Source organism: Sinorhizobium medicae, from assembly GCF_007827695.1.
In the GTDB taxonomy this organism is placed as follows: Bacteria; Pseudomonadota; Alphaproteobacteria; order Rhizobiales; family Rhizobiaceae; genus Sinorhizobium; species Sinorhizobium medicae.
Genome location: NZ_VITA01000004.1, coordinates 170,256 through 225,273 on the forward strand (window position 1 = coordinate 170,256; position 55,018 = coordinate 225,273).

Annotated in this window: 58 protein-coding genes and 1 riboswitch (2 of these 59 only partly in view); of the genes, 25 read left to right on the forward strand and 33 right to left on the reverse strand. The window is 62.3% G+C overall.

What is annotated here, in order from left to right; all coding sequences use genetic code 11:
* On the forward strand, positions 1-18 hold the 3' portion of the coding sequence (locus FB009_RS08525) for a L,D-transpeptidase family protein (RefSeq protein ID WP_012067264.1). It extends 531 nt beyond the left edge of the window; only the last 18 of its 549 coding nucleotides appear in the window; its start codon lies off the left edge, out of view; the stop codon is at positions 16-18.
* A gap of 80 nt (positions 19-98) precedes the next feature.
* Here the strand turns inward: FB009_RS08525 and FB009_RS08530 are convergent, their stop codons facing one another.
* Together FB009_RS08530 and leuC are read right to left on the reverse strand one after the other, a co-directional pair.
* A complete protein-coding gene (locus tag FB009_RS08530) occupies positions 99-656 on the reverse strand; it encodes a SixA phosphatase family protein (protein WP_012067265.1) in 558 nt (185 codons plus the stop codon).
* Positions 657-765: 109 nt separating this feature from the next.
* Positions 766-2,175 carry a 3-isopropylmalate dehydratase large subunit gene (gene leuC / locus FB009_RS08535; RefSeq protein ID WP_012067266.1) on the reverse strand — a complete coding sequence of 470 codons (1,410 nt, stop codon included), beginning with the start codon at positions 2,173-2,175 and terminating at the stop codon, positions 766-768.
* A gap of 336 nt (positions 2,176-2,511) precedes the next feature.
* Here leuC and FB009_RS08545 point away from each other — a divergent pair, with 336 nt between their 5' ends.
* Together FB009_RS08545 and FB009_RS08550 are read left to right on the forward strand one after the other, a co-directional pair.
* The gene (locus FB009_RS08545) at positions 2,512-2,991 is read left to right on the forward strand and encodes a MarR family winged helix-turn-helix transcriptional regulator (RefSeq protein ID WP_012067268.1); all 480 of its coding nucleotides are present in this window, start codon (positions 2,512-2,514) and stop codon (positions 2,989-2,991) included.
* A complete protein-coding gene (locus FB009_RS08550) occupies positions 2,988-4,226 on the forward strand; it encodes a multidrug effflux MFS transporter (protein ID WP_012067269.1) in 1,239 nt (412 codons plus the stop codon). The genes FB009_RS08545 and FB009_RS08550 overlap by 4 nt, the downstream gene beginning before the upstream one ends.
* Before the next feature lie 51 nt (positions 4,227-4,277).
* Here the strand turns inward: FB009_RS08550 and FB009_RS08555 are convergent, their stop codons facing one another.
* Positions 4,278-5,495, reverse strand: a complete 1,218-nt coding sequence (locus FB009_RS08555; RefSeq protein WP_012067270.1) for an argininosuccinate synthase — start codon at positions 5,493-5,495, stop codon at positions 4,278-4,280.
* Between the two features lie 167 nt (positions 5,496-5,662).
* Between FB009_RS08555 and FB009_RS08560 the strand changes: the two genes are divergently transcribed.
* Positions 5,663-6,304 (forward strand): LysE family translocator, encoded by a 642-nt coding sequence (locus FB009_RS08560; RefSeq protein WP_012067271.1) that lies wholly within the window; start codon positions 5,663-5,665, stop codon positions 6,302-6,304.
* A 72-nt stretch (positions 6,305-6,376) separates the two neighbouring features.
* On the opposite strand, the gene FB009_RS08565 is transcribed toward FB009_RS08560, so the two are convergent.
* The 9 genes from FB009_RS08565 to FB009_RS08605 all read right to left on the reverse strand — a co-directional run bounded on the left by FB009_RS08565 (position 6,377) and on the right by FB009_RS08605 (position 14,156).
* A complete protein-coding gene (locus tag FB009_RS08565) occupies positions 6,377-7,171 on the reverse strand; it encodes an ABC transporter ATP-binding protein (RefSeq protein ID WP_012067272.1) in 795 nt (264 codons plus the stop codon).
* Positions 7,168-8,046 (reverse strand): ABC transporter permease, encoded by an 879-nt coding sequence (locus FB009_RS08570; protein WP_012067273.1) that lies wholly within the window; start codon positions 8,044-8,046, stop codon positions 7,168-7,170. Before FB009_RS08570 ends, FB009_RS08565 begins: the two co-directional genes overlap by 4 nt.
* Before the next feature lie 192 nt (positions 8,047-8,238).
* Positions 8,239-9,192, reverse strand: a complete 954-nt coding sequence (locus tag FB009_RS08575) for an ABC transporter substrate-binding protein (RefSeq protein ID WP_012067274.1) — start codon at positions 9,190-9,192, stop codon at positions 8,239-8,241.
* 201 nt (positions 9,193-9,393) lie between these two features.
* Entirely contained in the window at positions 9,394-10,629 is a 1,236-nt protein-coding gene (gene rlmN, locus FB009_RS08580) for a 23S rRNA (adenine(2503)-C(2))-methyltransferase RlmN (protein ID WP_024310888.1), read from the reverse strand.
* A gap of 284 nt (positions 10,630-10,913) precedes the next feature.
* Entirely contained in the window at positions 10,914-11,417 is a 504-nt protein-coding gene (locus tag FB009_RS08585; RefSeq protein ID WP_012067276.1) for an invasion associated locus B family protein, read from the reverse strand.
* Between the two features lie 351 nt (positions 11,418-11,768).
* Entirely contained in the window at positions 11,769-12,146 is a 378-nt protein-coding gene (locus FB009_RS08590; RefSeq protein ID WP_012067277.1) for a YkvA family protein, read from the reverse strand.
* 103 nt (positions 12,147-12,249) lie between these two features.
* On the reverse strand, positions 12,250-12,567 hold the full coding sequence (locus tag FB009_RS08595; RefSeq protein ID WP_012067278.1) for a 4a-hydroxytetrahydrobiopterin dehydratase: 318 nt from the start codon (positions 12,565-12,567) through the stop codon (positions 12,250-12,252).
* A gap of 234 nt (positions 12,568-12,801) precedes the next feature.
* Positions 12,802-13,389: an RNA 2',3'-cyclic phosphodiesterase gene (gene thpR, locus FB009_RS08600; protein WP_012067279.1), complete on the reverse strand. Its 588-nt coding sequence runs from the start codon at positions 13,387-13,389 to the stop codon at positions 12,802-12,804.
* A gap of 125 nt (positions 13,390-13,514) precedes the next feature.
* Positions 13,515-14,156: an arylesterase gene (locus FB009_RS08605; protein ID WP_012067280.1), complete on the reverse strand. Its 642-nt coding sequence runs from the start codon at positions 14,154-14,156 to the stop codon at positions 13,515-13,517.
* 71 nt (positions 14,157-14,227) lie between these two features.
* Here FB009_RS08605 and FB009_RS08610 point away from each other — a divergent pair, with 71 nt between their 5' ends.
* The 4 genes from FB009_RS08610 to FB009_RS08625 all read left to right on the forward strand — a co-directional run bounded on the left by FB009_RS08610 (position 14,228) and on the right by FB009_RS08625 (position 19,173).
* Positions 14,228-14,947 (forward strand): ABC transporter ATP-binding protein, encoded by a 720-nt coding sequence (locus FB009_RS08610; protein ID WP_012067281.1) that lies wholly within the window; start codon positions 14,228-14,230, stop codon positions 14,945-14,947.
* Complete coding sequence (locus FB009_RS08615) at positions 14,944-17,535, forward strand: ABC transporter permease (RefSeq protein ID WP_012067282.1); 2,592 nt, start codon at positions 14,944-14,946, stop codon at positions 17,533-17,535. Before FB009_RS08610 ends, FB009_RS08615 begins: the two co-directional genes overlap by 4 nt.
* A 247-nt stretch (positions 17,536-17,782) precedes the next feature.
* Positions 17,783-18,520 carry a Bax inhibitor-1/YccA family protein gene (locus FB009_RS08620; RefSeq protein WP_012067283.1) on the forward strand — a complete coding sequence of 246 codons (738 nt, stop codon included), beginning with the start codon at positions 17,783-17,785 and terminating at the stop codon, positions 18,518-18,520.
* Positions 18,521-18,615: 95 nt separating this feature from the next.
* Positions 18,616-19,173, forward strand: coding sequence for a GNAT family N-acetyltransferase (locus FB009_RS08625; RefSeq protein WP_012067284.1), 558 nt, complete (start codon positions 18,616-18,618; stop codon positions 19,171-19,173).
* A 29-nt stretch (positions 19,174-19,202) separates the two neighbouring features.
* On the opposite strand, the gene FB009_RS08630 is transcribed toward FB009_RS08625, so the two are convergent.
* The 6 genes from FB009_RS08630 to acnA form a co-directional block, all read right to left on the reverse strand.
* A complete protein-coding gene (locus FB009_RS08630) occupies positions 19,203-19,820 on the reverse strand; it encodes an ATP-dependent Clp protease proteolytic subunit (RefSeq protein WP_012067285.1) in 618 nt (205 codons plus the stop codon).
* 35 nt (positions 19,821-19,855) lie between these two features.
* Complete coding sequence (locus FB009_RS08635) at positions 19,856-20,206, reverse strand: SRPBCC family protein (protein WP_012067286.1); 351 nt, start codon at positions 20,204-20,206, stop codon at positions 19,856-19,858.
* Positions 20,203-20,517, reverse strand: coding sequence for an ArsR/SmtB family transcription factor (locus FB009_RS08640; RefSeq protein WP_012067287.1), 315 nt, complete (start codon positions 20,515-20,517; stop codon positions 20,203-20,205). Before FB009_RS08640 ends, FB009_RS08635 begins: the two co-directional genes overlap by 4 nt.
* A 198-nt stretch (positions 20,518-20,715) precedes the next feature.
* Positions 20,716-21,126 carry a DUF2794 domain-containing protein gene (locus FB009_RS08645; RefSeq protein ID WP_012067288.1) on the reverse strand — a complete coding sequence of 137 codons (411 nt, stop codon included), beginning with the start codon at positions 21,124-21,126 and terminating at the stop codon, positions 20,716-20,718.
* Between the two features lie 327 nt (positions 21,127-21,453).
* On the reverse strand, positions 21,454-22,242 hold the full coding sequence (locus FB009_RS08650) for a DUF1223 domain-containing protein (RefSeq protein ID WP_012067289.1): 789 nt from the start codon (positions 22,240-22,242) through the stop codon (positions 21,454-21,456).
* A gap of 188 nt (positions 22,243-22,430) precedes the next feature.
* Positions 22,431-25,121, reverse strand: a complete 2,691-nt coding sequence (gene acnA, locus FB009_RS08655; protein WP_012067290.1) for an aconitate hydratase AcnA — start codon at positions 25,119-25,121, stop codon at positions 22,431-22,433.
* Between the two features lie 270 nt (positions 25,122-25,391).
* Here acnA and ccmA point away from each other — a divergent pair, with 270 nt between their 5' ends.
* The 5 genes from ccmA to FB009_RS08680 are packed head-to-tail and all read left to right on the forward strand — an operon-like array spanning position 25,392 to position 28,267.
* Entirely contained in the window at positions 25,392-26,015 is a 624-nt protein-coding gene (gene ccmA, locus FB009_RS08660) for a heme ABC exporter ATP-binding protein CcmA (protein WP_012067291.1), read from the forward strand.
* Entirely contained in the window at positions 26,012-26,671 is a 660-nt protein-coding gene (ccmB, locus tag FB009_RS08665; protein ID WP_012067292.1) for a heme exporter protein CcmB, read from the forward strand. Before ccmA ends, ccmB begins: the two co-directional genes overlap by 4 nt.
* 56 nt (positions 26,672-26,727) lie before the next feature.
* A complete protein-coding gene (locus FB009_RS08670; RefSeq protein WP_012067293.1) occupies positions 26,728-27,498 on the forward strand; it encodes a heme ABC transporter permease in 771 nt (256 codons plus the stop codon).
* Positions 27,495-27,671 carry a heme exporter protein CcmD gene (gene ccmD, locus FB009_RS08675; protein ID WP_012067294.1) on the forward strand — a complete coding sequence of 59 codons (177 nt, stop codon included), beginning with the start codon at positions 27,495-27,497 and terminating at the stop codon, positions 27,669-27,671. Before FB009_RS08670 ends, ccmD begins: the two co-directional genes overlap by 4 nt.
* Positions 27,668-28,267: a DsbE family thiol:disulfide interchange protein gene (locus FB009_RS08680; protein WP_012067295.1), complete on the forward strand. Its 600-nt coding sequence runs from the start codon at positions 27,668-27,670 to the stop codon at positions 28,265-28,267. The genes ccmD and FB009_RS08680 overlap by 4 nt, the downstream gene beginning before the upstream one ends.
* Positions 28,268-28,270: 3 nt before the next feature.
* Here FB009_RS08680 and FB009_RS08685 read toward each other — a convergent pair whose 3' ends face one another.
* The 6 genes from FB009_RS08685 to FB009_RS08710 all read right to left on the reverse strand — a co-directional run bounded on the left by FB009_RS08685 (position 28,271) and on the right by FB009_RS08710 (position 34,452).
* Positions 28,271-28,861: a DUF2585 domain-containing protein gene (locus tag FB009_RS08685; protein ID WP_012067296.1), complete on the reverse strand. Its 591-nt coding sequence runs from the start codon at positions 28,859-28,861 to the stop codon at positions 28,271-28,273.
* The gene (locus tag FB009_RS08690; RefSeq protein WP_012067297.1) at positions 28,858-29,490 is read right to left on the reverse strand and encodes a septation protein A; all 633 of its coding nucleotides are present in this window, start codon (positions 29,488-29,490) and stop codon (positions 28,858-28,860) included. The genes FB009_RS08685 and FB009_RS08690 overlap by 4 nt, the downstream gene beginning before the upstream one ends.
* A 97-nt stretch (positions 29,491-29,587) precedes the next feature.
* Positions 29,588-31,150, reverse strand: a complete 1,563-nt coding sequence (gene ftsY, locus FB009_RS08695; protein WP_018209257.1) for a signal recognition particle-docking protein FtsY — start codon at positions 31,148-31,150, stop codon at positions 29,588-29,590.
* Between the two features lie 18 nt (positions 31,151-31,168).
* On the reverse strand, positions 31,169-32,443 hold the full coding sequence (gene mtaB, locus FB009_RS08700; RefSeq protein ID WP_028054312.1) for a tRNA (N(6)-L-threonylcarbamoyladenosine(37)-C(2))-methylthiotransferase MtaB: 1,275 nt from the start codon (positions 32,441-32,443) through the stop codon (positions 31,169-31,171).
* Complete coding sequence (gene dapF / locus FB009_RS08705; protein WP_018209256.1) at positions 32,440-33,345, reverse strand: diaminopimelate epimerase; 906 nt, start codon at positions 33,343-33,345, stop codon at positions 32,440-32,442. The genes mtaB and dapF overlap by 4 nt, the downstream gene beginning before the upstream one ends.
* Before the next feature lie 93 nt (positions 33,346-33,438).
* The gene (locus FB009_RS08710; RefSeq protein WP_102045032.1) at positions 33,439-34,452 is read right to left on the reverse strand and encodes an MBL fold metallo-hydrolase; all 1,014 of its coding nucleotides are present in this window, start codon (positions 34,450-34,452) and stop codon (positions 33,439-33,441) included.
* A gap of 321 nt (positions 34,453-34,773) precedes the next feature.
* Between FB009_RS08710 and ffh the strand changes: the two genes are divergently transcribed.
* From ffh to trmD, 5 genes are all read left to right on the forward strand, one after another.
* On the forward strand, positions 34,774-36,318 hold the full coding sequence (ffh, locus tag FB009_RS08715) for a signal recognition particle protein (RefSeq protein ID WP_012067302.1): 1,545 nt from the start codon (positions 34,774-34,776) through the stop codon (positions 36,316-36,318).
* A 12-nt stretch (positions 36,319-36,330) separates the two neighbouring features.
* Entirely contained in the window at positions 36,331-36,666 is a 336-nt protein-coding gene (locus FB009_RS08720) for a chorismate mutase (RefSeq protein ID WP_012067303.1), read from the forward strand.
* A 38-nt stretch (positions 36,667-36,704) separates the two neighbouring features.
* The gene (gene rpsP, locus FB009_RS08725; protein ID WP_012067304.1) at positions 36,705-37,079 is read left to right on the forward strand and encodes a 30S ribosomal protein S16; all 375 of its coding nucleotides are present in this window, start codon (positions 36,705-36,707) and stop codon (positions 37,077-37,079) included.
* Positions 37,080-37,212: 133 nt separating this feature from the next.
* Positions 37,213-37,776 carry a ribosome maturation factor RimM gene (gene rimM, locus FB009_RS08730; protein ID WP_024310897.1) on the forward strand — a complete coding sequence of 188 codons (564 nt, stop codon included), beginning with the start codon at positions 37,213-37,215 and terminating at the stop codon, positions 37,774-37,776.
* Positions 37,777-37,786: 10 nt separating this feature from the next.
* The gene (trmD, locus tag FB009_RS08735) at positions 37,787-38,509 is read left to right on the forward strand and encodes a tRNA (guanosine(37)-N1)-methyltransferase TrmD (RefSeq protein ID WP_024324217.1); all 723 of its coding nucleotides are present in this window, start codon (positions 37,787-37,789) and stop codon (positions 38,507-38,509) included.
* Here trmD and FB009_RS08740 read toward each other — a convergent pair.
* On the reverse strand, positions 38,491-39,237 hold the full coding sequence (locus FB009_RS08740; RefSeq protein WP_012067307.1) for a sulfite exporter TauE/SafE family protein: 747 nt from the start codon (positions 39,235-39,237) through the stop codon (positions 38,491-38,493). The genes trmD and FB009_RS08740 overlap by 19 nt on opposite strands.
* Before the next feature lie 312 nt (positions 39,238-39,549).
* Here FB009_RS08740 and rplS point away from each other — a divergent pair, with 312 nt between their 5' ends.
* The 3 genes from rplS (at position 39,550) to FB009_RS08755 (ending at position 41,910) form a co-directional block, all read left to right on the forward strand.
* Entirely contained in the window at positions 39,550-40,083 is a 534-nt protein-coding gene (gene rplS / locus FB009_RS08745) for a 50S ribosomal protein L19 (RefSeq protein WP_012067308.1), read from the forward strand.
* A gap of 124 nt (positions 40,084-40,207) precedes the next feature.
* A complete protein-coding gene (locus FB009_RS08750; protein WP_012067309.1) occupies positions 40,208-41,017 on the forward strand; it encodes a basic amino acid ABC transporter substrate-binding protein in 810 nt (269 codons plus the stop codon).
* A 68-nt stretch (positions 41,018-41,085) separates the two neighbouring features.
* Entirely contained in the window at positions 41,086-41,910 is an 825-nt protein-coding gene (locus tag FB009_RS08755) for an amino acid ABC transporter permease (protein WP_012067310.1), read from the forward strand.
* 268 nt (positions 41,911-42,178) lie between these two features.
* Here FB009_RS08755 and FB009_RS08760 read toward each other — a convergent pair whose 3' ends face one another.
* The 3 genes from FB009_RS08760 to FB009_RS08770 all read right to left on the reverse strand — a co-directional run bounded on the left by FB009_RS08760 (position 42,179) and on the right by FB009_RS08770 (position 45,222).
* Positions 42,179-44,005: an ABC-F family ATP-binding cassette domain-containing protein gene (locus FB009_RS08760; protein ID WP_012067311.1), complete on the reverse strand. Its 1,827-nt coding sequence runs from the start codon at positions 44,003-44,005 to the stop codon at positions 42,179-42,181.
* Between the two features lie 4 nt (positions 44,006-44,009).
* Positions 44,010-44,660, reverse strand: coding sequence for a thiamine diphosphokinase (locus FB009_RS08765; RefSeq protein WP_024310898.1), 651 nt, complete (start codon positions 44,658-44,660; stop codon positions 44,010-44,012).
* 76 nt (positions 44,661-44,736) lie between these two features.
* Positions 44,737-45,222 (reverse strand): GNAT family N-acetyltransferase, encoded by a 486-nt coding sequence (locus tag FB009_RS08770; protein WP_012067313.1) that lies wholly within the window; start codon positions 45,220-45,222, stop codon positions 44,737-44,739.
* Between the two features lie 144 nt (positions 45,223-45,366).
* Positions 45,367-45,481: riboswitch (TPP riboswitch) on the forward strand.
* A gap of 47 nt (positions 45,482-45,528) precedes the next feature.
* On the opposite strand from FB009_RS08770, the gene thiB reads away from it, so the two are divergent.
* The 4 genes from thiB to FB009_RS08790 all read left to right on the forward strand — a co-directional run bounded on the left by thiB (position 45,529) and on the right by FB009_RS08790 (position 50,839).
* Complete coding sequence (gene thiB / locus FB009_RS08775) at positions 45,529-46,557, forward strand: thiamine ABC transporter substrate binding subunit (protein WP_012067314.1); 1,029 nt, start codon at positions 45,529-45,531, stop codon at positions 46,555-46,557.
* A gap of 46 nt (positions 46,558-46,603) precedes the next feature.
* Positions 46,604-48,205 carry a thiamine/thiamine pyrophosphate ABC transporter permease ThiP gene (gene thiP / locus FB009_RS08780; RefSeq protein ID WP_018013039.1) on the forward strand — a complete coding sequence of 534 codons (1,602 nt, stop codon included), beginning with the start codon at positions 46,604-46,606 and terminating at the stop codon, positions 48,203-48,205.
* Positions 48,202-48,909: a thiamine ABC transporter ATP-binding protein gene (gene thiQ / locus FB009_RS08785; RefSeq protein WP_018209250.1), complete on the forward strand. Its 708-nt coding sequence runs from the start codon at positions 48,202-48,204 to the stop codon at positions 48,907-48,909. The genes thiP and thiQ overlap by 4 nt, the downstream gene beginning before the upstream one ends.
* A gap of 418 nt (positions 48,910-49,327) precedes the next feature.
* Positions 49,328-50,839 (forward strand): M48 family metalloprotease, encoded by a 1,512-nt coding sequence (locus tag FB009_RS08790; RefSeq protein ID WP_012067317.1) that lies wholly within the window; start codon positions 49,328-49,330, stop codon positions 50,837-50,839.
* 298 nt (positions 50,840-51,137) lie between these two features.
* On the opposite strand, the gene FB009_RS08795 is transcribed toward FB009_RS08790, so the two are convergent.
* The 5 genes from FB009_RS08795 to FB009_RS08815 all read right to left on the reverse strand — a co-directional run.
* Positions 51,138-52,004, reverse strand: coding sequence for an RNA polymerase factor sigma-32 (locus tag FB009_RS08795; RefSeq protein WP_012067318.1), 867 nt, complete (start codon positions 52,002-52,004; stop codon positions 51,138-51,140).
* A gap of 436 nt (positions 52,005-52,440) precedes the next feature.
* Entirely contained in the window at positions 52,441-53,010 is a 570-nt protein-coding gene (locus tag FB009_RS08800) for a CarD family transcriptional regulator (RefSeq protein ID WP_012067319.1), read from the reverse strand.
* A 407-nt stretch (positions 53,011-53,417) separates the two neighbouring features.
* On the reverse strand, positions 53,418-53,756 hold the full coding sequence (fdxA, locus tag FB009_RS08805; RefSeq protein WP_012067320.1) for a ferredoxin FdxA: 339 nt from the start codon (positions 53,754-53,756) through the stop codon (positions 53,418-53,420).
* 398 nt (positions 53,757-54,154) lie between these two features.
* Positions 54,155-54,568 (reverse strand): RNA-binding S4 domain-containing protein, encoded by a 414-nt coding sequence (locus tag FB009_RS08810; protein ID WP_012067321.1) that lies wholly within the window; start codon positions 54,566-54,568, stop codon positions 54,155-54,157.
* Positions 54,569-54,577: 9 nt separating this feature from the next.
* Positions 54,578-55,018: the 3' portion of a DEAD/DEAH box helicase gene (locus tag FB009_RS08815; protein ID WP_028054314.1), read on the reverse strand. 2,625 nt of this gene lie beyond the right edge of the window; only the last 441 of its 3,066 coding nucleotides appear in the window; the start codon falls outside the window, past its right edge; its stop codon occupies positions 54,578-54,580.

The following is a 55,018-nucleotide window of genomic DNA, read 5'->3' on the forward strand; positions in this document are numbered from 1 at the left end:
ATCGTGAAGGTCGTGTAGGCTCCGCCCTTGAGTCGCGCTCGCTTTGGCTCCTCATCAGCCTTCCGGCAGACGGTCGTCATGATGCCGGGCGGGCTGAACTACGCTAAACCGGATTGCTCTTGTTTCAACAGGCGCGGCGTCACGAAGCGGACAAGGCGGCCGGTGCCGCGCGCAATTTCCGACCAGCTCCCGGCTTCGAAATCGATGACGGCCAGCCCGGCTGTCGGAAACTTCTCCCTCAACTGCTCCAGCCCCGCTTCGTCGCCGCGGCCGGCGAGCAGTAGCGCGAGATCGGCCATTCCCGGATTGTGGCCGACGAGGAGTAATGTCTCGACAGACGGCTCCACCTTGCGGATAACGCCGAAAATCGCGGGCGCATCAACCTCATAGATGTCAGCGGTATCGCGGGCAGTGATCCGTTGCGGAAAAGCCCCGGCGACGAACTCCCATGTCTCCTGCGCACGCCGCGCGGTCGAAACGAGGGCCAGGTCCGGAGCAAACCCTTGGCGCGCCATGAAGGCACCGAGGGCGGGAGCCGCTTTCCGCCCGCGCTGCGAAAGCGGCCGGCAATGGTCGTGGACATCGTCCGGCCAGGCGGATTTCGCGTGGCGGAGCAGCAAGAGGCGGCGTGCCGCGGGTCGGGCGTCATCAGGCATTGAACTCCTCACGGGCAGTTTTCGCGGGGATGGCCGCGCATTGTCGCACTGCCTGGAGTGTAAAAAAAGCCGCCCCGAAGGGCGGCCAGATGGCGGAAGCTCAAACCGGCTATTTCCATTCGCGAATGTCGACAAAATGCCCGGCGATCGCCGCTGCAGCCGCCATTGCCGGAGAAAGCAGATGCGTGCGCCCTTTGAAGCCCTGGCGGCCTTCGAAGTTGCGGTTCGATGTGGAGGCACAACGTTCGCCGGGCTTCAGCCGGTCGTCGTTCATCGCCAGGCACATGGAGCAGCCGGGCTCGCGCCAGTCGAAACCCGCTTCCCTGAAGATCTTGTCCAGGCCTTCCACTTCCGCCTGTTCCTTGACGAGGCCGGAACCGGGAACGATCATCGCCGAAACCGTCGGGGCGACCTTGCGGCCTTCGACGACCTTGGCGACGGCGCGCAGGTCCTCGATACGGCCATTGGTGCAGGAGCCGATGAACACCCGGTCGATCGCGATATCGGTGATCCTGGTGCCGGGCTTCAGCCCCATATAGTCGAGCGCGCGCCACTTCGAGGTGCGCTTCGTCTCGTCCGGGATCTCGTCCGGATTGGGAACGACGCCCTGGACGGAAACGACGTCTTCCGGCGAGGAGCCCCAGGAGACGATCGGCGGCAGGTTCGCCGCATCGAGAACGACGACGCGGTCGTAATGGGCGCCTTCGTCCGTATGCAGCGTCTTCCAGTATTCGACCGCCATATCCCAAGCCTCACCCTTCGGTGCGCGCGGCCTGTCCTCGATATAAGCGAAAGTCGTTTCGTCCGGAGCGATCAGGCCCGCACGGGCGCCGCCTTCGATCGTCATGTTGCAGACGGTCATCCGGCCTTCCATCGACAGCGAGCGGATGGCTTCGCCGGCGAATTCGATAACGTGGCCGGTGCCGCCCGCCGTTCCGATTTCACCGATGATGGCAAGGATGATGTCCTTGGCGGTGACGCCCGGCGGCAACTGGCCGTCTACGCGCACCAGCATGTTCTTTGCCTTTTTCTGGATCAGCGTCTGCGTGGCCAGAACGTGCTCGACCTCGGACGTGCCAATGCCGTGCGCCAGGGCACCGAAGGCGCCATGCGTCGAAGTGTGGCTGTCGCCACAGACGATCGTCATGCCCGGCAGGGTGAAACCCTGCTCGGGGCCGACGATGTGAACGATCCCCTGGCGCTTGTCGCTCTCCGAATAATATTCGACGCCGAAATCCGCCGCATTCCTTGCGAGTGCCTCTACCTGAATGCGGCTTTCCTCGTTCTTGATGCCGAGATGGCGGTCCGGCGACGTCGGGACGTTGTGATCGACGACTGCGAGCGTCTTTTCCGGGGCTCGAACCTTGCGGCCGGCAATGCGCAGGCCCTCGAAGGCCTGAGGACTCGTCACCTCATGAACGAGGTGACGGTCGATGTAGAGAAGACAGGTTCCGTCGGCCTGGCTGTCGACCAGATGATCGTCCCAGATCTTGTCGTAGAGAGTACGCGGTGCGCTCATGGCTTGTATGTCCATCAGAATAAGGAATGTGGAATGGGGCCGGCACCAAGGCGGCCGGCAAACTGCTGATCGAGCGATCAGGATAGGCGGCTGGTAAGAGCCCCTGAGACGCGCGCGAAAAAGCGTGCCGGCAGGCGCTTGTGGTCCTGCAGCACGACGATTTTCTGCTCACGACATCCGAATTTGGATTCCATGCCCGTGCTCATATCAATTTTTTGTCGGTTCGGCAATCGCGCGACGACTGCAGTGTCTCACAGGAGGAGGGGGTTTGAGCGCGTTGAACGCCCGGAAGGGGTATGATAAGCAAAACTTATTATTTTGAACACGATCGGTCAAATGCCCAGGAAACTCGAGTCCGATACGATCGGGATGCTCCTCACCGATGTTTCACGCCTGTTGCGCGGAGCCTTCGATCGCAAGGTCAACGCGATGAACCTTGGGATCACCCCCGGCGAAGCGCGCACACTGGTCCAGGTGGCCGTTACCGAAGGCATCAAGCAGGCGGAGATCGCGACCCGGATGGGAATCGAGCCCATGACGCTCTCGGCCTATCTCGACCGGCTCGAAGCAATGGGTCTTGTCATGCGGATACCGGATCCCGCGGACCGGCGCGCCAAGAACGTCGTCGTAACGGACAAGGCCGACCCGCTCATCACCGAGCTGATGTCCGGTCTGCGGGAGATGATGAAAGCCTACACGGAGGATCTGGGGGACGAAGGACGCGAGGTCCTGCGTGCAAACCTGAGGATTCTCCGTGACAGTCTCCACCGCCTCGATCCATGCCTCGCCGGCAAGGGGAAGGGGGAGGCCGAATGACGCTCCGGATGAGCGAACGGCGCACGAGCATCATCGGCGCCTTTCTGGTGGCACTCGGCCCTATATCGATGGCGCTCTACACGCCGGCAATGCCGGAGCTCGTGCGTGCCTTCGCCTCCAGCGAAGCGGCAATCAAGATGACGCTGTCGCTCTATTTCGGCGGCTTCGCCTTCGCTCAACTCGTTTCGGGCACGCTTTCCGACGTTATCGGCCGGCGGCGTACAACGTTGATCTTCATGGCGATCTACCTCGCCGGGAGCCTGATGGCGGCCTTCGCGCCCTCGATCCCGGTGCTGCTCGCCGGCCGCCTGGTGCAGGGGATCGGCGCCTCAGTCGGAATGACGGTATCGCGCGCGCTCGTTCGCGATCAGTTCACCGGGACGACTGCGGCCCGGATCATGAACATGATCGGCATGATGCTGGCGCTCGGGCCCGCGGTCTCACCGACCCTCGGCGGCATCGCGCTCGGCCTTTTCGGCTGGCAGTCGATCTTCCTGCTGATGGTGGGCTTTGCCCTGACGGCCTGCTTGGTCGTGCAATTCTTCATGGTGGAAACCGCGACGCCGGACCGCAGCAAGGGGCACCTCGCACTCATATTCGCGGCCTATTGCCAGCTTATGAGCGACAGCCGTTTCATGTCTTCCACTCTGGTGATCGCCGGCGCCGTTGGTGCGCTCTATGCCTGGGCCACCATGCTCCCCTTCGTTCTGATCAGCCAGGTCGGCCTCACGCCCACAGCGTTCGGCATCGGCATGCTCATGCAATCCGGCCTGTTTTTTTCGGGCACGGTCACGATGCGCCTCATGATGCGACGCTTCACCCCGCAGGCACTCGTGCCCGTCGGACTCTCATTCATCGGCGCGGCGAGCCTCGCCCTCGCCTTCACCATGCATGCGCTGGAGCCGACCTTCCTTTCGGTGATGACGCCGATCGGGATCTATGCTTTCGGCATCGCCTTTGTCATGCCCTACATGATGACGGCGGCGTTGGCCCCCTTTCCGCACATCGCCGGCACCGCTTCGGCCATGATGGGCTTCATCCAGATGAGTGCCGGGCTTCTCGGCGGCGCACTTGCTGCCCTCGTCGGCGTGCCCGCCTTGGCGCTCGGCACGATCATCCCGAGCTTCGGCCTTGTCTCGCTAGCAAGCTATCTCTGGTATCGCAGGGCCGTTCGACTGAGGCCGCTGGCCGCGCCGACGGCCGAGCAAGATCCTATCGTTCAGGCGGCGGAATGAGCGGAGACGAGCCGCGGCGAATTGCTCCACCGCAGCTCCCGCTCAATCGTCTCAGCGATTGCGCGCCGCGAGCGTGCGCAGGCGCAGCGCGTTGAGCTTGATGAAGCCTGCAGCATCCTTCTGGTCGTAGGCGCCCTGGTCGTCTTCGAAGGTGACGAGCTTGTCGGAATAGAGCGACTTGCCGCTTTCCCGGCCGACGACCATGACGTTGCCCTTGTAGAGCTTGAGTGTCACCTCGCCTTCCACATGCTCCTGGCTCTTGTCGATCGCGGCCTGCAGCATCTCGCGTTCGGGCGAGAACCAGAAACCGTAATAGATGAGCTCGGCGTAGCGCGGCATCAGCTCGTCCTTAAGATGCGCCGCGCCGCGGTCGAGCGTGATGCTCTCGATGGCGCGATGAGCCGAAAGCAGGATCGTGCCGCCGGGGGTTTCGTAGACGCCGCGCGACTTCATGCCGACGAAGCGGTTTTCCACGAGATCGAGGCGACCGATGCCGTTATCGCGGCCATATTCGTTGAGCTTTGCAAGAAGCGTCGCCGCCGACATGCGCACACCGTCGATTGAAACAGCATCGCCGCGCTCGAAGCCGACCTTGATGATCGTCGCCTTGTCGGGCGCTGCTTCCGGCGAAATGGTGCGCATATGCACATATTCGGGCGCTTCCTGTGCCGGATCCTCCAGAACTTTCCCCTCCGAGGAAGAGTGAAGAAGGTTGGCATCGACGGAGAAGGGCGCCTCCCCCTTCTTGTCCTTGGCGACCGGAATCTGGTGCTTTTCGGCGAATTCGAGCAGATCGGTGCGGCTCTTGAACGACCAGTCGCGCCAGGGCGCGATAATCTTGATGTCCGGATTGAGCGCGTAAGCCGAGAGTTCGAAGCGGACCTGGTCGTTGCCCTTGCCGGTCGCGCCATGGGCGATCGCGTCGGCGCCGGTCTTCCTGGCGATGTCGATGAGGTGCTTGGAGATCAGCGGACGGGCAATCGAGGTGCCGAGCAGGTAGACGCCTTCATAAACGGCATTGGCCCGGAACATCGGGAAGACGAAGTCCTTCACGAATTCCTCGCGGACGTCCTCGATATAGATCTCCTTGATGCCGAGCATCTCCGCTTTTTTGCGGGCCGGCTCCAATTCCTCGCCCTGGCCGAGGTCGGCGGTGAAGGTCACCACTTCGGCGCCCAGTTCCGTCTGGAGCCATTTGAGGATGATAGAGGTGTCGAGTCCGCCGGAATAAGCGAGAACGACCTTTTTCACGTCTTTATGCGATGCCATGGTTCTTGTCCGTCTGCTCGGGGGCGGCGAGGCCGCACGAAAATCTGCGGCACTTTAGCCAGAACGTGACGGGATACAAGCGTTAGCAGGCCGGGATCGCGCAAATCCGCTGGCAAAAGAGCCGCACCGCCGGTATCAGCTAAGACCATCTTTTCAAGGAATGCGCCATGGACTTCGTTCCCAGTCTGCCGACCTTGCTTGCCTTCGCTGCGGCGAGCCTGCTTCTCGCCGCAACGCCCGGACCCGACATGACGCTGTCGATCAGCCGGGCGCTGGCGCAGGGAAAGAAAGCAGCGCTCCTGGTCGTGCTCGGAACAGGCCTCGGCATCGTGGTCCACACGCTCCTCGTCGCCTTCGGCATCTCCGCTCTGATCACCGCATCCCCGACCGCCTTCCTGGCGCTGAAGACGGGGGGCGCCGCCTATCTTCTATGGCTGGCGATCCAGGCAATCCGCTATGGATCGAGCCTTTCGGTGACGAAGATGACGGATGCGAAGGGAAGCGGGTTTTCGAATGTCGCGACCGGATTCTCGGTCAACATTCTGAACCCGAAGGTGGTGATCTTCTTCATGACGTTCCTGCCGCAGTTCGTCAGGGTCGATGACCCGGCGGTAACCGGCAAGCTCTTGTTTCTCGGCTTTTTCTTCATCGTCATCGGCATGCCGGTGAACGCGCTGGTCGTTCTTGCTGCGGACTGGCTCGCAGCCTGGCTGCAGCGCAACAGGCGCGTGATGCGGGCGATCGACTACGGCTTCGCCGGCGTCTTCTCCATATTCGCGATCAAGATCTTCTTCACACAGGCGCGCTGAGACGGCTTCGTTTGCATTTGCCTCTCATCTGCCTCCCGGCAGGCAGATGAGAGGCACGTCCCTGAAGGCGCGTCACCCGATCAACAGAGCATCATCGTCCAACGTCTGACCGCGGATGCGGCGGAACATGGCAATGAGGTCCTCGACCTCGAGCGTCTTGCGGCTGTCGCCGGCGACGTCGAGCACGATCTCGCCGCCGTGGAGCATGACGGTGCGATGGCCGAAATCGAGCGCCTGGCGCATCGAGTGCGTTACCATCAGCGTAGTGAGCTTGCGCTCGGAAACGATCTTTTGCGTAAGGTTCATGATGAACTCGGCCATGCCGGGATCGAGCGCGGCCGTGTGCTCGTCGAGCAGCAGCACCTCGGAGCCGGCGAGCGTCGCCATCACCAGCGATACCGCCTGTCGCTGGCCGCCCGAAAGCAGGTCCATGCGGTCGCCCATGCGGTTTTCGAGGCCCAGATTGAGATCGGCTATACGCTCGCGGAAATGCTCGCGGCGCTTCGAGCCGAGCGCCGGCGTAAGGCCGCGGCTTTCTCCTCGCCTGGCGGCGAGCGCAAGGTTCTCCTCGATCGAGAGCGCACCGCAACTGCCGGCAAGCGGATCCTGAAAGACGCGCGCCACAAGCCCCGCGCGCGATGCGGTGCTCTTGCGTGTCACATCCGTCGTGCCGATCGTGACCCGGCCGCCGCTCGGCAGCACATCGCCGGCAAGAACCCCGAGAAGCGTGGACTTGCCGGCGCCATTGGAACCGATGACCGTGACGAAGGAGCCTTCCTCGATGATCAGGCTGACGCCGTTCAGCGCCTGCTTCTGGAGCGGAGTGCCCTTGCCGAAGACGACCTGGATGTTTTCGACGTTGATCATGCGGCACCTCCGCGGCGCAGACGGGGCAGGATGAGCGCTATCGTCACGAGCAGCGCGGTCACGAAATTGAGGTCGGACGCCTGCAGCCCGAGCGTATCCGTCGAAAGCGCCACCTGGATCGCGATGCGGTAGAGGATCGACCCGAGAACGCAGCCGATGAGCGCGATCAGAATGCCGCGGGCACCGAGCAGCGTCTCGCCGATGATCACTGCGGCAAGCCCGACGACGATCGTGCCGACGCCCGAGGTCACGTCGGCAAAGCCGTTAGTCTGGGCAAAGAGCGCACCGCCCAGCGCAACGAGTGCGTTGGAGATCGCCATTCCGAGATAAATCTGCCGGCTGGTATCGACTCCTTGCGCCCGCGCCATGCGCGAATTGGCGCCGGTTGCCCGCATCGCCAGCCCCGCATCGCTTTCCAAGAAGCGCCATACGATAACGACGGCGACGGCGACGAGGATACCGACGAATAGCGGCCGCACATAAAAGTCCCGGATGCCAAGCCCGTAAAAGGGCGACAGCATCGTATCGGCATTGATCAGCGCGACATTCGGCTTGCCCATGACACGGAGATTGACCGAGAACAGCGCAATCATCGTCAGGATCGAGGCGAGCAGGTTGAGGATTTTGAACCGCACATTCAGGAGCGCCGTGACGATACCCGCGGCGGCACCCGCGACCATTGCCACCGCTGCTGCAAGCCACGGATTGACGCCGGCTATGATCAGGACCGCGGTAACTGCCGCGCCGAGCGGAAACGACCCGTCAACGGTCAGGTCGGGAAAGTCGAGCACCCGGAAGGCGAGAAAGACGCCGACGGCGACGAAGGCATAGACAAGCCCCAGTTCCACGGCTCCCCAGAAAGCGATTTGACTCAACGCCGGCAGTCCTTTTCCTCGGTTGCTCCGCAGGCTTGAGGCGCATGCGGAACATGTATTCTCAAAATGGGAGCGATGGGCACGATTGCTCATTCCGCTCTATAAGCAAACCGCCCCCGTATGGAACGAGGGCGGCGAAAACGCAACAATATCCGTGCAGCGCCGCGTCCTGTCAGACGCTCGAAGGCATTTTTATTCGATCGTGCGGGTCGCCCGGCCGACGACGCTCTCCGGCAGGGTGATCCCCATGCGGGTGGCGGCGCCCTTGTTGATCACGAGGTCGGTTCCGGCCGCAACCTTGACGGCAATGTCGCCGGGGTTTTCGCCCTTGAGGACACGGACAACCACCTCGCCGGTCTGTTTGCCGACATCATAGTAATTGAAACCGAGCGCCGCGACGGCGCCACGGGAAACGGAATCGGTGTCGGCGGTGAAAAGCGGCAGCTTACTTTCCTCGGCGACCGCAACGGCGCCTTCGAGCGCGGAGATGATGGTGTTGTCCGTCGGAATGTAGATCACGTCGGCGCGGCCGACGAGCGCACGAGCCGCCCCCTGAACCTCGGCCGATTTCGTCGCGGCGGATTCGATCACGCTCAGGCCGGCCTTTTCAGCCTCTTCCTTGAGAACCGCCAGCAGCGATACGGAATTCGCCTCGCCCGAATTGTAGAGAAAGCCGATCGTCTTGACGTTCGGCAGGATCTCCTTGATCAGCGCCACGTGCTCGGCAACCGGGGACAGGTCGGAAAGACCGGTGACGTTGCCGCCGGGCTTCTCCATATCCTTCACGAGCTGCGCGCCCAGCGGATCGGAAACGGCGGTGAAAACAACGGGGATATCGCGGGTGGAGGAAACGACGGCCTGGGCCGACGGGGTGGAAATCGGCACGATCACGTTCGGGGCTTCACCGGCGAACTGGCGGGCGATCTGCGCAGCAGTCGCCGGATTGCCCTGCGCCGACTCGTAGATGAACTTGAGGTTCTCGCCTTCCTTGTAGCCAGCGGCGGCCAGCGCATCCTTGACGCCGTCGCGGGCGGCATCGAGCGCCGGATGTTCGACGATTGCCGTCACGGCGACCGTGACCTCGTCGGCGCGTGCCGGCAGTGAAAGCGCGACCGTGGCGGCAAGCGCGATGAGAAGCGAACGCATGGGTGTCCTCCGGTTTTTGGTTGGCGATTTCCGGAATAGGCAATGCAACGCCCCTCCCGCATCCCGCTGTAGAATATTTTCGCCACATTCTTAGGAAAGCGGGGGGCCGAAATCAATCGGCAAATACCCGACCGCACGAATACTGCGGTCGGTGAAGACGTTTGATCATGAAGCCGTTGCCTTCGGCGGGCGATCGGACGTCTAGTCCTCGCCGTGATTGGCAATCATCATCGCCTCGAAGGCAAGGCGGTCGACCTTGCGCATGCGCTCCGAGTCCGACTTAAGCTGGCCGCAAGCGGCCAGAATGTCGCGCCCGCGCGGGGTGCGGATCGGCGAAGCGTAGCCCGCCTGATTGATGAAATCGGCAAACTTCTCGATCTGCTCCCAGTCCGAGCACTGGTAATTGGTTCCCGGCCAGGGATTGAACGGGATCAGGTTTATCTTGGCGGGAATGCCCTTCAGGAGCTTCACCAGTTCCTTGGCGTCTTCCAGGCTGTCGTTGACATCCTTCAGCATCACATATTCGAAGGTGATGCGGCGGGCATTCGACAAGCCCGGATAGGCGCGGCAGGCCTCCATCAGCTCCTTCAGCGGATACTTCTTGTTGATCGGCACCAGCATATCGCGCAGATCGTCGCGCACGGCGTGAAGCGAGATCGCGAGCATGACCCCGATTTCCTCGCCGGTGCGGTAGATCTCCGGCACAATGCCCGAGGTCGAAAGGGTGATGCGTCGCTTCGAAAGCGACAGCCCGTCGCCGTCGGAGGCGATCAGAAGCGCCGTCTTGACGTTCTCGAAATTGTAGAGCGGCTCGCCCATGCCCATCATCACGACATTGGTGATCTTGCGGCCTTCCGCCGGTACGATGGCGCCCTGCGGCGTGTCGCGATCCGGGAAATCGCCGAGCCGGTCACGCGCAAGCAGAAGCTGCGCGAGAATTTCTTCCGCCGTCAGATTGCGCACCAGCTTCTGCGTGCCGGTATGACAGAAGGAGCAGGTGAGCGTGCAGCCGACTTGGCTGGAAATGCAGAGCGTACCGCGGCCTTCCTCGGGAATGTAGACCGTCTCGATCTCCACCGGGCGGCCGGCTCCGCGCGGAGGGAAGCGCAGCAGCCATTTGCGCGTGCCGTCGCCGGAAACCTGCTCTTCGACGATCTCCGGCCGCGCGATGGTGAAATGCGCACTGAGCATCTCGCGCATGTCCTTGGAGACATTCGACATCTCGTTGAAATCCGAGACGCCGCGGACATAAAGCCAGTGCCAGACTTGGCTGACGCGCATCTTCACCTGGCGCTCCGGCACGCCTTTCTCGACGAGCAGCTTCGCCATATCTTCGCGCAACAGGCCGATCAGCGACGGCTTTTCCGGCTGTGCCGCAAGCCGCACCTGCGGCGCCTTGGCGATGTCGGTCCTGTTCAAGGTTTCGGTGGCTGCCATGCTCATATTTGTCCTGTCGTAAAGCAGCGGCTCGTCCGGAGACGTCTCCGGACCCTGTACCGATGCTCGAATTGAAATCTGGCGAGCCTCGGTCGCGCGCTCGACGGGGGCGCAGGGGGCTCCGAATTTGGAGCCGCTTTAGCATTCTTTTTGCGGCGAGTCACCATAGGGCGTTGCGGCAGCGGCAAAAGCGTCCATGCGGTCAAATTCCGTCCTGCCACCGGCGAGACGACGAAGGCCGGCGCATGGCCGGCCTTCGCAAATCGAAAGATCGCTTTCGTCGCTTATTTGCAGGCCTCGATCTGCTTCAGGGCAGCCGATATGCCTGACAGCGAATAGGAGTAGGAGGTTTCGGTACCGCGACGCGACTTCGCATTGACCGACATGGCCTTGCCCGATTTCATCGCGGCCACCAGTGCCGGCTCTTCTGCGGCGTTTTCCACCCAGGCCGAGTTGCCCTTGGTGAACATGACGAAGGTGCGACCGTCGACCACCACGTTGACCTTGGAATTGTCCTGCAGCTGATAACCCATCATCGCCTGCGGCTCGTAGCTGATGTTCTGTCCCGGACGCTGCGAAACCAGGAAGAAGATATCGCCGTGATCGACACTGGCCGGGCTCTTTTCCTTCGGTACCGAGAGCACGTAGCAGACCTTGCCGTTGCCTGCCTGATAGGAATAGGCGCCCCAGGCGTTGAACTGCTGGATTCGCGTCGGAGATTGAGCGGAGGCCACGCCGGATGCAGCCAATACGAATGCGAGTGCCGTTACGATCTTTCTTACAAACATGAGTTCCTGCCGCTTGTCTTGCTTACGGTCGCCCGACACCGCCTGGCGCGGGCAACGCATAGTCACGATTTAAGTTTATTTTGACTTAATCCGGGTTACCAAACCGTCAACGATTCGGGAAAGCCGCCCCTTTATTGCGCCCGAATGTAACCGCCACGCGGTTGACCTTCACTGATGGCTCGAGGTCCATTCGCACGCGGATTGCCGGTCCGGTCGACGTTGATTGCTGGAGAGCCGCCCCTTGCCTCCTCTATGTCACAAAGAATCGGGCAAGAGTTTGACTTTCCGGGCGGGATTGCGGCAAGGCGGACGACGTCGCGCGCCGTTCGGGCGCGCAAGAGCCGCCGCGGCTCAGGAGTCGACGCTGTCCCGCATCACTTCGTCGGCCTTCTGGTAATGTCTTTCCTTGATCTGGCCGCTGATCGCGGCAAAGGCCGCCGTCAGCACGGCGATATCGTCGGAGAAGCCGATCATCGCGAGCACGTCGGGAACGAAATCGAGCGGCAGGACGAAATAGCCGAGCGCCGCAAGCAGAATACCGCGCGTGCGCGTGGGAGTGGCCGGGTCCACTGCGCAATAATAGGCAGCGACGAGATCGCGGCTGAAGGGAATCTGCCGAGCCGCCCGGCGGAAAGTCGGCCAAAACCGGCGGCGCACCTTGTGCTCCCTGCGCTCCTGTTCGGACTCCTCGCCGGGGAGGAGAATTTCACCGATCTTGATATCGTCCATCGCTTCCGTTCCGGTTGGCCAAAAAGCTGCGGCGGCTTCGAAGAGCGCCGCAATCCTGATATGGGAATGGCGGCCGCCATTTCAAAGTCGCGGGCCTCCGGCCCTATTTCATGTGGTCGGGCATCCGGCCCTCCGCCGCCTGGTCCATCTTTGCCGCCAGCTTGAAATCGAGTTCGGTCAAACCTTGCGCGTCGTGAGTCGACAGCGTGACGTCCACCTTGTTGTAGACGTTGAACCATTCGGGGTGGTGGTTGAGCTTCTCGGCGGCGAAGGCGCATTGCGTCATGAAGGCGAATGCCTCGGCAAAACTCTTGAACCGGAACGCCTTCCATATCGAACCGCCGTCCTCGGCAAGAACCCAGCCCTCCATCCTGTGCAATTGCTCGGCAATGGCCGCCGCGTCCAATTTTTCCGGCCGCATGCTGTTCCTCCTTGCTTCATCCGTGCTTAACAACGAAATCGCCCGCGACAATGTTCACGCGCAACCCCGCCGCCATGCCTGCAAGGCTGAGTGGATATCATGAAACCGGCCGGAATTCTCGTCGTTTGTACGGCTGCGATGGCGCGCAAGATGCACCTCTTCCGGGGCCTATGCCGCAGTGCGAGGCGAGGAGTTCCGGACTCCATCACGAATGGACGGAAGCTTCGATGCGCTCTACCAGGCGCTGGAAGCCGGATGTTTGTCGGTACTCGAGAGGCTCGAGCGCTCTTCGTGAAGCGGAAAGACCTCTTCCGTGAGATACGGACCACCGCCGACCGAATCGCGTGACGATAGAAGCACGAAGCGCGAAACGGTGAATGGAGCAGTGACGAAATTGCCACGCCCGGAGAGGTATTCGACCACGTCCTCGACGCGCGATGAGCGCAGGCGCGCCAGCGTCACATGCGGGGTGAACTTGCGTGGATCCGAGGGCAGCCCTATGCGCTGGCAGATGCGTTCGATTTCCGCCTGCAGGGCGAACATCTCGGGAACGGCACTGACGCCGGCCCAGACGGAATGCGGCTTCTTGGAGCCGAAGGCGCCGGTGCCCGACAGCTGCAGCTGAAACTCGGGCCGTTCGATGCGGTCAAGTCTGTCGATGATTTCATCGGCGGTACGCCAGTCTACGTCGCCGATGAAGCGGAGCGTGATGTGATAATTCTCCACATCGATCCAGCGAGCTCCGGGAAGACCTCCGCGCAGCAAGGAAAGACTCATTGCTGCATTGCGCGGAATTTCGAGGGCGGTGAATAGTCTCGGCATGGCGAGCTCCCCGAATCTCTTGCAGATGCTTGAAGCGAATCACGCATCGCACCTGCACGCAACCATTATTTGTTCCGTAGGAACGTTAACTTTATCTTAACTGTGGATGTCGCTAAGCGCTGGCGTCACTCTCCTTCCTGAAGTGTGCGGATGAAGGTCTCGGCCGTCGGCAGGAAGCGATCTACCATTACGGCGATACCCTCGCCGTTCGGATGCATTCCGTCTTCTAGCTTCAGACCGGCCTCGGTGACGACGCCATCGAGAAAGAAGGGGTAGAAAACGGTGTCATGCTCCTTGGCGAGCTCGGGATAGATGGCGTTGAAGCGCTCCCCATAATCCGGCCCCATGTTCGGCGGCGCCATCATCCCAGCAAGCAGGACTGCGATGCCGCGCTTCTTGAGCCGCACGATCATTGCTTCGAGATTTTTGCGCGTCTCTTCCGGCGGGATGCCGCGTAACGCATCATTGGCCCCGAGCTCCAGGATCACTCCGTCGGTTCCCTCCGGGACCGACCAGTCTATGCGGGCGAGGCCGCCGGAGGTCGTGTCCCCTGAAACGCCGGCATTGGCGATCGTGACATCGATTCCCTTGCCTTTCAGGGCCTTTTCGAGACGCGTGGGAAAAGCATCTTCAGGGGGAAGCTGATAGCCGGCCATGAGGCTGTCGCCGAAGCCGACGAGGCTTACGGGCTCGGCACGAGCCGCCGCCGATAACACGATTGTCATTGTCAGGCCGAATAAAAAGGGCAGAAAGTCTTTTAATGCCATAGGTTCGTTCCTAAATCGGCGTGCAATTCATTTCGTGATCCGTATCAGATTTTCATATAGGGCTCTTTCGCGTGGCAAAAACCATCATCGAGTTGAAAAATGCAGATCTGACGCTGGGCGAGGCCGCCGCCTCCGTGCATGTGCTGAAAGGTGTGAGCCTCGCGATCAATAGCGGCGAATCGGTCGGCATCGTCGGCCCCTCGGGGTCGGGCAAATCCACGCTGCTCATGGTCATGGCCGGACTGGAGCGGCTCGACGGCGGCGAAATCATCATCGCCGACACGGCGCTCCACCGCCTCGGCGAGGATGCGGTCGCCGATTTCCGCGGCCGCAATATCGGCATCGTCTTCCAGTCATTTCATCTCATTCCAAACATGACGGCTCTGGAGAACGTCGCTGTGCCGCTCGAGCTCGCCAATGTCGGCAACGCCTTCGACATAGCGCGTAAGGAACTGATCGCCGTCGGACTCGGCGAGCGCCTGACGCACTACCCCGGGCAGCTTTCCGGCGGCGAGCAGCAGCGGGTGGCGATCGCCCGGGCGCTCGCGCCCTCGCCGAAACTCCTGATCGCCGACGAGCCGACGGGCAACCTCGATGCCGAGACCGGCCGGCAGATCACCGACCTGCTCTTCGCCGAGCAGCGCGAACGCGGCATGACGCTTGTCCTCGTCACGCATGATGCGGCGCTGGCCGGGCGCTGCGAACGGCAGGTGCGCGTCCGCTCCGGTGAAATCGTCTCCGACGCGGAACGGCTCTCTGCCTCGACCCGGCAGGGAGCCGTGTCAGCATGAGCGAGGCAGCTGCCGTCCGACGCACTCGCCCCCTGTTTGCGCTTCGCCCCCTCTTCGCACTTCGCCCCCTCTTCGCACTTCGATTGGCGCTCAGGGAAATGCGTGGAGGTCTGAAGGGCTTTTACATTTTCCTCGCCTGTATCGCCCTCGGCACGGCGGCGATTGCCGGAGTCAACTCGCTATCGCAATCGATCAGCGAAACGATTGCCTCGCGGGGGCAGGAACTGCTCGCCGGCGACATCCGCTTCGAGCTCAACAATCGCGTGGCGACGGCGGATGAGCGCGCCTTCCTCCAGGGGCTGGGCGATGTCTCGGTGTCCGCGGGGCTGCGCTCCATGGCACGTCTTCCGGACGGCTCCAACCAGGCGCTCGTCGAGCTCAAGGCCGTTGATGGCGCCTATCCGCTCTATGGCAAGCTGGAAAGCGATCCGGCAAAGCCGGTCCCTGAACTGCTGGCGAAGGAAGGTGAGATCTTCGGGGCAATCGCCGCGCCGCTGCTGCTTGAGCGCCTCGGCGTCACGCCTGGCGCGGAAATCTTCATCGGCAATGCACGCGTCCGGATCAGCGCCTCCCTTGTCAGCGAACCCGACGCTCTTTCCGACGGCTTCGGTTTCGCGCCGCGGCTGATGATTTCCTCGGAGGCGCTTGTCGCTTCGGGGCTCGTGCAGACCGGCAGCCTCGTCGAACATACCTACAAGATCCGCCTGCCCGACCCCGCGGACGTGCCCGTCATTCGCGCCCAGGCGGAGACGCGCTTTCCCTCCGCCGGCTGGTCTATCCGGACGAGCGGCAATGCCGCACCGTCTCTGAACGCGAACATCACCCGATTCTCCCAATTTCTGACGCTCGTCGGGCTCACGGCGCTGATCGTCGGCGGCGTCGGCGTGGCCAATGCCGTGCGCTCCTATCTCGACGGCAAACGCAGCGTCATCGCCACTTTCAAGTGCCTCGGCGCTCCGGCATCGCTAGTCGCGATGATCTATCTTTCGCAGATCCTGATGATCGCCCTTGTCGGTATCGGCATCGGCATCGCCATCGGTGCCTTCATCCCCTTCGTGGCGGCGCAGTTTCTCGCCGGCGTGCTGCCAGTCTCCACCGCATTCGAGCTCTACCCTTCGGCTCTGGGCCTTGCGGCACTTTTCGGCCTCCTGACGGCCCTTACCTTCGCCATTCTGCCGCTTGGGCGAGCACGCCGGGTGCCGGCCACCGCACTTTTCCGGCAGCAGGGATTCGAACCTACGGGCTTTCCCCCGCTGGCCTATCTCACCGGAGCCTTCATCTGCCTGGCGGCACTTGCCGGGCTTGCTGTCTGGACTGCCTATGACCAGTACATTTCACTGGTCTTCCTCGGCGCGATCGCCTTTGCCTTCATCGTGCTGCGCGGCGTTTCGCTCCTGATATCGTGGCTCGCGCGGCGCAGCCCGCGCGTCCATTCGCCGGCTCTGCGATTGGCCATCGGCAATATTCATCGGCCGGGGGCACTGACACCATCCGTGGTATTGTCGCTTGGCCTCGGCCTGGCCCTTCTGGTGACCCTGGCGCTGATCGACGGCAATCTCAGGCGTGAGCTCACCGGCGACATGGCCGAGCGCGCTCCCAACTTCTTCTTCGTCGACATTCAGAGCAGCGAGATCGAAGGCTTCCGTTCCCTGCTCGCGGGAGCAATGCCGGAGGGCAAGATCATCGAGGTGCCTATGCTGCGCGGGCGCATCGTGGCGCTCAACGGCGAAGATGTGAACAGCCGCAACGTTCCGCCGGGAGGGCAATGGGTGCTGCGCGGCGACCGTGGCATCACCTACGCCAGGAACAGGCCCGAAAACTCGAAGCTCACCGAAGGCAGCTGGTGGCCGGAGGACTATGGCGGCGAGCCCCTCGTCTCCTTCTCGGCCGAGGAGGCCCGCGAACTCGGGTTGAAGCTCGGCGATACGGTGACCGTCAACGTACTCGGCCGCAACATCACGGCAAGAATCTCGAATTTCCGCGAAGTCGAATGGGAATCGCTGTCGATCAATTTCGTCATGGTCTTCTCGCCGAATACCTTTGCCGGCGCCCCGCATGCCTGGCTCGCGACGATTATCGATCCCGACGCCTCCGCGCAGGAGGAGGCGGCGGTCTTGAAGACGGTGACCAATACCTATCCCACCATCACGAGCGTGCGCGTCAAGGACGCGCTCGATATCGTCAACACTCTGCTCGGACAGCTTGCAACGGCAGTTAGAGCCGCTGCGGCGGTCGCGCTGGTCGCGTCCATCCTCGTGCTCGCCGGTGCACTTGCTGCCGGCAATCGTGCCCGGATCCATGATGCGGTCGTCCTGAAGACACTCGGCGCCACACGGGCCACGCTCATCCGCGCCTTCAGCTACGAATACATCATCCTCGGCCTGGCGACGGCGGTGTTCGCACTGTTCGCCGGTGGCGTTTCGGCCTGGTTCGTCGTCAGTCGCATCATGACCCTGCCCTCGAGCTTCCTGCCGGACGTCGCGATTGCGACGATCATCCTGGCGCTGGTCGTGACGGTGGGGATCGGCCTTGCCGGCACCTGGCGCGTCCTCGGGCAAAAAGCCGCTCCGGTGCTACGGGAACTTTGAGCTTGCGGTCATTTTGCAGCGCTTACGGCCCTGATCGCCGAATTAACCGTAAATCACTTCAGTTTGATGGCCCGACTGCCCGGCTTTGTGCGATTCCAAGCGCTTCGGCCCTTGTGCATGACGGCGTTCGCCATCATATTTGTCAACAGGCATGCTGGAGCCCCGCAGCGGCGCCTGGGCGCGCAAGGAAACGACAAAGTTCGCCGCCCGACACCGTAACTTCAACCGGGGCTTAAAAGAGGAAACAATGGCTGATCTGAGAAACTACCAAACCCGAATGTCGCCCGCCGGCGCTCAGGCGGGTGCCGTGATCGACGAAGGCCTTCGCGCTTATATGCTGAAGGTCTACAACCTGATGGCCCTCGGCCTGGCGATCACAGGCGTGGCAGCTTACGGAACCTATGCGCTTGCCGCCTCTAATCCGGCATTCGCCCAGCTTATCTACGCTTCGCCTCTCAAGTGGGTCGTGATGCTGGCGCCGCTTGCGCTGGTTTTCTTCCTGAGCTTCCGCATCAATTCCATGAGCGTTGCCACGGCGCAGATGACGTTCTGGGTCTATGCGGCGCTGATGGGCCTGTCGCTCTCGTCGATCTTCCTGGTCTTCACCGGCCAGAGCATCGTGCAGACCTTCTTCGTAACGGCGGCTTCGTTCGGCGCCCTGTCGCTTTACGGCTACACGACGAAGAAGGATCTCTCCGGTCTCGGCTCGTTCCTGATCATGGGTCTGTTCGGCGTGATCATCGCATCCGTCGTCAACATCTTCCTAGCCTCTTCGGCACTCGGCTTCGCGATCTCGGTGATCGGCGTGCTTATCTTCGCCGGCCTGACCGCGTACGACACGCAGAAGCTCAAGGAAATGTATTTCGAAGGCGATGATGCGCTGGTCGCCGGCCGCAAGGCCATCATGGGCGCGCTGACACTGTATCTCGACTTCATCAACCTGTTCATGTTCATGCTGCAGTTCCTTGGCAACAGGAACGAGTAGCTCGGACGAATGATGAAAAAGGCGGCTTCGGCCGCCTTTTTTGTTGGCCGAGCCTATCCAACTTCAGTTGTGCCCAGAAACACGCGAAGATTTCCATGACAGCCACGCTCCGCGACGCCGTTGCCGCCGATCTCCCTGTTATCACGGGGATTTATCGCGAGTCCGTCTTGAACGGGGTCGCAAGCTATGAGGAGACACCGCCGACCGAGGCCGAGATGGCGCTCCGCTTCTCGACGATCACCGGGAGCGGTTACCCCTATGTCGTCGCGCTGGATGAGGCCGGCGCCGTTATCGGCTACGCCTATGCCTCGGCATTTCGCAACCGCAGCGCCTATCGATTCGTGGTGGAGGATTCGATCTATCTTTCGCCGGCAGCGCGCGGCAAGGGCACCGGCAAAGCTTTGCTTTCCGAACTGATCGGGCGCTGCACCGCTCTCGGCTTCCGCCAGATGATAGCGGTGATCGGTGGGGCCCACCCCTTGTCGATCGCCCTGCACCGGGCGCTCGGCTTCGAGCAGCAGGGTCTGATAAAGGCAACGGGCTTCAAGCATGGGCGCTGGCTCGATACGGTCTTCATGCAGCGTCCGCTCGGCGAGGGCACGACAACGACGCCCGCAGCGGGTGTCTATCCGGACACGCTTTACAGGGGTTGAGATGCAGCCTGCAGCGCAGCGCGAGAACTTTATCCGTCACGTTCAGCACCGGCCACTCGTTCGGTGAGGATACAGTCGATCAAACCCCACTCCAGAGCTTCTTCCGCCGTCATGAAACGATCGCGATCCATCGCACGCTCGAATTCTTCATAGGTTCGCCCGCAATGCTCGGCATAAAGCCGCGTCATTCGGTGTTTGGTTCGCCTGATTTCCTCGGCATGGATAAGCATATCGGATGCCTGCCCCTGGAAGCCGCCTGAAGGCTGATGGACAAGTATGCTGGTATTTGGCAGGGCGGCACGCCCGCCCGCCTCGCCTGCCATCAGCAGGAATGACCCCATCGAACGGGCGGTCCCCATGCAAAGCGTATGAACCGGCGCTCGGATATATCGCATCGTGTCATACATGGCGAAGCCGCTTGTAACGACACCGCCAGGCGAATTGATGTAGAGCTGGATCGGTTTCGTGGGGCTTTCAGCCTCCAGAAACAGCAATTGTGCGCAAACCAGAGCGGATACGGCATCGTTCACCTCGCCGTTCAGAAAAATGATTCTCTCACGCAGCAGGCGGGAATAGATGTCAAAGGAGCGCTCGCCTCGGCTGGATTGTTCAACGACCATGGGGACGAGTTGCATTGCTTCACGCATAGGCGAACTCCTGTTTATTTTTGTAGATCGAGACGTCAGGCGGCGCGCATCAGCCAAGGCTGATTGCTGTTCGCAGCCGGCGGGCCCAGACGCTCATCCTCAAGCCCATGGACAATTCTAAGGATTGTGCCGCCATCAGCGTTGGGCCGGATCTGGAACGTCACGAGACTCTCGAGAAAGGGAGGTTCGTCGTCGCGCATCCTGTAGCAGATTTCCTGACCGGGAGCGGTAGAGACAGGCTCGGTACCGGCCAGTTCCCGCTCGGGCCACCATCTATCGACAAGCTCAGGGACACTGATCGCCTGCCAAACCATATCGGGCGGTGCACCGAGTTCATATTCGAACACCAGATGCCCGGCCTGTTCGCGTGGGTTCACTTTATTCATTGTCCCATGTCCTTCAGCAGGTCTCTCAACGCATCGATACGCGCCGGCCAGTAGGCGCGATACTTCGTCAGCCATCCGGCTATGAGCGCCAGCCCCTCCGGGTCGACCTCGTAGTTCACGAAGCGCCCGTGCCGTTCTTCCCGCACCAGCTTTGCATCACGCAACACGTGGAGGTGCTGGGACATGGCCGGCTGGCTGATGTGCATTCCATCGCGCAAGGCACTGGCGTTCATGCTGCCGCTCGCCAGCTTCTCGAAGATTGCACGGCGGGTCGGGTCGGCGAGAGCTTTGAATATATCGTTCTCAATCATAAACGACAGATAAGCAAACACTTATCTGATTCGCAACACTGCCGCACGTTTCCGGCGAGAGTGACCTCGCCTCACATCCGCTCGGCCTACGAGAAGTACCGATGCTACTGTCGTGAGGGAGCACACCCGCTCCTCCGGCCGATCGCCGGTCTCGATGAGGGATGGAAGAGAATCCTTCCAGCAGCGCGAAGCGCCTCGTCAGGATTTCACGAGCTTCAGAATCTTCTCGAAGATCTTCAGCACCTGAGAGAGCTCGTGGCCGCGTTTCAATATGGTCCCGTGAGCGTTGAGCACGCTGAAGGCGCCCTGTTTGGCGGCCAGCTTCGGGTTTTTTTCGATGCGGTAGAGAGGCACTTCTCCGGCACGCTTGAATACCGAGAAAACGGCCCGGTCCCGGAGGTGGTCGATGGCATAGTCGCGCCACTCCCCTTCGCCCACCATTCGACCATAGACCTTGAGGATCAGGTCGAGTTCGCGGCGATGGAAGGTGATGGGCGGTGGGTTCCTGGCTTGCTTGTATTCGTGAAGATCGACGACCACATCGGAGGTGGTCTGGCCGTAGTGACGTGCTTCGCCTCGCGGCAAATCCGTTTCATCAGTCATCGGCATTTCGGCCTTCTAATGTGACAGGACCACGACAGTGTGCCTCACACAATCCGAAAAGCAAGCCGGAAGCTGTTGATCAATGTCAGCAATTCTTGGGGCTGCCGCAATTCAGTCAAAACGCCGCCCCAATTCGCCGCAACACTCCGACCGCTGCCGGACAGAGTCGTTGCCACCGTATGTCCGGCCAGCCGTCATGCTGCGGGAGGTTCTCGAACGCAGACATGGCTGGTTCGGTCCGGTAACTTCGAACCCTCAGCCCCAGCCCCTCGATGCTGCCGGGCCGAACCATCCCCTGTTCCGCCGCAAGCGAGGCGGAACCTTCCTGCGCCCTCAGAGCTTCCCTTGCGGCCCCGCGAGAACGGTTGCGGCGCCGATGATCGCCCCCGGCGTTTCCTTGTCCTTCATCGATTGCAGCAGCACGGCGCAGCCGCTGTTTCCCTGGCCTTCGATGAGAACCGAGGCGGGCAGCGTGAACTCCGCGGGCTTGCCGTCCCACATGCCGATCGTCTGGATATCCCGCACGGCGTGCCAGTAGGCGATCTTCTTGCCGCTGTTCTCACCCTTCTCGACATTGACCACTCTTGCACGGTCGAAATAGACGACGACGACATTCGCCCTGCCGGTCCCGGCACCGACCTTGATCGATATTTCATCGCCGCCGATGGAAGCGTCGACCGGCACCGACAGGCCCTTTCCTTTCGCCTCCATCAAGGCGAGGCGGTTCTTGATTGCCGGAAGGTCCGAGCCGTTCGTGTGATCGCGTCCGTTCAGAATGGCCTGGGGCGTATAGACGCCGTAACGCCCGAGCATCCGCGCATAAGCATATTGCCGCTCGGTGTTTTGCTTGGACGCGAGCGTATCCGCCCAACCTAGATAATTCCAATAGTCAACATGGTAAGCGAGCGCGACGACGCCGCCTTCATCGACGAGCTTCTTGAGTGCCGCATCGGCCGGCGGGCAAGAGGAACAGCCCTGGCTGGTGAAGAGTTCGACGACGCCCTTGATCGCCCCATCGCCCATCGGTTTGCCGTCTTCCGCTGCAGCCGTACCGCTGATCGCGCCGAACAGCCCGACCGTCAGGGCGAGACGTCGGATCGTTGGTTTGCAGGCGAATATCATGGTGTCTTTGTTCGTTCTGGTTAAACCGGCGACTTGTCGCGCGGGACACCCCTACATACGACGGGTATTCTTCAACGAAAAGTCACGTTGGAGTGACTGCAGCAAAGCGGTGGATAACCGCGAAAACAGGCAATAAAATGCCGGGGCGCCGCTGGACGCCCCGGCATTTTATTCATGCGGGTCGCCGATCAGGCGGCGAGATCGCGTAGGACCGTCTGCAGGATGCCGCCATTGTTGACGTAGGTGACCTCATCGAGCGTATCGATGCGGCAGATGAGCGGGACCTCCTTCACCGAGCCGTCGCCATAGGTGATCTTCGCCACGCGCTTCTCGCGCGGTTGAACATTGGCGAGGTTTTCGATCGTCACCACTTCGTCCCCCTTGAGACCGAGGGCCTCCCAGTTGGTGCCCTCCTCGAAGACGAATGGGATGACGCCCATGCCGACCAGGTTCGAACGGTGGATACGCTCGAAGGACTGCGCGATCACGGCCTTGACGCCGAGAAGGTTGGTGCCCTTCGCCGCCCAGTCGCGCGAAGAGCCGTTCCCGTACTCGACGCCGGCGAATATGACCAGCGGAACGCCCTCTGCCTTGTACTGCATGGCCGCGTCGTAGATCGACATTTCCTCCTTCGAGGGGTAGTGGATCGTGTAGCCGCCTTCCTTGCCGTTCGGACCGAGCATATGGTTGCGGATGCGAATATTGGCGAAGGTGCCGCGCATCATCACTTCATGATTACCGCGGCGCGTCCCGTACTGGTTGAAGTCGGCAATCCCGACGCCATGTTCGAGCAGATAGCCGCCCGCAGGCGACGCCGCCTTGATCGAGCCGGCCGGCGAGATGTGGTCGGTGGTGATCTTGTCGCCGAACAGGCCGAGGACGCGGGCACCCTTTATGTCCGAGATGCCGGCCCCCTTCTTGCCCATGCCGACGAAGTAGGGCGGATTCTGGACATAGGTCGACCCCTCGTCCCAGGCGTAGGTCTGGCCGGCCGGAACCTGAACCGCCTGCCAATTTGCGTCGCCCTTGAACACATCGGCGTATTTCGTCGCGTAAAGCTCGCGGGTGACGTATTTGAAGATGAAGTCCTGGATTTCCTGGGACGTTGGCCAGATGTCCTTGAGGTAGACCGGCTGCCCGTTCCGGTCCTCGCCGAGCGGCTCCTTCGTCAGATCCTTCTGGACGGAACCGGCAAGTGCGTAGGCGACCACGAGCGGCGGCGAAGCGAGATAGTTTGCCTGGACATCCGGCGAGATGCGGCCTTCGAAGTTGCGGTTGCCGGAAAGGACTCCGGCAGCGATCAAGCCCTTGTCGTTGATCGTCTTGGAGATCTCCGCCGGCAGCGGTCCGGAGTTGCCGATGCAGGTGGTGCAGCCGAAGCCGACCAGATTGAAGCCGAGCTTGTCAAGATCTGTCTGCAGGCCGGATTTCGACAGGTATTCGGCGACGACCTGCGATCCGGGCGCCAGTGACGTCTTGACCCAGGGCTTGGTCTTCAGGCCCTTGGCGACCGCATTGCGGGCAAGCAGGCCGGCGGCGATCAGGACCGACGGGTTCGAGGTATTGGTGCAGGACGTGATGGCGGCGATCGCGACGTCGCCATGGCCGAGATCGTAGTCCGTGCCCTCGACCGCGTAGCGGTTCGCGAGCTGCCCCGGTTTTTTGTAGTCGTTGTCGAGCGAGGACGCGAAGCCGGAGGCGATGTTCTCGAGCGCGATACGGCCCTCGGGGCGCTTCGGACCGGCCATCGACGGCACGACCTCGCCGAGATCGAGTTCCAGAGTGTCGGTAAAGACGAGTTCGGAGCCGTCGCCTTCGCGCCACATCCCTTGGGCCTTGGAATAGGCTTCGACGAGCGCGATGCGCTGCTCTTCACGGCCGGAGATGGTGAGATAATTGATCGTCTCGGAATCGACCGGGAAGAAGCCGCAGGTGGCGCCGTACTCCGGGCCCATATTGCCGATCGTCGCACGGTCGGCGAGCGTCATGTTGTCGAGGCCGGGGCCGAAGAATTCGACGAACTTCGAAACGACGCCCTTCTTGCGCAGCATTTGCACCACAGTGAGCACGAGGTCGGTCGCCGTCACGCCTTCCTTGAGCTTTCCGGTGAGCTTGAAACCGATGACCTCCGGCAGGAGCATCGAGACCGGCTGGCCGAGCATCGCCGCTTCGGCTTCGATGCCGCCCACGCCCCAGCCGAGGACGCCGAGACCGTTGATCATTGTCGTGTGGCTGTCGGTGCCGACGCAAGTGTCCGGATAGGCGGTGATTTCGCCGTCTTCTTCCCTGGTCCAGACGGCCTGGCCCAGATATTCGAGATTGACCTGGTGACAGATGCCGGTGCCGGGCGGCACGACGCGGAAATTCTGGAAGGCCTGCTGGCCCCATTTCAGGAAGCGGTAGCGCTCGCCGTTACGCTGATATTCAAGCTCGACATTGCGGGCAAAGGCGGTCGGCGTGCCGAATTCGTCGACAATCACCGAGTGGTCGATAACGAGATCGACGGGAACGAGCGGGTTGATCTTTTCCGGATCACCGCCGAGCGAAACCATCGCGTCGCGCATGGCCGCGAGGTCGACAACGGCCGGAACGCCGGTGAAATCCTGCATCAGCACGCGTGCCGGGCGGTAGGCGATCTCGTTTTCGGCCGTGCCCTTGTCGTTCAGCCATGCCGCAATGTTTTCGATGTCCTTCCTGGTGACCGAGCGTCCATCTTCGTTCCGCAACAGGTTTTCCAGCAGGACCTTCATCGAATAGGGAAGCTTCGAGACGCCGGCGAGGCCGTTCGCCTCGGCCTTGGGTAGACTGTAATAGATATAGTCCACACCGTTGACCGCGAGCGTGGAGCGACAATTGAAGCTGTCTAGGGATTTGGACACTGGATGATACCCCGTTCCGTCTGATCGCCAAAAACTGACGTACGAACGCCCGAGCACCTGTGAGGCGCGAAATGGGATGCGGGTGCGGCCATTTCCGCTGTCCGTACGTGGAAGCGCGTTCCATGTTCGGCGCTAGGATGAAATTCACGCCGACCGCTGGCGTGTTGGCCGCCTTATAGATAATTTCTTGAAATCGTGCCAGACCAAGCAAGGTCCAATCGGAACTTTTTTTGCTCTGCGATAATACACGTCAAGGGAAGCTGCAAATTCATGCGCCTGCTGGCTGAAGGATTGAGTGCGAGGCGCGGCGAGGACCTGATTTTCAAGGATATTTCGTTTGATCTGGCTGGCGGCGAGGCGCTCGTGGTGACCGGTCCGAACGGTTCCGGCAAGTCGACGCTTCTGCGCGTGCTGGCAGGCCTTCTCGGAGCGGATTCGGGCCGTGTCCGGCTGAAGGGCGGGCCCGCCGGTTTCGATCACCCGCGCGAACTCAGCCATTATCTCGGCCACCGGAACGCAATGAAGCGTGAGCTGACGGTCGAGGAAAATCTCATCTTCTGGCAGCGCTTTCTCGGCGATTCACCCGGCGGCTCCGGAGACGGCCTCGTTGAAGCCGCCACGGCCGTGGGACTAGCCGACATCATCCACCTGCCCTTCGGCTACCTTTCCGCCGGCCAGCAGCGCCGCATGGCAATGGCGAAACTGCTCGTGGCCTATCGGCCGATCTGGCTCCTCGACGAGCCGACGGCGGCTCTCGACGTCAGCGCCGACAGGCTCTTTGCCGGGCTGGTGGCGCGCCATCTCGAACGCGGCGGGATCGTCATCGCCGCCACGCACCAGGCTCTGGGGTTCACCGGGGTTAAAAGCCTCGAAATGACGGGGTTCTTCCATTGACCGCCCTCTTTCTCCGGGATCTCAAGCTTTCGGTGCGCGCCGGCGGCGGCGCGATGATCGGCGTACTTTTCTTCATGACCGTGGTCGCGGTCATCCCCTTCGGTGTCGGGCCGGACCTCAACCTGCTCGCTCGGATCGGTCCGGCAATCCTCTGGATCGGAGCGCTGCTCGCATCGCTGCTCGGACTCGACCGGCTCTTCCAGGCAGAACGCGAAGACGGCTCGCTCGACCTCATCATGATGCAGGAGACGCCGTTGCTCCTCACCGTTCTCGTCAAATGCGCCGCTCATTGGACCGCCACCGGTCTGCCGCTGGTGGTCGCCTCGCCCTTCCTCGGTCTCTTCATGAACATGGACGAACGCGCGATCGGCGCCACGATGCTGACGCTGCTTGCAGGAACCCCGGCGATCACCCTGATCGGAGCGGTCGGCGCAGCGGTAGCGGTGGCGCTTCCGCGCGGCGGCCTGCTGGTATCGATCCTGGTGCTTCCGCTCGCCATACCGGTTCTGATCTTCGGGGTCAGCGCCGTCTATGCGGCTATCGAGGATCCCGCCCCGTTTCTGCCGCCTTTCATGATATTGATGGCGATAACCCTGTTCTTTGCGGTGATCGGACCCGTGGCGGCCGCCTCAGCCCTCAGGCATTCGGCCGACTGAGACACGGCACTTTAGGATCGATTGCGGAAGGGGTGCTTCCGCGTTAAAGAGCCAATATGAGCGAAAACAGCCTGGCCATACGCAAGTTCAGCGATCTCGCCAACCCGACCCGGTTCCTGGCGCTGGCGGCGCGTGCCCTGCCGTGGCTTGCCGCTCTTACCGCTCTTTTCTTTGCCGCCGGGCTCTGGCTCTCCTTCACCACCGAGGGCGACTATCAGCAGGGAGAGACCGTGCGCATCATGTATGTGCATGTGCCTTCGGCCTGGCTGTCCATGATGTGCTATACGGTCATGGCGATCTCGGCGCTCGGCACCCTCGTCTGGCGCCATCCGCTCGCAGACGTCTCGGCAAAGGCCGCAGCGCCGATCGGCGCCTGCTTCACCTTTCTGGCGCTCGTCACCGGCTCGCTCTGGGGAAAGCCGATGTGGGGCACCTGGTGGGTATGGGATGCGCGGCTGACCTCGGTCTTCGTGCTCTTCCTCATGTATCTCGGCCTGATCGCGCTGAATCGCGCCATGGATGATCCGAGCCGTTCGGCGCGCGTCTCGGCCGTGCTCGTTCTCGTCGGTTTCGTCAACATCCCGATCATCAAGTTCTCGGTCGATTGGTGGAACACGCTGCATCAGCCGGCGAGCGTCATACGCCTGGACGGTCCGACGATCGATCCGGAATTCCTGCGGCCGCTCATCGTCATGGCAATTGCCTTCACGCTGCTGTTCTTCACGCTGCACATCGGCGCGATGCGCAACGAGATCTGGCGCCGCCGGGTGGCCTCGCTCAGGCGGCAGGCGGCTCGAAACGCGGGCCGGGAGCAGCTTGCACCATGATGAGCCATGCGACCTATGTCATTGCCTGCTACGCGGTCTCCGCCGCGACGGTGGCGGGGCTCATCTTCTGGGTCCTAACCGATGGCCGTGCCCGTAAGCGCGAGCTGGAGCAGCTCGAAGCGGCCGGCATCCGCCGCCGTTCGGCGGAAGCTTCGACCGGGGGGGGCAGATGACGAACGCGCGGGACGAACGTGCGCCAGGCGCTATTCGCTATCTCGTGGCGGCGCTTCCGCTCCTGATCTTTGCGGTTCTCGCACTCATCTTCTGGAGCCAATTGAACTCCGGCAGGGACGTCAGCGAAATACCCTCGGCCTTGATCGGGACCAAGGCGCCGACGCTCGACATGCCGCGGCTTGAAGGCGCGGTGGCTCCGTCCGGCCGACCGATGCCGGCGCTTACCGATACGGCCGTCAAGGGCAAGCTTACGCTCGTCAATGTCTGGGCCTCCTGGTGCGTGCCCTGCCGGCAGGAACATCCCGTCATTCTTGCATTGTCGAAAGACCCGCGCCTGACCGTCGTCGGCATCAACTACAAGGACCGGAACGAGAACGCGCTGAGGTTCCTCGGCGAACTCGGCAACCCCTTCTCGGCGATCGGCGTCGATCCGAACGGTAAGGCAGCGATAGACTGGGGCGTTTACGGCATCCCGGAATCATTCCTAGTCGCCGCCGATGGGACGATCCTCTACAAGCGTGCCGGGCCCTTCGACGAGAAGAGCCTCAGGGAAGGGCTGCTGCCGGCGATCGAAAAAGCGCTTGCCGGGTCGTAGCCCTCATCCGGCCTGCCACGCCTTCACCGCATCCATCGGCCACACCAGCATCAGCACGTTGAGCGTCAGATTGTCGCGCACCATAAAGCCGGTGAAGAGTTCGAGAGCGATCGCGATAGCGACGGTCACTGCCACCGGCAACCGGGAAGCGATGAGGAAGCCTGTCGCCATGGCAAGCGTATCCATGGTCGAGTTCAGGATGCTGTCACCGAAATAATCGAGCGAAATGGTTGCGGACCGATAGCGGTTGATCACCATCGGCGTGTTCTCAAGAATCTCCCAGGCGGACTCGATCACGGTCGCGAGAAGCAGGCGCCCGCTCAAGGGCTTACCGCGCATGAGAAGATGACCGAGGCCGTAGAAGAGGAATCCGTGAATGATATGGGACGGTGTGTACCAATCGGAAACGTGCTGCGAATTACCGCTGGATTTGGCGACGCCTTCCCACAGCTTGATGTAGCCGCATTCGCAGATCCACAGCCGCCCCATCAGATGCAGCACCAGGATCTGGAGTGCCAGCACAGCGAGGCAGGCAAGCAGCAAGAGTGCCGCGCGTCGCTGCCGGTTGTCGTCCGAGCCGGCCGCGATCGTCACTTCGCGTTTTCCTGATCGACCGAATGCTTCATGATCAGCGGCATCTGCGCGAGCGTGAAAAGAATGGTGATCGGCATGGTGCCCCAGACCTTGAAGGCGACCCAGAAATCGGTCGAGAAGGAGCGCCAGATAACCTCGTTCAGCACCGCGAGGAACAGGAAGAACACACCCCAGCGCACCGTAAGCTTCCGCCAGCCCTCTTCGTCCAGCTTGAAGGCGGCGTGGAAAACGTAGCCGAGCAGCGATTTGCCGAACAGGAGCCCGCCGAGCAGGATCGCGCCGAAGAGCGTATTGACGATGGTCGGCTTCATCTTGATGAAAGTGTCGTTCTGCAGCCAGAGCGTCAGCGCACCGAAGACGAAGACGACGATGCCGGAGATGAGCGGCATCATCGGCAGCGTGCGCGTCATCATCCAGGAAACGGCGAGAGCCGCAGCCGTCGCCGCCATGAAGAGGCCGGTGGCGATGAAGATCGGCCCGCCGAGATCCGCGAGCACGGGAAAGCGGCTCGCCAGCCATTCGCCCCGCGAATTGGCAAAGAAGAAGACCATCAGAGGCCCGAGCTCGAGCACGAGCTTGAGGAGCGGGCTTACCTCTGTTTTCGGCTTGGCTGCCTCGACGGTCGACATGTGCGGATCCTGTTCTGTCATCGTCTGACGCTCATAACATCAGGATTGCGGCAAAACCATATCAACCGTCGGTACGGCTGCAAAACCGCTTCCGCGGTCATGGGGCCGCAACACCGGCGATCGCCTCGGCGAAGTCTTTTGCCTCGAAGGGTTCGAGATCGTCGACACCCTCGCCGACACCGATGAAATAGACCGGCAGCTTGTGCTTGGCGGAGATCGCCACCAGGATTCCGCCGCGCGCCGTCCCGTCGAGCTTTGTCATGATCAATCCGCTGACGCCCGCAACGTTGCGGAATATCTCTACCTGCTGCAGCGCGTTCTGCCCGGTCGTGGCATCCAGTGTCTGCAGGACCGTATGCGGCGCGTCCGGATCGAGCTTCCCGAGAACGCGTACGATCTTCTCCAGTTCCGCCATCAGCTCGGCCTTGTTCTGCAATCGCCCGGCGGTGTCTATGATCAGCACGTCCGCCTTCTGCTCGCGGGCACGCTGGAACGCCTCATAGGCCAGCCCGGCCGCGTCGGCTCCGAGCTTGGAGGAGACGATTTCGGACCTCGTCCGCTCGGCCCAGATCTTCAGCTGTTCGATCGCCGCAGCCCGGAAAGTGTCGCCGGCGGCCATCATGACCTTGAGGCCCGCGCCGGACAGTTTCGCAGCAAGCTTGCCGATCGTCGTGGTCTTTCCTGTCCCGTTGACGCCGACGACCAGGATCACATGCGGCTTATGATTGAGATCGAGTTCGAGCGGCTTTGCGACCGGCGCCAGCACTTTGGTGATCTCCCCCGCCATGATGCGCGATACGTCCTCGCCGGACACATCCTTGCCGTAACGCTCCGAGGCGAGCGCGTCGGTGATGCGCATCGCGGTCTCGACGCCGAGATCCGCCTGGATCAGGAGATCTTCGAGGTCCTGCAGCGTCGCCTCGTCCAGCTTGCGTTTGGTGAAGAGACTGGCGATCTGACCGGTGAGCTGCGACGAGGTGCGGGCGAGACCCAGACGGAGGCGCTGGTACCAGTTGAGCTTCGGCTGCGCCGCCGGGGTCTCGTCCTTCGGGCGCCTGTCGGCGGCGGCGAAACCTTTGGGAAGGCTGGATGTGCGGAGCTCCGCTTCGATGTCGGAACCGGCATCTGACCGCCTATCGGCGTCGCCTGCGAGCGCCTCCGCCTGCTCGACAGGAGCCCCGCTGTTCTCAGCGGTTGCCTCGGTCTCCCCGTGATCTCCCCCGTTGAGGGGGAGATGTCCCGAAGGGACGGAGGAGGGTGCCGAAACGTCATCGGCTCCCGTTGGGTGTTCGGAAGGAGGCTCGCTCTCCTCTGCCCTGCCGGGCATCTCCCCCGCGAGGGGAGAGATCGGATGCGGGACGCTCTCGTCCTGCTTCACGGTGTTCTCATCTGCTGCGGGAGCAGTACCTGCCGGGGCTTCGTCGCTCGTGGTTTCGGTGTTTGCCGTGCTTGGTGCGAGGGAGACATCGCGATCGTCTGTGCCAGCTTCCGTTGCCTCGGCCGCGGTACGCTTTTCCTCGACCGGTGCCTGGCTCTCACCCTGCTCTCCTGAGGGCACAGAAGAGGGTGCGGCATCCGAAACCTCCTGCGGCGGCGCGGGTTTCTCTTCGACGGCGTCCTTGCCGAAGGAGAAGATCTTCTTGATGAAACCAATCGCCATGGGAATGAATGTCCGCTATCAGGCCGCAGCCATCTGTTTGCGCTTGATCGTCAGATGCTTGCCGTTATGGCCGGTGATTTCGGCCGCAACGAGCGATCGCGGCTCGAGGCCGGCCGCATCGACGAGCGTGAAGTTTTCGGTATGTGCCAGACCGTTCATCTCCACCAGCACCATTTGCCTGCTGCCGACCATGCGTTCGAGATGGACCCTATGGAGCTCGGCGCCCTTTGCACGCAGGCGTGCGGCACGCTCTTTGACGAGCACGCGGTCGAGCTGCGGCATGCGGGCCGCCGGCGTGCCGGGGCGTGGGCTGTAGGGGAAGACGTGCAGATGCGCAAGGCCGCAATCCTCAGCAAGCCTGACGGCATTCTGGAACATCGCCTCGGTCTCGGTCGGAAAGCCGGCGATCATGTCGGCGCTGAAACTGATTTCGGGTCGGAGCCGAAGGACCTCCGCGCAGAAGGCGCGCGCGTCGGCACTTGAATGCCGCCGCTTCATCCGCTTCAGCATCAGGTCGTCGCCATGCTGCAGCGAGAGATGCAGATGCGGCATGAAACGCGGCTCTTCGGCAATGAGATCGAGAAGATGGACGTCCGCCTCGATGCTGTCGATGGAGGAAAGCCGTAGACGAAGGATCTCCGGGACCTGCTTCAGCAAGGTCTTGGCGAGAAGTCCGAGGGTTGGCGTTCCGGGCAGGTCGGCGCCGTAGCTGGTGGCATCGACGCCGGTCAGCACGATCTCGCGATAGCCGCCCTCGACAAGGCGTCTCGCCTGGTCGACGACGGCGCCCATCGGCACCGAGCGGGAATTGCCGCGTCCATAAGGGATGATGCAGAAGGTGCAGCGATGATCACAGCCATTCTGCACCTGGATGAAGGCACGCACGTGCCCGTCGATATGCTTCACCATTTGCGGCGCGGTGGCGCGCACGCTCATGATATCGTTCACCCGGAGTTTCTCCTCGGCCGAGACGCCGAAATCGGGCAGCGAGCGATAGGAAGCGCTCGTGAGCTTCTCCTCATTGCCGAGAACCGCGTCCACCTCCGCCATCTCCGCGAAAGTTTCCTTCTCGGTCTGCGCGGCGCAGCCGGTGACGATGATACGGGCGTGCGGGTTCTCGCGCCGCGCGCGGCGGATGGCCTGGCGCGCCTGGCGCACCGCCTCGGCGGTCACGGCGCAGGTGTTGACGAGCACGGCATTGTTCAGCCCCGCCTTTTCGGCCTCTGCCCGCATCACTTCCGATTCATAGGTGTTCAGACGGCAGCCGAAGGTTATGACCTCGACGCCGCTCAAGGCGCTCGGGCTCCGATGTCGCCGCTCTCCGGCTCGTTCCGCTCGAAAATGCCGGTGACAGGGTCGAGCGTGCCGGACCATTCCCATTCGGCCGGGCCGGTCATGATGACGTGGTCGTCGCTTTCGCGCCATTCGATCCGAAGTGGTCCTCCGGGCACATTTACGGTCACCGCGCGCTCCGTGCGGCCTGTTCTCGCACCGCTGACGGCAGCGGCACAGGCGGCCGAGCCGCAGGCAAGCGTCAGGCCGGCGCCGCGCTCCCAGGTCCGCAGGTCCATCTCCTGGCGGGAGCGGATGCGGGCGACCGATATATTGGCCCGTTCAGGGAAGATCGGGTGGTTCTCGAGGAGCGGTCCGAAACGATCGAGATCGTAGCCGGACACGTCGTTTTCGACCCAGAAGATCGCGTGAGGATTGCCCATGGATACAACGGAAGGAGAGTGCAGCACGGGAGCCTCGATGGGTCCGATCTGCAGCTCGATCCGGCGCGTGTCATGGAACTCCTCGGCGAGCGGTATCTGGTCCCAGCGGAAACGCGGCTTGCCCATATCGACCGAAATAGAGCCGTCGTCATGCTCCTTCGCTTCAAGGAGGCCCGCAACCGTGTGGAAGAGGAAGGCCTTCTTGCCGGTCTCGGCCGCAAGCGCCTGGACCACGCAGCGGGTGCCGTTGCCGCAGGCCTGGGCCATCGACCCGTCGGAATTGACGATGTCGATCCACGCGTCGGTGCCGGCGGACTTCGGATCATGGATCGCCATGATCTGGTCGAACTCGGTTGCCGGGTCGGCGTTGAGCACTATTGCAGCCTGACGCGTCACGCGGTCCTTGCGGCCACGCATGTCGACCACCAGGATCTTGTTTCCAAGCCCGTTCATCCTGGCAAATTGCACCTGATCGGCCATGTCGCGATTATCCAAACCTGGCCTTCCGTTCCGGAGGCGCCCTTCATTCGGGCTGTATATGGCGGAAAAGCCCGGAAATTACCAGTGCCGGCGTCATTCCCTTGCCAAAGACGAGGCAGGGACATCGAAGACCTCTCCGGGTCGCAGTGCCCTGAACCGGCTGCGCTCTATGCCGGCCCCGTCGAGCGCTGTCTCGAGCACCCGGAGGGGCTCCTCGACCCCTTCATTGGTCAGCCGGAAGGTGCCCCAATGATGACCCGCCGCGTGTTCGGCTCCGCAAGCGACCATACCCATGACCGCCTCTTCCGGATTCTGGTGCTGCGATGCCATGAACCATCGGGGTTCGTAGCTCCCGAATGGCAGATTGGCGATCCTGAAGCCGCCGTGCTTCTCGCGCGCCGCCCGATAATTGATGCCGTCGTGAAAGCCTGTATCGCCGACATGGTAGATCTTGCCGGCCGGCGTTTCGATGACGAAGGCGGCCCAGAGCGCCATCCGCCGGTCGCGCAAATGGCGGGCCGACCAATGATGACAGGGCTCCGCATGAACGACGGCGCCTTCGAGTTCCATGCGATCGCCCCAGTCGACGGCGCGGATCTCCGCATTCGGGATTGAGCGGCGAATGATCGCGTCATTACCGAGCGGCGTGATGATCTGTGGTGCGTGCTGGGCGTGAAGTGTACTCAATGTATCGATGTCGAGGTGGTCATAGTGGTTGTGCGTGACCAGCACGAGGTCGATCGGCGGCAGGTCGCTCATCAGGACGCCCGGCGCGTTGCGGCGAAGAGGTCCGGCAAAGGTGAAGGGGCTTGCGCGACGAGACCAGACCGGATCGGTCAATATGTTGATGCCCGCGACCTGGATCAAAAGGGTCGCGTGACCGACCATGGTCACACGCAGCCGATCGCCGGCGACGGAAAGTTCGGGCTTCGCCTGGGGGAAAGGGCTGTCGTAACGAGCCGGCCACGCCACCCGTCCACCGCCGAACTGCCAGTGCAGGAGGTCGGCTAATCCACGCGGCGGCGTGCCGCCCGGATTGTAGAATCGAAGCCCGTCGAAATGGTCCGAAACCGGGCCGCCATGATAGGGATTGCCGCTTTTCTTCATCGCTGCCTCGATAGAGGATTCCTGAAACGTAAATAGGCGCCCTTGGCTTTCGGTCACAGAGCTCGGATAGGAGTTTCCGCTGCAGATCCTTGACTTTTCTTTCCGCTTCCTGTTTATCGCGGCGAATTCCTTCGCAAGCGATGACTTCCGAAGCCACCGACCCGGCCCCGCAAAGGTATAAAGAGAGCCAGGAGGTCAACATCCGACAGCGCGTGGCGCCCTCGGGTGGTTTTTGGCTTTGCGCCTTGTTTTCCGCGCGAAGGGACCCACGTTTTCGGACGAGCCGTGCTATGGCAATCCGGAGACAAGAAGGAAGAGAATATGTTCGAGAGCCTCCAGGACCGTCTTGGTTCCATACTGAATGGACTGACCGGCCGCGGCGCCCTGTCGGAAGCCGATGTTTCCGCAGCGCTTCGGGAGGTTCGCCGTGCGCTGCTCGAAGCGGACGTCGCACTCGACGTCGTGCGGTCCTTCACGGAAAAGGTTCGTGAGAAGGCGGTCGGCGCCGAAATCGTCAAGTCGATCAAGCCCGGCCAGATGGTCGTCAAGATCGTTCATGACGAGCTCGTGGCGATGCTCGGATCCGAGGGCGTCACGATCGATCTCAACGCTCCGGCTCCCGTCGTTATCATGATGGTGGGCCTGCAGGGCTCGGGCAAGACCACGACGACCGGCAAAATCGCCAAGCGGCTGACCGCGCGGGACAAGAAGAAGGTCCTGATGGCCTCGCTCGATACCCGCCGCCCGGCCGCGCAGGAGCAGTTGCGCCAGCTCGGCGTGCAGACGGGGGTCGACACGCTGCCGATCATTGCCGGCCAGTCGCCGACCGATATCGCCGCGCGCGCGGTACAGGCGGCCAAGCTCGGCGGCCACGATATCGTCATCCTCGACACAGCCGGACGCACCCATATCGACGAGCCGTTGATGATGGAGATGGCGGAGATCAAGCGGAAATCCAGCCCGCACGAAATCCTGCTCGTCGCCGATGCGCTGACGGGCCAGGACGCCGTCAATCTCGCCCGCAGCTTCGATGAACGCGTCGGCATCACCGGCCTGGTCCTGACCCGTATGGACGGCGACGGCCGCGGCGGTGCGGCGCTCTCCATGCGTGCCATCACCGGCAAGCCGATCAAGCTCATCGGCGTCGGCGAAAAGATGGACGAACTCGAGGAGTTCCACCCCCGCCGCGTCGCCGACCGGATACTCGGCATGGGCGACATCGTCTCGCTGGTCGAAAAGGCGGCGGAGAACATCGACGCCGAAAAGGCGGCGGCCATGGCCGCCAAGATGGCCAAAGGCAAGTTCGACCTCAACGACCTCGCCGATCAGCTGCAGCAGATGCAGAAGATGGGCGGCATGGGCGGCATCATGGGGCTGATGCCCGGCATGGCCGGCATGAAGGACAAGATGTCCGCCGCCGGCCTGGATGACAAGCTCTTCAAGCGCCAGATCGCGATCATATCGTCCATGACCAGGACCGAGCGCGCCAATCCGGACATCCTCAAGCATTCGCGCAAGAAGCGCATCGCCAGCGGCTCCGGCACCGATGCCTCCGACATCAACAAGCTTCTGAAGATGCACCGCCAGATGGCGGACATGATGAAGATGATGGGCGGCAAGGGCAAGGGCGGCATGATGAAGCAGATGATGGGTGGCCTTGCCGGCAAGATGGGGCTTGGCGGCCTCGGTGGCGGCATGCCGGATCTGTCGAAGCTCGACCCGAAGCAACTCGAGGCCCTGCAGAAGCAGGCCGAAGCCGCCGGCCTCGGCAAGCCCGGCGGTGGCTTGCCTGGCCTTGGTGGCGGTGGATTGCCGGGCCTGGGAGGCGGTTTCCCCGGTCTCCCCGGCCTGCCGAAAAAGAAGTGAGGATCGCGACGAATGCTTGATCCCGGGATCAAAGAGGAATTGGCGAGCTACCGGCAATCGATCGACAATATCGATGCCGCGCTCGTCCACATGCTGGCCGAACGCTTCCGCTGCACCAAGGCGGTTGGCGTGCTCAAGGCCAAGCACCAGTTGCCGCCGGCCGATCCGGCGCGCGAAGAATACCAGATTGAACGCCTTCGACACCTCGCCAAGGATGCCAATCTGGATCCGGATTTCGCCGAGAAGTTCCTGAACTTCATCATCAAGGAAGTCATCCGGCATCATGAAGCCATCGCCGCCGATTGCTCGCATTCCGCGGGCAACGCCGGCAACACACATTCCGCTTGAGCAAAGCGGTCAAGAAAGCCTGCAAGGAGTAAATCGAAATGGCATTGAAAATTCGTCTCGCCCGCGGCGGTTCCAAGAAGCGCCCCTACTACCAGATCGTCGTTGCCGACGCGCGCAGCCCGCGTGACGGCCGCTTCCTCGAAAAGCTCGGCTCCTGGAACCCGATGCTTGCCAAGGACGATGAAAAGCGCATCGAACTGAACGCCGAGCGCGTTCAGCACTGGATCGACCAGGGCGCCCAGCCGACCGACCGCGTTCTGCGCTTCCTCGATCAGGCAGGCCTCGCCAAGCGCCCGGCCCGCAGCAACCCGGTGAAGGCGCTACCCGGCAAGAAGGCACAGGAACGTGCCGCTGAGGCCAAGCAGAAGGCCGAAGAAGCAGCCGCTGCGGCTTCGGAAGCAGCCGCGGAATAATCTTCGCCGATCGGCAGTGAAAACGGGCGGCATTTCCATGCCGCCCGTTTTGCTTTATGTGCTCCGGGAAATTCGCATGCTCTTTTCCCGGTGGATTTCAGGAGCATGGGCAAGTTCACTCTGGATGCCGACAATGACACAGCTGAAAAATCCTGTCCTGATGGCGACGATCGGTGCGGCGCAGGGGCTGCGCGGCGAGGTGAGGGTGAAGTCTTTCACGGACGATCCGACGGCACTTGGGGATTATGGAAATCTCCACAGCGAGGACGGCCGCGTCTTCGAGGTGCTCGAAATTCGCGAGGCGAAGAATGTGGTCGTCGTGCGGTTTCGCGGTGTCAACGACCGAACGGCTGCCGAGGCGCTCAACGGGCTCGAGCTCTTCATCGAGCGCGACAATCTTCCCGATGACGATCTGGACGAGGACGAGTTCTTCTATGCCGATCTCGAGGGCATGGAGGCGGTCGACCGCACCGGCAAGAGCTATGGTTCGGTGACCGGTGTCTTTGACTTCGGTGCTGGCGATCTTCTCGAACTCAAGGGCCCGGGCCTGCGGCCGGTGCTGATTCCATTCACCGAATGGTCGGTGCTCGAAATCGACCTCGAAGCGGGCAAACTCGTCATCGACCCGACTGCAGCAGGGCTGGTCGATGATGAGAAGAGTGGCCCAGGCAAGCCGTTTCCGACCAAGCGCAAGTGAGCCCCCGGCGATGCTCTTTCGTGCAACGGTCCTGACGCTCTATCCCGAAATGTTCCCCGGACATCTCGGCGTTTCGCTCGCCGGAAAGGCACTGGAGCGCGGGGATTGGTCGATCGAACCCGTGCAGATACGCGACTTCGCCGGCGACAGGCACCGCACGGTAGACGACACGCCGGCCGGCGGAGGCGCCGGAATGGTGCTGAAGCCCGACGTTCTTGCCCGCGCTATCGACCATGTTTCGGCAGATGACGAGCGACCGCGGCTTCTGATGAGCCCGCGCGGGCGGCCGCTGACGCAGGAACGGGTGCGCGCGCTGGCCGCCGGTCCCGGCGTCGTCGTCGTTTGCGGCCGTTTCGAGGGTGTCGATCAGCGGGTCATCGATACGCGCCAGCTGGAGGAAGTCTCGATCGGCGACTACATTCTTTCCGGCGGCGAACCGGCGGCACTGGTCCTGCTGGACGCGGTGGTGCGCATTCTGCCGGGCGTCATGGGAAACGAACTCTCGGGCGTGCACGAGAGCTTCGAAGGAGGGTTGCTGGAGCATCCCCACTACACGCGTCCCCAGGTCTTCGAGGGTCAAGAAATACCAGCCGTGCTCACGTCAGGCAATCACGCCGCTATAGCCCAATGGCGATTGGTCGCCGCCCGCCGGCTGACCGCCGAGCGCCGGCCGGACCTCCTGGAGCGTGATCTGAAACCGCAGCCTGATCCGGCTCAACCCGTGAAGAAGTAATAGGCGGCCAGCAGGAGCCCCACTGCCACGACCACGGCGCGTATCACCGACTGCGGAACGCGGCGTGCCGCCCATACGCCCATATAGCCGCCGAGGGCTGCGCCCGGCACCATGATCGCCGCATGCAGCCAGGAGACGACCCCGCCCGCGGTGAAAACCACGATCGCGATCGCGGCGATGATGATGGAGATGAAGTTCTTGAGCGCGTTCAGCCGGTGGTAGCCGCCGCCGGTCGCAAGCCCGAGAACGGCAAGCATCATGATCCCCATGCCGGCGCCGAAGAAGCCGCCATAGACGGAGGTGACCAACTGGCTCGCCACACCGAGCGGCCCGATGCGGTGCTCGTCGCTGCGCGCCTTCGGCTTCAGCAGCGGACCGGCCGCGAAGATCGCTGTCGCGGCGATCAGCAGCCAGGGCACCATCTGACGAAAAGCCGGATTGGAGAGCGACAGGAGAAGCAGCGCGCCGGCAAGACCTCCGACCGCCGAGATGACGGCGAGGACGAGCGCGTTCTTCCGGTCGGCCCGGATTTCCTTGGCATAGGCAAGCGCCGAGGTGATGTAGCCGGGGAACTGAATGATGGAGGAAGTGGCGTTGGCAACGATAGGCGGCAGGCCTGCAAGCGTCATGGCGCCGAAAGTCAGGAAGGTGCCGCCGCCGGCAATAGCGTTGACCACGCCGGACAGGAACCCTGCAACGAAGAGCAAGAAGATCTGGAATAACGTCATGGCTTCCCCCGAACGCGTGAATCGGGGATAGCGGGTGGCGCGTTCGCCCGCAACCCCGCCCCCCGATCTCGGCGGCGGCTTAAGTTGCGATCGTAACGTTTGGGGCTTATACCGGTACGAAATTCCTGTTTCGGGGATGACAAGGCCGACCGTATGGTGTATGTGCCGGCCCGGCTCGGGTTCTCGCCCGTCGACCGTCAACAAAGAATGGCGAATCCGCCCCTGCCGTAAAGACGGCAAGGCCTGAAGGCAAGTCCGACAGGCCGATCGAGGGCGCTCTGGCTGTTTCAGAAGAACGCAAAGGTTAAACCGATGAACATCATCCAGCAGCTGGAAGCCGAACAGGCCGCCAAGATCGCCGCAAAGCGCACCCTTCCCGAATTCTCCCCGGGCGATACTGTCCGCGTTAATGTGCGCGTTGTCGAAGGCACCCGCACCCGCGTACAGGCTTACGAAGGCGTCTGCATCGCCCGCTCCGGAGGCGGCATCAACGAGAGCTTCACCGTTCGCAAGATTTCCTACGGCGAAGGCGTCGAGCGCGTATTCCCGGTTTATTCTCCGCTCGTCGAGAGCGTCGATGTGGTTCGCCGCGGTAAGGTCCGTCGCGCCAAGCTCTACTATCTGCGCGACCGCCGCGGCAAGTCGGCTCGTATCGTCGAGAACACCGGCACCCGCGCTCGCAAGCTGAACGATGCCGAGCGCCAGGCCATTTCCGAGGAGAAGGCGCGCATCGAGGCTGAAAAGGTCGCAGCAGCCCAGGCTCTGGCCGCCGAAAAGGCAGCAGCCGAAGCTGCCGAGGCAAAGGCAGCAGAAGAAGCAAAGGCTGCAGAAGCCGCAGCGGAATAAATCGCAGCACTTCAGAGTTGTGTCGAAAGGCGGCCTCAGGGCCGCCTTTCTTTTTGCACCTGCCGCTTGTGTTCCCCATAGATTTTATGACATTTTCGGCCGCCACAATCTTTGGGAGTCCTCAATGACAATACGTCGCCACGTGCTTGCGGGCATTGCCGCAGTTCTTGCCGCTCCACTCGCAGTCTCCGCGCCCGCTTTCGCAAGCGACCTGCCCGACCTCGGCGGCAAGACGGTCGTCGTGGTGACCGAGAACGCCTACCCCCCGCTGCAGTTCGTGGATCCCAAATCCGGCCAGGCCATCGGCTGGGAATATGACGCGATGAACGAGATCGCCAAGCGGCTGAACTTCAAGGTCGAATATCAGAACACCAGCTGGGATGCGATGATCCAGGCCGTTTCCGACGGTCAGTACCAGATCGGAATGACCGGGATCACCATCAAGGACGACCGCAAGGAAAAGGTCGATTTTTCCGATCCCTACCTGCGATCGGAGCAGTTCATGCTGGTGCGGGGCGACGAGACCCGCTTTAGCGATGCGAAGAGTTTCGCGGCGCTTGAAAGCGGGTTGATCGGCGCTCAGCCCGGTACCTCGCCGTTCTACACGGCAGTTTACGAAATTCTCGATGGCAACGAGCAGAACCCGCGGATCAAGCTGTTCGAGACCTTCGGTGCGACGGTGCAGGCCCTGAAGGCCGGCGACGTCGATCTGGTCCTGACCGACAGCGTTGCGGCCAAGGGCTATGTCGATTCCTCCGAAGGCCAGCTCAAGGTGGTCGGCGGGCCGCTCGGCACCGAGGATTTCGGCTTCATCTTCCCGAAGGGATCGGAGCTTGTGGCGCCGGTCAATGCCGCCATCAAGGCGCTCAAGGACGACGGCACCTTGGACGCGCTCAACAAGAAGTGGTTTCTCGATTACAAAATGGGCGGCTGATCCCTGGAGCGGGAGAGGAATCGTGTGCGGCTTGCTGCCGCACCCCGCTCCCCGTTATTGGAATTGTAATGACGCCGGTCCAATCATCCGACACTCCGTCTCAGAAGGGCGATTATCCCTGGTGGCTGATCGCCCTGATCCTCATCGCGGCGGCGCTGGCTCTTGTCATTGCTGCCAATGACATATTCACGCAGGTATTCACAGTCGTCCTGAAGGGACTGGGCGTCACCGTATTCGTAACTCTCGTCGGCTTCGTGCTTGCGACGCTGCTCGGCCTCGGTGTCGCCCTGATGGCGCTTTCCGGGCATGTTGCGCTGCGCCAGATTGCGCGCTTCTACACGGAAGTCATCCGCGGCGTGCCTATTCTCGTGCTCCTGTTCTACATCGCCTTCGTCGGCGCGCCAGCGTTGGTAACGGCTGCGAATTTCGTGGCGGCCCCCCTGATCTCGGCGGGATGGATGGAGGCGTTCGTCGTGCGCGACGTTTCCCTGATGTGGCGCGCGATCATCGCGCTGATGATCGGCTACTCGGCCTTCATCGCCGAGGTATTCCGCGCCGGCATCCAGTCGGTCGACAAGGGCCAGGTGGAGGCGGCGAAGGCGCTCGGGCTTTCCCGCTACCAGCGTTTTCGCCTCGTCGTCTTTCCGCAGGCAATCCGCGTCATCCTGCCGCCGCTGGGCAACGATTTCGTGGCCATGGTCAAGGATTCCTCGCTCGTCTCGGTGCTCGGCGTCGCCGACGTGACCCAGATGGGCAAGATCTATGCCTCGGGATCCTTCCGCTTTTTCGAGACCTACTCCATCGTTGCCTATGTCTATCTCGTGCTGACGATAGGGCTTTCACTGGCGCTAAGGGCTGTCGAGCAGCGTCTGAGGCGGTCGCAAGTCCGCTAAAGCTTCCAAGAAAAGTGCGTAGCGGAGAAAAGCGGAAATTCTCTAGACCACTGCATGTTTCCTTTGATCAGATCCGATTAGAGGAGAAAAACATCCAGCAGATCAAAGTGCTACAGCGACCTTTGGGCGTCTGATAAGACGCACGGCGCTGCAGATGACAATGTTTTTAGGTCGGGCCGGGCTTAAGAACATGAACGTGATCGAATCCAGGAGTTGAGACGCGGGTGCGGCAAGGGTACTGCCCTTCAGCAATATCGCAATCCCGGGGTCAGCCCTCGATCTCCTCGCGCAGCATTTCGAGTTCGAGCCACTCCTCTTCCATCCGTATCAGGGCCGTCTTCAACGTATCGAGCTCCGCGGCGAGCTTGGCGAAGCTGTTCGGGTCGCGCGAGAAAAGCTCCGGATCGGCCATTCTCTCTTCGCACCTGGCGATCTTCGCTTCCGTGCCGGCAATCTCTTTCGGCAGGTTTTCGAGCGCGAATTTCTGCTTGTAGGAAAGCTTGCCCTTCGCTTTCTGAGGCTCGCTCGGCGAGGGCGAGGCATCGCTCGACTTCGCCTTCCCGCCCTTCTCGCTCCTGCGTTTATCCGCGAGCGCCCCCCGGCGCTGCGCCATCATATCGGAATAGCCGCCGGCATATTCGATCCAGCGGCCATCGGGCGTTTCCGGGTTGGCCGGTGCGATCGTGGATGTCACCGTACGGTCGAGGAAATCGCGATCGTGACTGACGAGGATCACGGTTCCCGCAAATCCGGCGACAATTTCTTGCAGAAGGTCGAGCGTCTCGATGTCAAGGTCGTTGGTCGGCTCGTCGAGGATCAGAAGATTGGTGGGACGCGCCAGGATGCGAGCAAGCATGAGGCGCGCTCGCTCGCCGCCAGACAGGTCGCGAATGGGCGTACGCGCCTGCTCCGGTTGGAAAAGAAATTCCTTCATATAGCCGGTGACATGGCGCTGCTCGCCATTGACGAGGAGGGTCTCGCCGCGTCCGTCGGTCAGATAATGCGCCAAGGTCTCGTCCAGGTTCAGCTCTTCGCGTTTCTGGTCGAGCGTCGCGATCTCAAGATTGGTGCCCAGCCGGATGCTGCCGCTATCCGGCGCGATCTGGCCGGTCAGGAGCTTCAGGAGCGTCGTCTTGCCGGCGCCGTTCGGCCCGACGAGGCCGATCCGATCGCCGCGATGGACGCGGATCGAAAAGGGCGCGACAATCACGCGGTCACCGTAAGCCTTGGTGATTTTTTCCGCCTCGATGACGAGCTTGCCGGACTCCTTGGCATCGGCAGCCGTCGCTTGCACGGTCCCCTGCGGGCCCTTGTGCCCGCGATGGCGAGCCCGCATGTCGTGCAACTCACCCAACCGGCGCATATTGCGCTTGCGCCTCGCGGTCACTCCATAGCGCAGCCAGTGCTCCTCACGCTCGATCGCTTTTCCGAGTTTGTGCTGCTCGAGTTCTTCCGCTTCCAGCACCTCGTCGCGCCATGCCTCGAAATGAGCGAAGCCCCGGTCAAGACGCCGCGACTGGCCCCTGTCGAGCCAGACGGTCGCCGTCGACACGTTTTCGAGAAAACGCCGGTCGTGCGAGATCAGCACCAGTGCCGATCGGCTGCGGACGAGCTCGTCTTCCAGCCACTCGATCGTCGGCAGGTCGAGATGGTTCGTCGGCTCGTCGAGAAGCAGTATGTCGGGCTCCGGCGCCAACACGCGAGCGAGCGCGGCACGCCGCGCCTCACCTCCGGAAAGGCGCTGCGGCTCCTCCTCGCCGGTCAGCCCCAGATGCTGCAGCAGGTAGACGACCCGGTAAGGATCGTCGCCGGGACCAAGGCCTGCTTCCGCATAGGCCTGTACGGTATCGAATCCCTCGAAATCGGGCGCCTGGTGCAGATATCGGATCGTCACGGAGGGATGTCTGAATATCTCTCCCGACTGCGGCTCAGCCAGCCCGGCAGCGATCTTCATCAGCGTCGACTTGCCCGAGCCGTTGCGGCCGACGAGGCAGATGCGGTCGCCGGACTCCACCTGCAGGCCTGCCCCCGCAAGCAGCGGCGTGCCGCCGAAGGTCAGGAAAATGTCGTCCAGCTTCAAAATGGGAGGCGCCAAGGCATCAGGCTCCGGAAAGATCATAGGGCCGGGCGAGGATGACGGCCCGGCCGGATTTCAGGGTGAAGCGGACCGTTCCGTCCGCGATGTTCGAAATGGTGCGCGAGGAGCCGAAGGGCAAATGGAACTCCTTGAGGGGATACCGCACGTTCTCGATCGAGAGGCCATCAAGATCCGAAAAGCCCAGAATCGAGAAAAGGCTGCCTTCCGGTAGCTCGATCTCCTGCGAACCGGGCAGCAGCGGATAGGCTTCCTCTTCTCCGGAGGTCATCATCACGTCAATCCCGCTCTCGGCAAGAGCTACGGTGCCGAGGAGATGCAGGAAGGCGTGGTCGCTGCGCGCGCCGCCGAGCCCGCCCGCGAAGATCAGCGAGGACGCGCCACGCCCGACAGCCGCCTCGACGGCGATCTCGCCATCCGTCGCGTTCTTGGCGGCGGGATGGCGTTCCCGCGGGACATCCGCAAACTCCGCCAGAAGAGCGTCGTCGGTCGAATCGAAATCGCCCACCCAGAGATCGGGCACGATCCCGAGCGTCCTCGCGTGGCGCATGCCGCCGTCGGCCGCGACAAACCGGCTGCCTTCGAGCTGTCGAGCAAGACGGCCGGTCGGCATCAGCGCACCGCCGAGAAGGATTGTGAAGGGTGGTCGGGTCATCGCTAAGCCCATAGCGCAAAGCAGCGGTGAAGGAAAAGGGCCTCGTCCGCTGTTTTGCCAACGCGGCGGGCACGGATCAGGTTCCGGACGCTAAATCCCCGGGAAAGAGCATGCCGGCATAGATTCCCGGCGTCGAACCCGCGATCTCCACCGCGCCGACGGCGCGGGCATAGAACGTGGCGGGACCGACGCCGCCGATGATCGCATAGGCGTAGCCGGCCGCGCGCATGGATAGCAGGCTTTCGATGAGCAGCGCCTCGCCTATGCCCTTGCCGCGCATCGCCGCTTCCACTCCGGTCGGACCGAAGAAGCCGAGAGCGGTGACATCGTGGCAGGCGAAGCCCAAAATCCGGTCCCGATCGTGAGCGATATGGATCCGGGCCGGCGTCGAGGAGAAGGCCGTTTCGGCCTCCCCGGCCCATCCGGCCCCGAAGCGTTCCTCGATCCAGGCAATAACGACCCGCCGCTCGGCCGCCAGCGCCCGGCGGATGCGAACGTCGGGCGCAAGACGGGAAGGGCCGCGCTCGGGCAAGGCATAGAGACGGACGAGCATGTCTGCCATGGAAGTGTCTCCGCTTTCGGCGAACAAAAGGCGCCGGCAATGGTTTGACCTTTAATAGCGCGCCTGGCGCGGACGGCAAACGTCTCTGCAGAAACGCTGCCGAAACTCCGCTTGCCTAAGCGGCTGGCGAAAGCTAAATCTTCTGCTGCTCTAACGGGGTGCCTTCGGTTTGAATTCGAACCAGGGCTGAGAGGCTTCGAGCCAACCCGCGGAACCTGATCCGGCTCATACCGGCGGAGGGATTAGAAGCGATCGGACCGATACGCGCTTTTCCCGTGCAGCAACGACAAAGGGAGAGGTGCCACAATGTCCATTTCACTCCACGGCAGAACACTTGCCGGGTTCATGATTGCAGCGGCCACCGTCACGGGCGTTTCCGCAAGTGCTTTCGCCGCGGAAAAGACGCTGACGGTCTACACTTACGAAAGCTTCATCACAGAATGGGGGCCGGGCGCGAAGGTCTCCGAAGCCTTCGAGAAGGTCTGCGACTGCAAGGTCGATTATGTGGGCGTCGCCGACGGGGTCGAACTGCTGACGCGGCTGAAGCTCGAAGGTGAGGGATCCAAAGCCGACGTCGTGCTCGGTCTCGACACCAATCTCGTTGCCGAGGCCAAGGCGACCGGCTTCTTCGTTCCGCACGGCGTCGATACCACTTCCGTCGATGTTCCTGGTGGTTTCACCGACGACACCTTCATCCCCTATGACTACGGCCATTTCGCCGTGGTGTACGATACCGAGATGCTGAAGAGCCCGCCGAAGAGCCTCAGGGATCTGGTGGAAGGCGATCCAACGCAGAAGATCGTGATCGAGGACCCGCGCACTTCCACCCCCGGCCTCGGCCTGCTGCTTTGGGTGAAATCGGTCTATGGCGATCGGGCCGGCGAGGCCTGGGCAAAGCTCAAGGCGCGTGTGCTGACGGTCACGCCGGGCTGGTCGGAGGCCTATGGCCTCTTCACCAAGGGTGAGGCGCCGATGGTTCTGTCCTACACCACCTCGCCCGCATATCACATGGTCGCGGAAGATACCGAGCGCTATCAGGCGGCCCCGTTCACCGAGGGCCACTACATCCAGATCGAAGTCGCCGCATTGACGAAGAACGCGAAGGACCCGGAGCTCGCCCGGAAGTTTCTGGACTTCATGATCGGTCCGGAATTCCAGTCGATCATCCCGACGACCAATTGGATGATGCCGGTGACGGCCACAAAGGAACCGCTGCCGGAGGCCTTCGGAAAGCTCGTCGAACCCCGGAAGACCTTTCTCATCCCCTCCGAGGAGGTTGCGGCCAACCGCAGGGCCTGGATCGATGAGTGGCTGACGGCGATGAGCAGGAACTGAGGCTGGATTGTCTGTCGCCAACCAAAACAGGACGGCCGAAAACAGGATGACAATGGCCGCCGGGGGTTTCGCCCTTGGCGGCGTTCTGCTTTTCATCGGCCTCGCAGCCGGGTCGCTGCTCGCCCAATCGACCGGCGGCAACGATGCCGGTCCGTTCCTTGACGCCTATATCTGGCGCATAACACGCTTCACACTGCTGCAGGCAGGCCTTTCCACGCTCTTTTCCGTGCTGCTCGCCATACCGGTGGCCCGCGCACTTGCCCGCCAGGCTTCGTTCCCCGGCCGCATCTGGATGTTGCGGCTGCTGGCGCTGCCTCTCGGCCTTCCGGCCCTCGTCGGCGCTCTCGGCCTCATTGAGATCTGGGGACGACAGGGGCTTTTGAACAGGGTGCTCGCGGCGGCCGGGCTGGAGCAACCGGTCAGCATCTATGGGCTCTCCGGCATTCTCATCGCCCATGTCTTTTTCAACATGCCGCTCGCCGCCCGTCTGATGCTTGCCGGCATCGAGCGCATTCCGGCCGAGTATTGGCGCACCTCCGCCAATCTCGGCATGAGCGCCTTCGCCATCTTCCGCTTCATCGAGTGGCCGGTGATCCGCGGATTGCTTCCCGGCATCGCCGGACTCGTCTTCATGCTCTGCGCGACCAGCTTCACACTCGTGCTGACGCTTGGTGGCGGTCCGGCCGCCAGCACCATCGAAGTGGCCATCTATCAGGCGCTGCGCTTCGATTTCGACCCGCCGCGAGCGATCGCCCTGGCGGCACTTCAGGTCGCCCTTACAGGTGCGCTGCTTCTCGTCCTGAAATTGATCGCGCCGCCGCCGCCGGAGGGTGAGACGAGCGGCAAGTCGATCCGGCGTTCCGACGGTGCAAGCAGTCTTTCCCGGCTTGCCGACCGGGTTTGGCTGGTCCTCGCCGCCGGCCTGGTAGGCCTGCCGTTTGCAGCCATCGCCTATGCCGGTTCGAAGGCTGATCTGTTCCGGCTTCTGAGCGAGCCGGTGTTCCATCGGGCGCTCGCGATGAGCGCGACCATCTCGGTACTCTCCGCCGTCATTTCGGTCGCTGTGACGGCGCTGATGATCCGCACCGAAAGTCTCGCACTGGCGCAGCGGCGCCCCGGAATGACGGCACGTTTTTTCGCCGGCGCTATCGGTGCGAGCACATCCTTTATCCTGCTGATACCACCCGTCGTGCTCGGCGCCGGGTGGTTCCTGCTGTTGAGGCCTTTCGGCGACGTCGCCCGCTTCGCCCCTGCCGTCGTCGTCGCCATCAACGCGCTCATGGCGCTTCCCTTCGTTCACCGGGTGCTCGCACCCGCCATGGCGACGCACGCCGTGCGCACCGGTCGCCTTGCCGCAAGCCTTGGAATCGCCGGCTTTCAACGCCTGCTATGGATCGACTGGCCTGGCCTGCGCAAACCCCTTTTCGTCGCATTCTCCTTTGCCATGGCCCTGTCCCTGGGGGATCTGGGAGCGGTCGCACTTTTCGGCTCGCAGGACATGGTAACCCTCCCTTATCTGCTCTATAGCCGGATGGGCAGCTATCGCACCGCCGATGCGGCCGGGCTCGCGCTGTTCCTAGGCCTCCTCTGCCTGGTCCTGACGGTGCTCGGCACGGCGGGAGAAGAGCCTGAAGGTAAAGGCGCATGATTTCCACCGCTCTCGCCCTCAGGGGCGTCGAGATAAGCTTTGACGCGACGACGCTCGCCTTCGACTGCACCATTGCCGCGGGCGGTATCGTCGCGGTCGCCGGCGCATCCGGTTCGGGCAAGTCGACACTCTTCAACGTCATTGCCGGCTTCGAGCCGCCCGATCGTGGAGAGGTCCGCATTTTCGGCGAGGAGATGGCTGGCCGCCCACCGGCGGAACGCCCGGTCTCCGTCATCTTCCAGGAGCATAACCTTTTCGCGCATCTCGACGTGGCCACCAATGTCGGCTTCGGCATCAGCGCGGCGCTGCGGCTCGGCGCGGCCGAGCGCATGAAGGTGGAGGATGCGCTCAGCCGGGTGGGCCTCGCCGGATTCGGCAGCCGCCTTCCCCCGACCCTGTCGGGCGGGGAACGTCAGAGGGTAGCGCTCGCCCGGGCTTTCGTAAGGCACCGGCCGATACTCCTGCTCGACGAGCCTTTCGCGGCGCTCGATCCCGGCCTGCGGACGGAGATGCGTAGTCTCATCCGCGATTTGCACCAGGAGGAAGGCAATACGATACTGATGATCACGCATCATCCCGATGACGTGAGGGCGCTGGCCGAAAGCGTCATTTTCCTCGACCAGGGCCGTATTATCGCCCATGATGAGACCGCCAGGTTTTTCGAGCGCCGAGACATTCCTGCAATCAGCCGGTTCCTCGGGTAAGGACGGAAAAACGTGCGCAGTTTTCTTCATTGCGCTCTAAATTTGCCGTTCGCCACAATTTGACCTCTGCGCTGTGCGACGCGCGGTGTGCACTACGGCGCCGTGCTCTGCAGACGGGCAAGAGGTCGCTGTCAGCGCTTCGAACAGCTGCTTGTTCGCCCGTGATAGGCTGCGGATCATGGGCATGCAGCAGCGGATGTCTTCAAAAATTCGCGCATCCGTTGCTGCGAAACCACGGGGCAACTATTTCTACTGGGGTCGGCTAGGCAGGCAGAGCTGAAATCGGATACAGCAGAATCTCTGGCTGAAACACCCGCGCCGGTGCATCGCATCCGGCTGAAAAAGTAGGACTTTTCGCCGATTGCGATGAATGGCTGTAAGCCGCGGGTCGCGCCGGCGGATGGGAACGGGCTGAGGCATGATAAGGCAGGCAGTCAAGAATGACTGGTTTCCGCGGCGGCATGGAACCGTGCGCGCACGAGCGTTGGTTGTATTGGCGGCCACGACGCTGGTCGCCGGCTGCCAGTCGGTAATCGAACAGACCTACGAGCCGACCGTTTCGCCATCCTCCAATCCGCAGATCGTCGAAGAGGTGCAGAAGAACGATCCGCGTGCCCAACTCGGCGCACGCGAACATCCGCGCATCGTTGCGAGCTATGGCGGTGAGTACCGCGACGCCAAGACAGAGCGGCTGGTCGCCCGGATCACCGGCGCCCTGACGGCCGTTTCGGAAAATCCCCAGCAATCCTACCGCATCACCATTCTCAATTCGCCGGCGATCAACGCTTTCGCGCTCCCCGGCGGCTATCTCTACGTCACGCGGGGTCTGCTGGCGCTTGCCAACGACGCCTCTGAAGTGGCAGCCGTGCTCTCGCACGAGATGGCCCATGTGACGGCCAATCACGGCATTCAGCGACAGCAGCGCGAGGAGGCGGAGGTGATCGCCAGCCGCGTCGTTTCCGAGGTGCTGTCTTCCGATCTCGCCGGCAAACAGGCGCTTGCCCGGGGTAAGCTGCGCCTCGCGGCCTTTTCACGCAATCAGGAACTGCAGGCGGACGTGATCGGCGTCCGCATGCTGGGAGAAGCGGGCTACGATCCCTATGCGGCGGCACGCTTTCTCGATTCCATGGCTGCCTATAGCCGCTTCAGTGCGGTCGATCCGGAGGCAGACCAGAGCCTGGACTTTCTGTCGAGCCACCCTAACGCGCCGCAGCGCGTCGACCTCGCGCGACGGCATGCGCGTGCCTTTGGTCTCGAGGGCACAAGCGGCGATCGCGGGCGCGACTACTATCTCGCGGGAATCGACGGTATCCTCTATGGCGACAGTCCGCAGGAAGGCTATGTCCGTGGACAGACCTTCCTGCACGGCCAGCTCGGCATACGCTTCGACGTGCCCACAGGTTTTCAGATCGACAACAAGGCAGAGGCCGTACTTGCCACGGGTCCTGGTGAAGTGGCCGTCCGTTTCGACGGCATCGCCGATACGAGCGGGCGCAACCTGACCGATTACATCGCCAGCGGCTGGGTGACCGGCCTCAAGCCCGATACGATCCGTTCCATCCGGGTCAATGGTCTGGAGGCCGCGACGGCGCGCGCCTCCGCCGACCGCTGGGATTTCGACGTCACGGTGATCAGGCTCGGCGAGCGCATATACCGCTTTCTGACGGCCGTTCCAAAGGGTTCCAGCGCACTGCAGCCGACAGCGGACCAGCTGCGCACGTCCTTCCGACGGATGACGTCTGGCGAAGTTCAGTCGCTGAAGCCGCTGCGTGTCCGGGTGGTCACGGTCCGGTCCGGCGACACGACCGCGACACTGGCGGCGCGCATGATGGGCACCGACCGGAAGCTCGACCTCTTTCGCCTGATCAATGCGATGCAGATCACCTCCACCGTCAGACCGGGCGACAAGGTGAAGATCATTTCCGAGTGAGACGGCTACCGCATATTTCCTTTAATCGGATCCGATTAAAGGACAAAAAGATGCAGCAGATCAAAGTACTACAGCGACCTTTGTGCGTCCGATGAAGCACGGCGCTGTGGCGGCCGCCCTCATCCCGCTCCCGCGACCTTCTCCGCATGATGGGGAGAAGGTCCTCGTTGCGTCTAATAGCCCTGAGTATAAAGCCCGTGTGCAAGGCAAAGCGAGCTTTGCTGGTCCCTTCGCACCGCTTGCGGCGAGAAATTACCGGTAGGCGGATGAGGAGCAAACGATCTCGCCAGGCTTTGACTTAATGCAGGGCCGCCGTCAGGGCCGGGGCCCTGGCGGTGAGTGCCGCGCGCAGCTTTTCAAGTGCACGTGTTTCAATTTGCCGCACGCGCTCCTTCGATATTCCAAGCGCAACACCGAGTTCCTCCAATGTTGCACCGTCCTCGGAGAGACGCCGTGCGCGGATGATCTTCATTTCGCGTTCGCTAAGCTCCCCGAGAGCGACGTGCAGCCACCGTCGGGCGCGCTCCCCGTCGATCAGGTCGCTCACCTGCTCATCGGGCAGAGGCGCCTCGCTCGCCAGAAAATCGAGCCGGGCCCCCGCATCCGGGTCGCCGCCGCCTATGGGGGCCTGCAGCGACGCGTCGTTTCCAGAGAGGCGTGCATCCATCGTTTGTACGTCGGCGAGACTCACGCCGATTGCGGCGGCGATCTCCTCATGCACCGCCTGCGAGGTCAACTGCCTGTCGCCCTGTGCGAGCCGGGCCCGCAGCCGGCGCAGGTTGAAGAAAAGCGCCTTCTGCGCCGAACTGGTTCCCCCGCGCACGATCGACCAGTTGCGCAGCACATAGTCCTGCATCGAGGCTCGGATCCACCAGGTCGCATAGGTCGAAAAACGCACCTCACGGCTCGGTTCGAAGCGCGCTGCGGCTTCCAATAGACCGATGTGCCCCTCCTGCACGAGATCTCCCATGGGCAGCCCAAAGCTACGGAACTTCGCCGCCATCGAGATGACCAGCCGCATATGCGACATCGCGATCTTGTTGCGCGCCTCCTGGTCGTTGTCGTTGCGCCATGCCTCCGCGAGCGCATGTTCCTCGTCCCGCTCGAGATAGGGCGCTTCCATGGCAATCTTGATCATACGCCTGTCTGCTGTGAGGGTCTTCATCGATTGCTCCGTAGCTGGCGTCGAGCGCCATTTCGCGATTGAACTCCAAAGGCCGAGCGGTCTCTTGCCGCGTTCGGCAACGGGACGGATGGCGCTGGTTGACGAAGTGACAGAGCGCCCTAAATGGAAGAATACGAACCTGAGGCGTGAGGAATTCACGGGGCCAGATCGCTCGGCAGTACAGGCAAAGACCTCCCTGCCGGGAGTGTTAAACGTGCGCGGGCGGGAAAAGTTCCGCGCGCGATACCGCTTTTTGATTGTGGCCGCGACTTCCTTGCGGCATTTGATTGTAAGGTCCGGCGGCGCCCAGGGAGCACTGGCAACAAATCTAGGGCAACAAAAAACCCGGCCTGCGGCCGGGTTTTTTGTTCGCTTCTCAACTCTTTGAAACCGATCACGTCCTGTTCTAGGTCGATCCGACCTGACAAACCGCGATCTAGGCGGCTTCGTCCTGTGCGTCGTCTTCTTCGATAGCCTTGCCGCGTTTCGGACCCTTGTTGAGATGGGCCTCGACGAGACGAACGGCTTCAGTCTCCGACATCTTGTTCACGGCAGCGATTTCGCGCGCCATCCGGTCAAGCGCGGCTTCATAGAGCTGGCGCTCGGAATAGGACTGCTCCGGCTGGTTTTCGGCACGATAAAGATCGCGCACCACTTCCGCGATGGAAATGAGGTCGCCGGAGTTGATCTTGGCATCGTACTCCTGGGCACGCCGCGACCACATGGTCCGTTTCACGCGCGCCTTGCCCTGCACGACCTTCAACGCGCGGTCGACGAAATCGGTTTCGGACAGCTTGCGCATACCGATACCCACAGCCTTCGCCACGGGGACCTTGAGGCGCATCTTATCCTTCTCGAAGTCGATGACGAAAAGTTCGAGCTTCATGCCCGCGACTTCCTGTTCCTCGATCGCGACGATCTGGCCAACGCCATGAGCCGGATAAACGATCGATTCACCGGTCTTGAAGCCTTGGCGCGTTGAAGATTTCTTCTGCTGGGTGGTCATTCGTTTCGTACACTCCCTAGTGCGCACCCGGCCTCTCATGAGCCGGGGCCGGGTCAGTCAGGCCCGGGATAGACGGGGATACCGCCGGGTGGGTCCACCTGGTCCGTCCAATGAAACGCAAACAAGCTCTTATGGCGCAGTCACAAGCAACGGGCCGTTGCATATCTCAAAAGTGCCGCGCGGAAGGATCGTTTGCTTTCGTGCTGGTTTTCGGGCGCGCAAAAGCACCCTCTGTGGATCAGTGTAAGAAAACTATCACAAAAAAGAGCGGAAATCAATAATTTGCTGCACGGCAACGATCAAGTCGCCGCGCTCGCAAGCGCGAAGTGCCGGTGGGATTTTCCCCAGCTTTCCGGCCTTGCCATCTGTCGTCCGCCTGTACGACGCTCCAGCGCCGCAGAGCCGCCTCAGTCGCCCTGTCCCGGCTCCGGAGAAAAATACTTCTCGTACTTTCCTTCCAGGCCGTCCATCTCCGTAGCCTCCGGCAGCGGATCCCGCTTGACGGTGATGTTCGGCCATTGCGTGGAGAAATCTGCGTTAAGCTTCAACCACATATCCAGACCCGGCTCGGTATCCGGCTTGATCGCCCCAGCGGGACATTCCGGCTCGCATACGCCGCAGTCGATGCATTCATCCGGATGGATGACGAGGAAGTTCTCCCCCTCATAAAAACAATCCACCGGGCAGACTTCGACGCAGTCCGTGTACTTACAGCGAATGCAGTTATCGGTCACGACATACGTCATGAGGTACTCCAGCCAATGCTCACATTTGATGGCAGACGGCAATCAACGGTGACACTCGATCGCCCGCGCATGCTAGGAATGTCCGGAGCGCATAGCTGCCGAAGCAGTCCTGAATGCCATCCTCCGCATGGCTTCGTGAATCGGGAACGATCCAGGGGTGAAACCACGCATCGGTTCAACCTGCTACACCTGCCGTCGCCCCGAAAAAATGGGCCCGGCGCTGCAGCGTTGCTTGTGACGTAAAGGCTTTGACGGCCCTTTGCAAGAATTATCCATGCGCGATTTGCCCCTATGGGGGCACAGTTTTCCAGCCTCGGGACCGGCGTGCCGAATTCCGTTGCAGGGCACCTGAAAGGAAGGGCAATCGGGCGTCCCGACGGTGCCCGGCGCGACGAAACTCAATCGTCCTCGTGGTCCGCGCCCGGCCGCAGCCGGTCGGTTTCGCGACGCTCCCGCTTCGTCGGCCGCCCTGCTCCGCGGTCTCGCGTCGCCTGCTCGTAAAGCGTGGGCTTGCCGGCGGGCGCGGCGGGCGTGAGATCCTCGTAAAGCAGACGGGCTTCCTCGTAGGGCCCTCGGCGGGACCCAGGCAGCAGCACCCGCAAGACCAGATCGCGCCGCTCCAGCGACACTTCGAGCATGTCTCCGGCCTTTATCTGGGCGGACGATTGCGTTTCACGTTTGCCGTTGACCACCACGTGACCGGCCTCGATCGCCTTCTGAGCGAGCGAGCGCGATTTGATCAGCCGGGCAAAGAACAGCCATTTGTCGAGCCGCTGACGCGTTGCAGGGGCGGACGGCGGCTGTTTTTCCATGGCCCGAACCTATTTCTTCATCTGCTCCTTCAGAGCAGCCAGCTTGGCGAAAGGTGAATCCGGATCGATCGGCTTCTCCTTGCGTGGCGGGCGCCCCTCGAACTTGGCGGGAGACGGCTTGCTGCGATCGTACCGGTCGCCCCGCTCCTTGCGCTGTCCGCCCGGCCTTCCTTCCGAACCCTTGCCCTCCTGAGGCTTGCCTTCCCTCGGCTTGCCTGGCGGCTTGCCCTGGGCGCCCTGCCTGCGGCCGCCCTCGCGTCCCTCGGTCTGGGCATGCCGCTGTCCACCGCGGCGCTGTTCGCCTTGGCGACCGCCTTGCCGCTGATTGTCCTGACGCGTGCCGGGCCGCCACAGGAGCACCGGCTTGGATTCAGCCGGCGTCTCAGGCTCGGCCGGCGCCGGTGTTTCGTCGCTGGTCGGCGCGACTTCCTGCCCGCTGGTCGCAGCATC

What these genes read in the sequence shown, in the direction of transcription:
- FB009_RS08690 (WP_012067297.1), bottom strand. Translation starts at nt 29,490, where the DNA reads ATGTCGACCGTCGAGGCAGCCAAGCCGAAAACAGAGGTAAGCCCGCTC.
- FB009_RS08550 (WP_012067269.1), top strand. Translation starts at nt 2,988, where the DNA reads ATGACGCTCCGGATGAGCGAACGGCGCACGAGCATCATCGGCGCCTTT.
- FB009_RS08750 (WP_012067309.1), top strand. Translation starts at nt 40,208, where the DNA reads ATGACAATACGTCGCCACGTGCTTGCGGGCATTGCCGCAGTTCTTGCC.
- ffh (WP_012067302.1), top strand. Translation starts at nt 34,774, where the DNA reads ATGTTCGAGAGCCTCCAGGACCGTCTTGGTTCCATACTGAATGGACTG.
- FB009_RS08720 (WP_012067303.1), top strand. Translation starts at nt 36,331, where the DNA reads ATGCTTGATCCCGGGATCAAAGAGGAATTGGCGAGCTACCGGCAATCG.
- FB009_RS08670 (WP_012067293.1), top strand. Translation starts at nt 26,728, where the DNA reads ATGAGCGAAAACAGCCTGGCCATACGCAAGTTCAGCGATCTCGCCAAC.
- FB009_RS08645 (WP_012067288.1), bottom strand. Translation starts at nt 21,126, where the DNA reads ATGCCGATGACTGATGAAACGGATTTGCCGCGAGGCGAAGCACGTCAC.
- fdxA (WP_012067320.1), bottom strand. Translation starts at nt 53,756, where the DNA reads ATGACGTATGTCGTGACCGATAACTGCATTCGCTGTAAGTACACGGAC.
- FB009_RS08770 (WP_012067313.1), bottom strand. Translation starts at nt 45,222, where the DNA reads ATGGCAGACATGCTCGTCCGTCTCTATGCCTTGCCCGAGCGCGGCCCT.
- ftsY (WP_018209257.1), bottom strand. Translation starts at nt 31,150, where the DNA reads ATGGCGATTGGTTTCATCAAGAAGATCTTCTCCTTCGGCAAGGACGCC.
- FB009_RS08620 (WP_012067283.1), top strand. Translation starts at nt 17,783, where the DNA reads ATGGCTGATCTGAGAAACTACCAAACCCGAATGTCGCCCGCCGGCGCT.
- thiP (WP_018013039.1), top strand. Translation starts at nt 46,604, where the DNA reads ATGACAATGGCCGCCGGGGGTTTCGCCCTTGGCGGCGTTCTGCTTTTC.
- ccmD (WP_012067294.1), top strand. Translation starts at nt 27,495, where the DNA reads ATGATGAGCCATGCGACCTATGTCATTGCCTGCTACGCGGTCTCCGCC.
- trmD (WP_024324217.1), top strand. Translation starts at nt 37,787, where the DNA reads ATGCTCTTTCGTGCAACGGTCCTGACGCTCTATCCCGAAATGTTCCCC.
- FB009_RS08560 (WP_012067271.1), top strand. Translation starts at nt 5,663, where the DNA reads ATGGACTTCGTTCCCAGTCTGCCGACCTTGCTTGCCTTCGCTGCGGCG.
- FB009_RS08765 (WP_024310898.1), bottom strand. Translation starts at nt 44,660, where the DNA reads ATGACCCGACCACCCTTCACAATCCTTCTCGGCGGTGCGCTGATGCCG.
- FB009_RS08800 (WP_012067319.1), bottom strand. Translation starts at nt 53,010, where the DNA reads ATGACCACCCAGCAGAAGAAATCTTCAACGCGCCAAGGCTTCAAGACC.
- FB009_RS08565 (WP_012067272.1), bottom strand. Translation starts at nt 7,171, where the DNA reads ATGATCAACGTCGAAAACATCCAGGTCGTCTTCGGCAAGGGCACTCCG.
- rlmN (WP_024310888.1), bottom strand. Translation starts at nt 10,629, where the DNA reads ATGGCAGCCACCGAAACCTTGAACAGGACCGACATCGCCAAGGCGCCG.
- FB009_RS08590 (WP_012067277.1), bottom strand. Translation starts at nt 12,146, where the DNA reads ATGGACGATATCAAGATCGGTGAAATTCTCCTCCCCGGCGAGGAGTCC.
- FB009_RS08795 (WP_012067318.1), bottom strand. Translation starts at nt 52,004, where the DNA reads ATGAAGACCCTCACAGCAGACAGGCGTATGATCAAGATTGCCATGGAA.
- FB009_RS08605 (WP_012067280.1), bottom strand. Translation starts at nt 14,156, where the DNA reads ATGGCATTAAAAGACTTTCTGCCCTTTTTATTCGGCCTGACAATGACA.
- FB009_RS08710 (WP_102045032.1), bottom strand. Translation starts at nt 34,452, where the DNA reads ATGAAGAAAAGCGGCAATCCCTATCATGGCGGCCCGGTTTCGGACCAT.
- thiQ (WP_018209250.1), top strand. Translation starts at nt 48,202, where the DNA reads ATGATTTCCACCGCTCTCGCCCTCAGGGGCGTCGAGATAAGCTTTGAC.
- rpsP (WP_012067304.1), top strand. Translation starts at nt 36,705, where the DNA reads ATGGCATTGAAAATTCGTCTCGCCCGCGGCGGTTCCAAGAAGCGCCCC.
- thiB (WP_012067314.1), top strand. Translation starts at nt 45,529, where the DNA reads ATGTCCATTTCACTCCACGGCAGAACACTTGCCGGGTTCATGATTGCA.
- FB009_RS08585 (WP_012067276.1), bottom strand. Translation starts at nt 11,417, where the DNA reads ATGTTTGTAAGAAAGATCGTAACGGCACTCGCATTCGTATTGGCTGCA.
- ccmA (WP_012067291.1), top strand. Translation starts at nt 25,392, where the DNA reads ATGCGCCTGCTGGCTGAAGGATTGAGTGCGAGGCGCGGCGAGGACCTG.
- FB009_RS08755 (WP_012067310.1), top strand. Translation starts at nt 41,086, where the DNA reads ATGACGCCGGTCCAATCATCCGACACTCCGTCTCAGAAGGGCGATTAT.
- FB009_RS08625 (WP_012067284.1), top strand. Translation starts at nt 18,616, where the DNA reads ATGACAGCCACGCTCCGCGACGCCGTTGCCGCCGATCTCCCTGTTATC.
- thpR (WP_012067279.1), bottom strand. Translation starts at nt 13,389, where the DNA reads ATGCCGAGACTATTCACCGCCCTCGAAATTCCGCGCAATGCAGCAATG.
- FB009_RS08635 (WP_012067286.1), bottom strand. Translation starts at nt 20,206, where the DNA reads ATGAATAAAGTGAACCCACGCGAACAGGCCGGGCATCTGGTGTTCGAA.
- FB009_RS08630 (WP_012067285.1), bottom strand. Translation starts at nt 19,820, where the DNA reads ATGCGTGAAGCAATGCAACTCGTCCCCATGGTCGTTGAACAATCCAGC.
- FB009_RS08790 (WP_012067317.1), top strand. Translation starts at nt 49,328, where the DNA reads ATGATAAGGCAGGCAGTCAAGAATGACTGGTTTCCGCGGCGGCATGGA.
- FB009_RS08810 (WP_012067321.1), bottom strand. Translation starts at nt 54,568, where the DNA reads ATGGAAAAACAGCCGCCGTCCGCCCCTGCAACGCGTCAGCGGCTCGAC.
- FB009_RS08615 (WP_012067282.1), top strand. Translation starts at nt 14,944, where the DNA reads ATGAGCGAGGCAGCTGCCGTCCGACGCACTCGCCCCCTGTTTGCGCTT.
- rimM (WP_024310897.1), top strand. Translation starts at nt 37,213, where the DNA reads ATGACACAGCTGAAAAATCCTGTCCTGATGGCGACGATCGGTGCGGCG.
- FB009_RS08545 (WP_012067268.1), top strand. Translation starts at nt 2,512, where the DNA reads ATGCCCAGGAAACTCGAGTCCGATACGATCGGGATGCTCCTCACCGAT.
- leuC (WP_012067266.1), bottom strand. Translation starts at nt 2,175, where the DNA reads ATGAGCGCACCGCGTACTCTCTACGACAAGATCTGGGACGATCATCTG.
- rplS (WP_012067308.1), top strand. Translation starts at nt 39,550, where the DNA reads ATGAACATCATCCAGCAGCTGGAAGCCGAACAGGCCGCCAAGATCGCC.
- FB009_RS08555 (WP_012067270.1), bottom strand. Translation starts at nt 5,495, where the DNA reads ATGGCATCGCATAAAGACGTGAAAAAGGTCGTTCTCGCTTATTCCGGC.
- FB009_RS08530 (WP_012067265.1), bottom strand. Translation starts at nt 656, where the DNA reads ATGCCTGATGACGCCCGACCCGCGGCACGCCGCCTCTTGCTGCTCCGC.
- FB009_RS08595 (WP_012067278.1), bottom strand. Translation starts at nt 12,567, where the DNA reads ATGCGGCCGGAAAAATTGGACGCGGCGGCCATTGCCGAGCAATTGCAC.
- dapF (WP_018209256.1), bottom strand. Translation starts at nt 33,345, where the DNA reads ATGGCCGATCAGGTGCAATTTGCCAGGATGAACGGGCTTGGAAACAAG.
- FB009_RS08680 (WP_012067295.1), top strand. Translation starts at nt 27,668, where the DNA reads ATGACGAACGCGCGGGACGAACGTGCGCCAGGCGCTATTCGCTATCTC.
- FB009_RS08575 (WP_012067274.1), bottom strand. Translation starts at nt 9,192, where the DNA reads ATGCGTTCGCTTCTCATCGCGCTTGCCGCCACGGTCGCGCTTTCACTG.
- FB009_RS08640 (WP_012067287.1), bottom strand. Translation starts at nt 20,517, where the DNA reads ATGATTGAGAACGATATATTCAAAGCTCTCGCCGACCCGACCCGCCGT.
- FB009_RS08740 (WP_012067307.1), bottom strand. Translation starts at nt 39,237, where the DNA reads ATGACGTTATTCCAGATCTTCTTGCTCTTCGTTGCAGGGTTCCTGTCC.
- FB009_RS08650 (WP_012067289.1), bottom strand. Translation starts at nt 22,242, where the DNA reads ATGATATTCGCCTGCAAACCAACGATCCGACGTCTCGCCCTGACGGTC.